The following is a 57671-nucleotide window of genomic DNA, read 5'->3' as shown; positions in this document are numbered from 1 at the left end:
GGTCTTCCTGCCGACATTGACTGTACGTCTATTGGACGCGGTCAAAGGCTTTATATTTGTTAACCTTAACTGGGTGTATGTCTGGGGGGTGACCTTATTTGTTATTTTTTTAGTATACCTGATGTTCAGCAAATTTGGTAACATCAAACTCGGTAGTAACGATAGCAAACCAGAATACTCATTCTTTTCCTGGATTTCGATGCTTTTTGCTGCAGGCATGGGAATAGGCCTGATGTATTTTAGCGTCGCCGAGCCTATGCAGCACTATTCGACGGAGGTCTTTGCCAGCAATCATTATATCAACCGCGTAAAAAATGCGCAGCTCTATACTTTCTTTCATTGGGGCATTCATGCCTGGGCGATCTACGGCGTGGTGGGACTCGCATTGTCTTATTTTGCGTACCGGTATCGGCTGCCGCTCTCGCTCCGCAGCTGCTTTTATCCACTGCTAAAAAATAAAATTAATGGGAAATGGGGGAATGCCATTGACGTATTTGCCCTGTGCAGTACCTTCTTCGGGATTACCACAACCCTCGGATTTGGTGTGGTACAGGTCAATGCAGGGCTGCAGACGCTGGGTTTGGTTTCGGAGAGCAGTTTTACCTATCAGATCATCATTGTCGGAATATTAACGCTGCTGTCCGTACTTTCGGCGACCTCAGGTGTGGACAAAGGGGTAAAGCTACTAAGTAATATCAACATCATTTCGGTGGTGATCCTGTTGCTGTTTGTGCTCTTCCTCGGGCCTACGGTTTACCTCATCGGTAGTTTTACCGAAGGTATTGGTAATTATGTCAACAATTTTTTTAGCCTAACCTTTGACACGCATGTGTACGACGAAGCGACCTTACCCTGGTTTTACAACTGGACCATCCTCTATTGGGCCTGGTGGATATCCTGGTCGCCTTATGTGGGACTTTTTATCGCTAAGATTTCCAAGGGGCGCACCATTCGTGAATTTGTCGCAGCGGTGCTCATTATTCCGACCCTGTTTAATTTTATCTGGATGTCGGTATTCGGCAATAGCGCTATCTGGTTTGATATCAATATCGCCAAGGGTGCACTGAGCATCCTGGCCGATAATCCGGATGCCCTAATGTTTAAGTTCTTGGACTATCTGCCGCTGTCGGAGCTGGTCAGTTATCTGGTGATTCTGATCATTGTGATATTTTTTGTGACTTCGGCTGATTCGGGCATATTTGTGATGAACAGCATAGCAACCAAGAATGCCGTCAAATCACCGAAATGGCAAATGGTCTTTTGGGGGGCATTGCTGGCGGTACTGGCCCTGATGCTGCTCAACACCGGAGGACTGCAGGCATTACAGACCATGACACTCATTACCGCACTGCCATTTTCCATCATCATGCTGCTATTTTGCATCAGTCTGGTCAAAGCGCTGACGATAGACCGAAGCTACTATGAACGCGACTTTTCGGTCAGCACAGTGCCTTGGTCGGGCGAATTCTGGAAAGACCGTCTCAGACAGATCGTGTCGTTTAAAAGCCGCGGATCGGTAGATCAGTTTATCGACACGACAGTCAAGCAAGCATTCGAGGAATTGAAGGCCGAGTTTGGACAGAATGGCATCGAGGCGAAAGTGCAGCTGCTTGATAGTCCAAGGAGAATGCAGATCGAAATCCGCCACGATGTTGTCAACAACTTTATTTATGGCGTCAAAAATCAGCTCAAAGTGGTGTCCGACTATGTAATGGAGGAAGAGAATCTGCCCGATTTGGAGGATAAGAAAACTTATTTCCCAAAATCCTATTTTGGCGATGCCAGGGAAGGCTATGATGTACAGTACTTTACTAAAAATGAACTGATCAGCGATGTGCTCAAGCATTATGAACGCTTCTTGGAGATCATCTCCGAAGAGAAAAACGAAATGTTTATCAGCAGCAATGCCAACAGAAATATGCGCTGAGAACTGGCCCCAATGCCCGGCCTGCATCCGTAGGTCCGATAGCGACCGGCCGTTTTTGGATAAGCAACAGCTCATTCCAAGAACGGCGGTTTTTGCACCCTTCTGGAGCCAATCTGCACTTTTTTGTTGTTTTATTTGCTTATTGATTAATTTTTGAGTACCTTTGTGAAGTAATAGATAACCAAATTGCAAAAATAATTGTTTTTTGCTGTTTAAAACCCCAACGATTTGAATGAGATTAGTGTGATAGGTGGTGGGAGTTGGGCCACGGCCCTGGTAAAAATATTGACAGAAAACAGTGTTCACGTAAACTGGTACCTGAGGCGCACCGAACAGGTTCGCTCGATTACCGAAGAAGCTGTAAACCCTGACTACCTATCTTTTTTAAAACTGGACAATACAAAAATTTATGCTTCAGATGATCTGGATGATATCATAGACCGGTCCAATGTGGTATTGTTTGTCGTGCCTAGCGCACATCTGCCTGAGGTATGCGCCCAGATAAATGAAAATAAACTTTCCGAGAAATTTTTCATTACCTCGATCAAAGGAACAGTCGGGGCAGGCAATCTGCTGCCCAGTGCTTATCTGGCCAGCTGCTTTGATTTGAAAGACTTTCAACAAGGCATGATTGCTGGGCCCTGCCACGCCGAGGAAATCGCACGCAACAAGAAGACCTATATGACGCTTTGCAGTCCAAATGAGGGGTTTATCAAGAAAATCGAGGCTTGGTTTGCCTCGCCTTATATCCAGGTCCATTATTGTCCGGATATGAGCGGCGTGGAATATGCTGCGATTTATAAGAATGTGGTCGGTATCGTCTGTGGAATGGCGCAAGGACTGCATTATGGCGACAATTTTATGGCCGTACTGGTCTCTAATGCCATCTATGAACTGGAGCAGCTACTAGCTGCCCTCGGCGGCGGACAGTCCAGGCTGGCCAGCTCCACCTACCTGGGGGACCTACTGGTCACCGGATACTCTGCACACAGCCGCAACCGGACCTTTGGCGAGTACCTTGGACGCGGACATTCGGTATTTGAAGCTCGGCAGATGCTGGGCATGGTGGCCGAGGGATACTTTGCCACCCACGGACTGATAAACACGACTGCGGGTCTTGGATTAAACTTGCCGCTGCTCAACACCGCCTACCGCGTCATGTACAAACGAATGCCTGTCATTGATGAATTTAAACTTTTAGAAAGGAATATACGATAATATGTTATTAGCAACAGATTTAGATGGAACTTTTTTGGGCGGAAAAATGGAAGACCGCCTTAGATTATATAGATTGATAAAAGCAAACCGGGATATTCAGCTCGTATTTGTCACCGGTCGGGGACTGGAATCGGTCCTACCACTGCTGAGCGACCCGTTGATCCCAGTGCCAGATTTTATTATCGCCGACGTGGGGGCCACTGTGGTCAACGGACATACCCTGGAAGCCATCGAACCGCTACAAAGTGAAATTGAGGAAAAATGGCCCAAGACTTACGCCATCCGATCGGAACTGGAAGAAATACCACAGCTCAGTTATCAGCATGTGCCCCAGCAGCGCCGGAGCTCCTTTTATTATGAGCCTGATGTAGACCGTGAGCGCGTGCAGCAGGTAGCCGATAAATACGACTGTGATATCATCACCTCGGCGGACCGGTATCTGGACCTGCTGCCCAAAGGTGTAAATAAAGGAACAACACTCAAGACCCTGATCGAGTTTTTGAACATTCCTGCCGATCAGGTCATGGTGGCAGGAGATACGCTGAATGACCTCGCCCTGTTTCAGATTGGCTTTAATGGCGTTGCTGTAGGCAAATCGGAAGGCAGTCTGCTGGATGCCATCAACGAGCTGCATACGGCCTATCGGGCAGAAGCAGCCGGCGCTGGCGGTATTCTGGAATATATGGCTAAACATAGCCCGTTTCAACAGTTGATCCGTAGTGAACGGAAAACATCGCCAAAAAGCAAGCCTAAAAAATCGGGACAGCTCGTGATGGTATACCATAGGCTACCCTTTGAAAAGGAATCTATAAACGGAAAAACGGTGCGTGTAGCCCCAAAGAGTCCCAACGGCATTATCCCTTCCTTGCTGGGCTTGTTCGAAAAGGGGCGATCTGGTCTCTGGATCGGGGAGGAGGCGCTGCAAGAAGATGGATATGCGGTACCCAATCAGCTGGTGGATGAAACCAGATATCCCAATCTGGTCGCTTCGACAATATCCTTGTCTAAGGAAGATATTGATCAGTTTTATCGTGTGTTTTCAAAGGAGGCTTTCTGGCCCACCATCTTTTCATTTGTGGACAAAGCGAAGTTTAACCACGAAGACTGGGATCATTATCTTCACATCAACAGACTCTTTGCGGATCGTGTCGCCCGGGAAGCGGATGAGGGGGCTCTCGTCTGGATACATGAGTATAACCTTTGGATGGTGCCATCGTTCCTCAAAACCATGCGTCCTGATCTGAAGATTGGATTCTTTCACCATACGGCATTTCCGGCAGCAGATATTTTTAATATCATTCCCTGGCGGAAAGAGATCATCGGCAGCCTGCTGCTCTGTGATTTTATCAGTTTCCATATTCCGAGGTATGTGGAGAATTTTGTGGATGTGATCCGTAGTCATACGCCTTTTAAGGTTGTCAAGAAAGTCGGTGTTGCCAACCAGTTTCTTACCTATAGCTGTGCGCTTGGCGTGGATCAGATGACGAAGGTCATTGAGGTGGATGGGAGGCAGATCAGGCTTGGGGCGCAGCCGGTGGGCGTCAACCGGGATCATATCCAGCACATCCTAGCCAACGGCCGTATCCAGGATGATATCGAACAGCTGAAAGCGATGAAGGTAGAGTCAGGCATAACACGGATCATATCGATCGAACGCTTAGATTATGTCAAAGGACCATTGGAAAAAATACAGGCCTTTGGTGAATTTCTGGAAGAATACCCCGAGTTTAGGGGGAAAATAGAGCTAGTCAATGTCTGCACGCCTCCATCCCAAGGAATGACGATCTATGATGAGATCAGGGATCAGGTCAATCAGGCCGTGGGGGAGATCAATGGTAAATTTGCGACCATGAATTGGAATCCCATCCAATATTTTTACCGTGCTCTGCCCTTTGAAGAAGTCGTCAAACAATACGCGCTAAGTGACATCGCCTGGATTACTCCACTACGGGACGGCTTAAATTTGGTGGCCAAAGAGTATATCGCCACGCATGGGCTATTGGATACGTCGGGTATACTTGTCTTGTCTGAATTTGCCGGAGCTTCGGTCGAACTGCCATATGCCATATTGACCAATCCTTATGACCGAAAAAGTATGAAAGAATCGTTGCTCAAAGCATTGGTGATGGAGCCCGGAGAAGCACAAGTAAGAGCAAAGCGGTTATATGAGCATATCGAGCATTATGATATCCATTACTGGGGGCGGGATTTTGTCAATGAGCTCGAAAAGTCCGTGAAGCAGAGGTAGGAAATCATTATCCCGCTAACATGCTCTTCACGACCTTTTCAAGGTCATCTAAGCTAAACGGCTTTTCAAGGAAAATATCAGCACCGGCATCCGCAGCTAGCTTTTCTAAATTATAGTTGGCTGACAGCAGGATCACGGGGATATGCCGGTGTAAGGGATGAGCCTTGAGCAACCGTGTCGCTTCTACGCCACCAATGCTGGGTATCCAGTTGTCCATGAGGATCAGGTCCGGCTGGACCATGGTGACCCGTTCGATAACATCGTGTGAGGTTTGGGAAACAGCAACTTGATAGCCGTCGTGCTCAAGTACAAGCGAACAGATCTCCAAAATATTGATGTCGTCATCAAAGATCAGTATAGTCTTAGCTTCCATCGATAGTTAGTATTTGTAGCAGATATTTTAATATACGAAATATTAAAGTGATCGGATTGCTGCTATAAAAAAGAATCGATAAATACAGGTCAGCTTATGTGCAAATCGATCCCTATAGCTCATATTTTTGACTCATAACATCATTTGCAACTTATTGGTTACAGATCGTTTTTTCTATTGATGTTACAAAAGAAGATCAATCGCCTTTCCTCGCTTTAACTGCATTCCAATAATAGCCAGGACTAGCAAAAAAGGTGTAACGGTTTCCCATTACACCTTACAGAAGGTAGACCTGTACCTTCCTATGTACTTACTTAATTATGCGATACGAACATTAACTGCGTTAATGCCTTTTTTTCCGTTTTCCAAATCAAATGTTACACTGTCATTTTCGCGTACATCATTCATTAATCCTGAAACGTGTACGAAAATGTCGTCACCACCAGTGGCTGGTGTGATAAAACCAAAACCTTTAGTTTGGTTAAAGAATTTTACTGTTCCTTCTTGCATTGTATTATATATTAAATTAAAGTGTCATTACTAAACGAATTTATGACATGGGTGCCAAACCAAAGTAATCGATTTGTTCGCAAGAATGATGGATGTATATTAATGGGCTTGGGTTATTCAAGTTCAAAAAGGTACTGCACCTATTATTGTGACAACAAAGTAGCTTCTGAAAATGCAAAAACTGAATGAGAAGTACGATTTACGATTTCAGATAAGCACAGGCGGAGCCGATTATTATTTCAAATATACAAATTTTATATTAATATTTATTGTGCTTTCTGTTTTTTTTAAAATATTTTTTCTCTTTTAAATATTGAATTCACCTTGGTTGAAATCTTAACCGTATCTGTTAAACCCGATAAGCAAATGCATTGATATTCATCCCTGCACCTACAGACGCAAATAGAATAATGTCACCTGTATTTAGGGAGTGGTTATCTATTTTTCCATGTGTTATAAGGTCGTAAAGGGTTGGTATGGTAGCTACGCTGCTGTTGCCCAGCTTATGGATACACATGGGCATAATATTTAAGGGCGGAGCATATCATACAGCGCATAGAATCTGGTAAGAATGGCTTCGTCCATTTTTTCATTAGCTTGGTGGATCAGGATTTTTTTTATCGCTTCAATAGGAATATTCTCTTTCTTTAGGCAAATTTGCATGGCCAGGGGCACCTTATTGATGGCGAATTCATAAATTTTTCGCCCTTTCATTTTGATATATTGGGTGTTGGTGTCCATCTCTCTCGCATATGAGCTTCCAAAATTTAAATAGCCCGCTTCCTCAAATGCGTAGGTAGCACTCTCAAAAGACAATATTCCCTGATCTGTGCTGGTGGCCTCGACAACTACGGCACCGGCACCGTCAGCATAGATCATGGAATCTCTATCATAGTGATCCACCACACGCGAAAGTGTCTCAGCGCCGATGACTAGGCAGCGTTGTGCTATACCCGACTTGATAAATGCATACGCTTGTATCATACCTTCATTCCAGCCGGGACGCCCAAACAAGAGATCATAAGCTACGCATCTTGGATTGCGGATCATTAGCATGTTCTTTACTCGTGAAGCTAGGCTGGGCACTGTATCGGACTGTAATGTGCCATATTGTACATCCCCATAGTTGTGAGCAACAATGATATAATCCATAGTCTCTGGATCGACGTTGGCGTCCAAAAGTGCCCGTTGACTGGCTAAGAAAGCCAAATCGGATGCTACCTGCCCATGATCTGCATAACGACGTTCTTCAATTCCGGTGATCGCTTTGAATTTATCAATAACAGCTCGAGTTGGGCCTATTGCAAATCCGTGCTCATCTAAAAAAAAATTATCTTCAAAATCTGCATTAGTGATTTTATTATCAGGGATATAGCTTCCTGATCCAGTAATTGTAATATTCATATGTGTCGTTCTTAATAGAGTGTTTGCCCTGAAAGTATTGAAGATGTCGATGATTATTCTCTATACTGTGCTTAAGTTCATCAATCAGATACATTCATATGTGGAGCGGTTTTTTTCATAATCAATTTACTAAAATTAATTGGCATGTAAGCATTATTATCAAATTATATGATTAGCTTGGTAGGAGGAAGCTGACTGCTTTGCGGATATTTGTTAAAATTAAAACGCTTCCACGAGTATTGTTGTTCACCCATTGAAAATCTCAGTAAGGGATCAATGATAATTAGTAATTTACTGCCGCCTGTACATATCTTCACAATCCTGTCGACGGTTTTAATCAAATTCAGAAAATGAAAAGAAAGGTGGTTGTCTGCGATAGTAATCTAAGCGTTTTGAATGCGCTTTGTGTGTTGTTGGAAGATTTAGAGACAGTAGTGGTACCCGTGTTAAACCTGGCTGATCTAGTTGGGGTTTTAGAGAATGCAGACTCGGATATTCTGTTTATTGATATTCAAATGCCCCAGCAGAATTGTAGTCGGATATTGAGAAGCATAAAAGAGTCAGCCAAACTACAAAAGCTCCCTATTATTGTACTTTGTCGCGATGTCCTCGATAGGGCATTTATACATGAGGCTGGAGCAGATGGATGCCTAGTAAAGCCTTTCGGTATGGTCGAAGTCGAGTCTTACCTGCGAAGGTTTGTGTACGAGCGATAACCTTATTGTGATAGTAAGGATGTGTATGTTTTATGACGGGTTAAACTTTGTCATTTAACTTTCATATAGATATCCTTTCCGACAAATCAATCTTTAACCCCTCTGTTCATAGTTAGCGCTGTGATGACCTAACAGTGTGTATCCTATTCAGCTGGCTGCGCAAAATGATGGTTGCAAACTGATCGAAAAGTGCTACCGTGATGTCAGGAGTGTATGAATAGTATCATTCCCGATGAATTAAGCACTGATATATTTCATTTAGCTACATCCATGGATATGGAACTGCTGGAATGCCCCAATTGTTTATCGAATATTGATGGTAAGTTAATACTAAAGAAACTTTGTACCGTTACATTTGGCACCGCAATGGAATACATTCGGCCTATCAAATCCTCTGATCAGAAAAGCTTTAATACCGTATACAACATGTATCACGGGCAGATTTATGGTTTTGTCCTAAAGCGGACGCAGTCGGACTATATTGCCCAGGAAGTTACCCAGCTGACTTTCATCAAACTGTGGAACCAACGTGAGAAACTCGACGAGCAGCTCAGTATACTGATTCAGCTCTTCGGCATGGCCCGACAGGTGATGATTGATCTGCTGCGCAAGGAGGCCACCCGCTTTAAACATGAGGGCCAGACGGCGGCAACACCTTTTACCGATAGCCTGATCCGATCCATAGAAAGCAAAGACCTGTTGCATATGATGGAAAGAGATATCCAAAATATGCCACGCATGCGACGCAAGGTCTTCGAACTAAGCCGCAAAGAAGGGCTCTCGCACAAAGAGATCGCAGCCCTGTTTTCCATCTCCACCAAAACGGTGGAACAGCATATCAGTAAAGCGCTCCTGCAGCTCAAACAGCACCTCTATTCGGTCATGCTATGAGTCCTTTATGTTAAGGATATGGTTTCTCTATTAAATAATTGTTAAGCAATAAGGGGTAAGCTGCCGGCCTGCGTAATAGGAGTATGAAGCAGGATAAAAAGCAGCAGATACGCAAAAAGATCTGGAAAATGCCCTTTCTGGTCGACGAACTTTTCAAGGACGATGACTGGAGTCTATTTGATAGTACAACTGTACAGCACATACCCTCCGAGGAAATGAAAAAGCGGATCCAGACCGCTATACAGGCGGCGGATGAACGACTGGAAAAAAAGGCTGTCCGTAAATATAGGCTCATGCGTCTATTACGCTATAGTGCCGCAGCGGCCATACTTGTCTTCTTTTCTTTCCATTTTATCACTTGGTGGATCAAAGATGAAGAACACGCAAATAAGGACAGGGCAGTTGCATTGCCTCAGGCAGTGATGGGTGATACGAGCTGGACCTTTATCGACAATCGAGCATCCGCACCCATGCGGATCAAGTTGGCGGATGGATCCCATGTTAAGCTGTTTGCAAAGAGTTGTATTCGCTACCGTAAGGTTTTCACGCCTCAAGCACGCGACATCGAGCTGATCGGGAAGGCCTATTTTGATGTTGCTTCCGACGCCGAACGCCCATTTTCGGTATATGCCGGTGGAACCAAAACGACGGCACTCGGCACCTCCTTCACGATCCAGACTGGCAGGAAAAAAAGGGCTGTAACGGTAGCGCTTCATACCGGCAAGGTGCTTGTATCATCGGTAGACCATAAGTTTAAAGAGGTCTTCCTGAAGAGCCCCGGCCAACGGCTGTCCGTTGACAACTTTGGGCTTACCAGGGAACATATACCGGTAAAAAAACGCATCGAACAAAAAGAGCTGCACGCTGAGTCACCTGTTGACCTGCTGGATCTAAAAAATACACCTATGCCGCTCGTGCTGCAAGCATTGGAAAGAACTTTTAAACTTAAGCTTCATATTGGCGACCGCGATATCGCGGACATCCATTACACAGGCCAGATTGATATGCATAAAGATCAGCTGAAAGACATCCTCACGACGATCTGCCTGATCAACGAATTGCGCTATGTGGCAAATGCCGACGGAAGTTACACCCTTTATAAACAAGATAGTAAAACCAACGAACATCTAAACAACTAACAGATATGCTCAAAAAAACAAATCCACAAAAAAAGAACCTGCTTCTTTTTGCACTGCTTTCGGCTGGGATCGCGCATGTACATGCCCAGCAAGACCAAGTGAAAGGAGCTGTACAGAACGAAAAGGGTGAGTTTATTGCCGGTGTCAGTGTGAAGGCGATACCGGTGGATGGCGGCAAAAGTGTAACCACCAGTACAAATAGCCAGGGGTTATTCCACTTCCAAAATCTGGTAGAACATGCCGGCTACCAATTTGTATTTTCGGCCGTCGGCTTTCAGTCCGACACCTTGTCTGGCTATGTGATCGAAGCCAGAAAGCCGTTGTCGCTCAGCGTCAGGTTACAGCAGAGTGCGGTCAAACTGGACGAGGTTGTGATCGGCTACGGTCGTGTATCCCGAAAAGATGTAACAAGCTCTATCAGTACAATACGCGGGGATGAGGCCAACGTAGGGGTGTTTACATCGCCTGCCCAGATGCTGCAGGGAAAGGTAGCCGGGCTAACCATATCCACAAATAATAGCAATCCCAATGCAACCCCATCGATCAGCCTCCGGGGTGCATCGACTTTACGAAGTGGGGAAGCCATGGAGCCCTATTATGTCATCGACGGTGTGCCGGGAGCATCGCTTACCTTAGTTGCTCCCGATGATATAGCGTCCATAGATGTGCTCCGTGATGCATCGGCAACTGCGATCTATGGTTCCAAAGCCGCCAACGGTGTCATCATTGTGACCACCAAGCGGGGAAAAGCAGGCCAAACCAGCATTAGCTACAACGGCTACCTGGCTATTGATAGGGTGGCGAAACATTACAAGATGATGAACGCTGCACAATATCGCTCTTACGTCAATGACAATGGTTTTTCGATGGAACCCGCCGACGACTTGGGAGCCAATACCGACTGGGAACGCGCAGTGGAGCGAACTGGGATATCCAACAATCACAATATTGCCATCCTCGGAGGTGCGGACAAGACGCAATACAGTATCAGTCTCAATACCATCAAAAATAATGGTGTCATCAAAGGCACAGACATGGGCCGGCAGATTGCCCGTGCGTTTGTGCAAACCAAGGCACTCAACGACCGGCTGACAGCCTCCTTCAACATCAACGCCAGCATCACTAAACAGAACGACGTGCTTGCGCTGGACCAGGGTCTTAGTGTGTATGATGCAATGTATTATTATCTGCCGGTATCACCAATAAAAAACACCGATGGATCCTGGTTTGAGAAATCGGACAGGTCCCAATATGCCAATCCGGTGTCCCTGATCGAGGAGAATACAAATTTCTCCAAGACTAAAGTCATTCAGGCCCATGCCAAACTAGGCTATGAAATCTTACCGGGACTGACCTATAACATCGACCTCTCTTTACAAAACAGGCAGTTCAACAATGCGCAATATTATTCGAGCCTGTCGATGGCGGCCCGAAACCAAAATGGAAAGTCGATCCGTGCTGCAGTGGAAGACGAGCGCAAGGTGATGGAAATGAACCTGAGTTATGAGAAGACATTTGCGCAAAAACATAAGGTTGCTGCACTGGCCGGTTACTCCTGGGAAGAAAATAACAACAACGATGGCTTCCAGCTGACCACCTCGGATTATTATAACGACGATCTCAGCTACTATAATCCCGGGATGGCGAATGTGGTTGATTTGCTGGGCTTTGGTAATTATTACTTGTCTACCTTGCGCATGATATCGGTCTATGGTCGGGTCAACTATGCTTATGATAGTCGGTATTTGTTGCAGGCCACGGTAAGACGTGATGGTTCATCGGCCTTTGGTATCAACAACCGTTGGGCAACCTTTCCTTCGGTATCGGCAGCCTGGCGCTTGTCGGAGGAACCTTTTATCCGTGAAGCCGGTGTTTTTGATGATCTCAAGCTGCGGGCGGGATATGGTGTCAGTGGCAATTCGCTGGGCTTCGACGCCTTTACGGCGCAGAGCGTGCAAGGTACCTCTTCTAAATTTTTTGATTACGTGGGTGCAGATGGCCTGATCAGCCCGCTACGTACGCTACAGGTGTTGCGCAACAGCAATCCAAATCTAAAATGGGAAACGACCAGCATGATCAATCTTGGACTGGATGTTGCTGTGCTGGGCAATCGCTTAACCGGATCGTTGGAAGTGTATAAAAAGAAGACAAGCGACCTGATCTATGATTACCAGGTGAGCCAGTCCAAGTACATTTATCCGATCTTGACAGCAAATGTTGGGGAGATTGAAAATCGCGGAATTGAGCTGACGTTGAATGCAAAAGCCGTGGATAAACAATATTTTAAGTGGAATACGGGACTTGTACTGTCACACAATACCAACAAGGTAGTCAGTATCGCCAATGAACAGTTTACCCAGGATTATATTGAACTTTCGGATCTGGGAGGGGCAGGCCAAAGCAATTTTTTTCAGCAACGTTTGACCCCTGGGGCACCGATTGGGCAGTTCTATACTTGGGAATGGGCCGGGTACAACGACCAGGGTGTTTCGGTATTCTACTCCCATGACGAAAAAACAGGTGAAAGGACCGGCGAAACTACCACGACACCGCAGAAGAAAGACCAAGCAGTCACAGGTAGTCCCCAGCCCAAGCTGACCCTGGGTTGGAGCAATAACTTGTCTTACAAGGGTTTTGCGCTGACTGGAATGTTTCAAGGTAGCTTTGGCCAAAAAATCCTAAACGCTACCCGGGCGCGCCACTCGAATGTGGTTGGCAATGCAGGACAGAAAAATCTGCTGGCCAGCGTGCTGGAGACTGAACGTATGACAGACATTAACGCCCATTATCTGTCTGATCGGTACCTGGAGAATGGAAGCTTTTTACGCTTGGCTTATGTTACCTTGGCCTACCATATTCCAGTCAAAAACGTTCCTGTGAAGAATTTACGGGTCTATGCGACGATGAACAATATGTTTGTCCTAACGAAATATAAAGGTATTGACCCCGAGGTGGGACTCGGCGGACTAACCCCCGGCATTGACAACCGTCAGACCTATCCCCGTACACGCACCTTTATGTTCGGACTCAACTTTAATTTATAAGAGCAGCCATGCATCGGATGAACCTACTCTTGAAAATAGGGAAATCCTATCGGACGGGCTAGTTATCCTAGATGCAGAATAGAAGCTGATGAAACCATGAGAAAGTAGATATGAATCCAAAGAGACAACTACAAATGAGACATTATTTACATATGAAATCAAAACTTATTATCCAGTTATTTGCGCTGTCGGCCCTGGCCTTTACGCAGATTTCCTGTACTGACCTAGACGTTGATATAAAATCACAACATACGGAGTTTCCAAATACTGAGCGTGCAGCAGAAGCCATTTTGGCGGATGTGTACGCAGCCTACCGCGGGGCTCTAGGCCGTGATCACTGGATGATACAGACCTTGTCGGCAGACGAGGCCGTCAGCGTAGCTATCGGTACCGACTACTATGATGGGGGACGCTACCGTGAATTCCATGTTCACAACTGGACCGCAGATAATGGAATGCTACCGAGCATCTGGAATGCCGCTTCCACGGGGATCACACTGGCCAATAACGCCATCACACTGTTTGGTGCTGATAAGGAACAGTTTACGGCGCCTGCGCGTGCCATCCGTGCTTACTACTATTTTATATTGATGGACAACTTTGGCGCAGCCCCTTTGATTACCGGCCCGATCGATGCCGTGCCTGCACGTACAAGCCGTGCTGATATCTGCCGTTTTATCGAGTCCGAATTATTGGCTGTAAAAGATTTGCTGCCAACAACAGTTTCGGTGGCCACATATGGGAAAGCAACCAAGTATATGGCGGAGGCATTGTTGGCTAAGCTGTATCTCAATTGGAATGTATATACGGCGGCTGATGTCGCTAACTACACACCATCAGCGCCCAACGAAAAATTAAATGCGGTGGTCGCTATGTGTGATGACATCATTGCTTCCGGTCAGTTTAATCTGACAAGCCACAGGTTTTTGGCTAAGTTCCGACCGGATAACGGCTATCAGGTAAAGGATTTTATTTTTGCCATGCCATACGACCGCGAAAAACAGCAGGGCATGACCTATGCCCGTTTTTGGATTCACCGCAGTGCACAGAATCAGTTTGCAGCGTTGCCTCAAAGCGTTGGGGGGACATTTCGCGTATTGCCCAGCTACTTGGACAAATTTAATTTGGAAGGCGACGAACGCAATGCCTCTTATATTGGCGGCAAGCAATACTATTGGTCTAATTATACAGAAGATAAAAGCCGGCCGTTTTTGATCAGGACCTCCAAACGGGGAATAGATCAGGACTATAAGGGAGCAGATGCGGATGTACAGTTCGACTGGCATATGGAGACCACGCGGGATATTGTCTTGCGTCCCGACGGGGCGGCCACGTTGAATGCAGGCAATGACCAGAAAGGCCGATCAATGGGATATCGTTCCATCAAATTCTATATGGACGTAGCTGTTACAGCAGCCAACCAGCGTAATCAAAGTAACGATGTGCCTATATTGCGTTACGCGGATATCTTATTGATGAAAGCGGAGGCTATATTACGGGGTGCTGCACCTACACGCGGCGAGACACCACAATCTTTGGTCAATCAGATCAGGGCCTATGTCAACGCGCCAGCCCTTACAAAAGCACCAGATCTTCAGGACGTACTGGACGAGCGTGCGCGTGAGTTTGCCGATGAATCCTGGCGGCGCAATGATTTGATCCGCTACGGTAAATTTGAAGATAACTGGGGATTCCGTTCGCTATATCCGGCGGGGATGAGTGAAAAGTTTCGCCGTATCTTTCCGGTACCAACAACGGTACTGAATGTCAATACCCATTGGAAACAGAATCCCGGTTATTAGTTATCCTTTATGAAACGTAGAACTTTTATGAAAAATTCCCTGGGTACGGTGATCACCGCCGGCCTTGGGGGCATTTCGCTCAACAGCCTGGCGCTAACGTCGCCTACTCATCTGGAAAGCGAAGACATACAGCAGATGCATAAGCCAAAAGATGAGTACGACATGCACTTTATGGCAGTTGGGGACTGGGGCCGTAATGGTGCTGATCATCAGGTCGCCGTGGCCCAGCAAATGGGACAGTGGGCCGAACAGCATGCCAACGATTTTATCATCTCCACGGGTGACAACTTTTACCCCTCAGGTGTAGTCAGTGAGCATGATCCATTATGGCATTATTCTTTTGAAAATATTTACACCGCCTTTTCGCTGCAATGGGACTGGTATCCAATCCTAGGCAATCATGACTACAAGTCTGACCCAGATGCTCAGGTACGTTATAGCAATATCAGTAGACGATGGAAGATGCCATCGCGCTATTACAGCAAAGTGTTTTCGCTTAGGGATGACAGGAAGGTACTCATGGCCTTTATCGATACCAACCCCCTGATCCCTGAATTCTATACCAATAGTGAATACGGTCCGCATGTGGCAGGCCAGCAGCCCGAAAGACAGCTAGCCTGGCTCGATCAACTGCTGCGCGATTCGGATGCCCACTGGAAGATCGTGGTCGGCCATCATCCGCTGTATACCGCAGGACCGCGAACGACAAACTACGATACTCTTGCGGTGCGAAAGGCATTGGAAAGTATCTTCGAAAAAAGAGGGGTAGATATGTATCTCTCGGGGCACGAGCATTCACTGCAACACCTAAAAGTTGCCGATAGAAAGTTTCACCAGTTTATATCAGGTGCAGGTTCGGAGGTCACGGCGGTCAAATCTGACCTGACCTATAGCCGCTTTGCACGTGATCAATACGGCTTTTTCTACTTTTCAATCAATGCATCCCAAATTGTATGTCAGGTGATCAGCCATGAAGGTAGTCAGCTGTATCGTACAGCGATATCTAAATCTTAGACAGCCAATTCTTTTGTATATCCAAGGATCCAGATGTCTAGCAACAACAATGGCAGCCCCGTCAGATGCTGCCATTGTTGTTGAAATTTCCCTGCGGATTATTTTGCGCTGGTCATGGACTTGATCAGGTCAGTCTCCGCTTGCAGATAAGGGGTGCCGTCGGATTTCAAGATCTCATGAAACCAGAGCGGCGGATCTGCTGTGTAATCTTTAGTCCATGAGTCCCAAGGAAATTTGGTCTGTGTCTTTCCATCAACAAAACCCCAATTGATCATGCCGACACGGTATTTTTTGGCAATGGGGAGGAAACCTGCAAAGGTGCTCCCATTCGGCCTGGCCATATACTCGGTGCAGATGATGGGTCTGTCGTAACGTGCCAGCCATTGAATGCGCTGCTCAAATTCCTGCGGACTGTCATAGTTGTGAAAAGTTATGATGTCTGATTCTTCCAGCTGAATTTTTTCAATGGGCTTCAGCTTGGCAGGGGCAGACCAGTCTCCATTCCATACTCCCGATGTGATCGGCTGTGACGGGTGCGCTTCTCGTGCCCACAAAAAGGCTTTTTTCAGGAGGGGAGTCACGAGGGCAACTTTATCTGGTGTTTCTATTTTTTCATAGGAGGGCCCAGTCATGTTGTCGGGTTCATTCCAGATATCCCAGCCCAGGATGCGGTTGTCATTGGCAAATCGACCGATCAGGCCTTTTACATAACGCTCCAACCGGGGGTATTGAGATGGATCTTTTAACGCTAGCTGGCCGGGACTCTGCACCCATCCGGAATTGTGCTTAAACGGCTTTGGAGTAGGTTGTGGTCCCAACTGATAGAATGGATCCCAGCAAGAGTCAAAGATCACCAGCAGTGGTTTGATATGATGTTTTGCTGCCAGCGAAAGGAAATGATCTATGCGCTGCATAAATCCTGCAGAATCTTGCGCAAAGAGTGCATCGTGTAAATAGACCCTAACGGTATTCATCCCCAGATCTGCCGCCCATCCCAGTTCGCGATCGATAGTGACGGAATCGTAGCTATCTTGTTGCCACATCTCAAGCTGATTGATGGCAGTGCTGGGGGTAAAATTAACGCCCACAAGCCAGGGGTGCTGCTGATACCAGTTGTTGGCCTGTTGCGGTGTCCATATAGGACGTGGTCTGGATGCGTTTGGCTGTGCCCAGCTAAAAGAGGTAAACAGCAACATGACGATCAGTAAAAAGTGAATGGTTTTGTTACGCATAATGTTTATTTATTTATTTATTTAATGACGAATGGTGGCTATCACGGATGACTTTGCCCTTGATCATCCAGACCTCGGTATGGTCTGCGTAGGCATTGGTACTGGTAACCGCAATAACGGTGTCATCGTGAAGAATCGTAAGGCTATTCCAAAGACAGGATTTGTTGGCGGGAATCACAAATGGAACCGATTTGTTCTTGAATTCGGTTGCTTGTTCGTTTCCGACGACCACTTTCATATCGGCAAAATCCATCTTATTGGTGCGGCCTTCAGTACCTTGATAGGAAAGGATGGTTTCACCTGTACTCAGTTGGCGGATGTAGGGCGCCCCGGCGTATATTTCAGGTCTGAGTGGCTCGAGCAGCGCGTAGCTACGCTGTGGACTGTCGCCAGTAATGGGTTGGGCCCAATTTTGCTGTAGCGTGTTCTTGAGAATATAGGGTTTAAAGGCGTTGTCAGCATTATCCTCGATGGCGACAACGATATCTTTGCCATTTTGAAGCAATAGGGGGACAGGCATGCCATCCCTTTTTCCTGGCCGGAAGCTGACGATGGAAGGGTTTGACGTCCAGGTACCTCCATTGTCAGTGGACCGCAGTAGGGATATATTCTGTTCATCAGACTGCGTGTAGGGGCCTTCATTGGCGAAGTAAAGTTGTATCTCGCCGTTGGGCAGTTGAATGGCTGCGGGCTCCCAGCAACCGTTTTCAAATTGGTATCCTGCTTCGTATAGCACTTTTTCGTCTGTCCATGTCGCTCCTCCGTCTGTACTTTGCTTCATACGGATGTTGAACTTCCTACCCGGGGAAATTTGGTAGGGCCTTCCGTTGTAGAACGCTATGATGGTCTTATTGCTGAGCTGTAATAGTTCGGGAACGCTCATATTGCTGCCGTCAGTCCGTGCTGCAATCAGGTTGGGGGCAGACCAGGTTGCCCCAAGGTCATTACTCTTGACACTGACGATACTTCCATCGGCTTCGTATACACCAAGTAGTGACTTGTCGGGTAGTTGTATGATGCGGGCGTAACCTGCATATCTGACCATGCCACCCCCGGAAATCCGGGTACGGGTCTCTTGGTCCCACTCAATGTAGGTTCCTCCTGATGCTGCCGGCTTGGATGCCGGCAGCGGTTCGGGAATTTTACTTCCCGAACAGGCGGCGATTGTCAGGATCGCCCATGTGTTGAGAATGATTTTATGAATTGACGTATAAGCATTCATTTGTACTAGTAATTTATGATTAATAATTGGGATTCTGTTGCAGGTTGTGATTGTTCTCGATCTCTATCTGCGGCAATGGTAAACGGATCGATTTGCCGAGTACAAAGTTCTTGAAATCTGGATCGCGTTGTGCAACTTTATCTATTCCAGCTTGCGTCTCTAGATCACCCCAGCGCTTGAGATCTGCCCACCGTACGCTTTCTCCGCAGAGCTCGAGTGCACGCTCGATTTTTAGCCGCTCGCGGAAGAGGGATTTGTCGTTGCCAATCGCAGGGTAGGCGGTGGCTAAGGGAGCAAGGTTGACACGCTGCCGCACCCGGTTGACATAACTATAGGCATTGGCCGTCTGGCCGAGTTCATTGAGCGCTTCGGCATACATCAGCAGCACATCGGCAAAGCGGATAACGCGGTTGTTGACCTCATTGAAATAGTCATCGTTATCCCTTTTGTAATCGCGTGCATATTTGCGGAACCAGGCTTCATCGGCGTCCCAAGACCAGGGCCGTCCATATATTTTGTCGCCAAAATCGGCTTCCAACCCGGGGTAAAATAGCGAATAGCGCAACCGTGGGTCAATGCTGCCGCTGACGGTTTTTTCTTTCTTAAATTCACTAACTAACCAGTTGCGTGCCTGGCCATCTGACCAGCCAATAGATCGTGGGGCAAAGAATTGCGCTCTGTTGGTTCCCATAGATGAGCTTGGAATATCGCCTTCTGCGGTCTTATGAGCATCGGAAAATTGGATCTCAAAGACCGATTCTTTATTGTTTTCATTTTCGGAGCGGAAATTGTCCTTATAATCCACCAGATCGTAGAATGCTTTACCATCACCGATCACCAGGTAATCAAAAGCGGTCTTGGCTTGTTGCCATTTTCGCTGCTGCATATAGGTTTTGCCCAACAAGGCAAAAGCAGCGCCTTTGGTGAGACGGCCGATGTCGTCGCCGGCCCATTGTGCTGGCAGCGACAGAGCCGCTTCGGTAAGGTCTTTTTCCACCAATGCCCAAACTTCAGGAAGCTTGCTTGCTGGCGGAAGGTCAGTAGGGGTCTGTAAGGTGGTGACAATGGGGAAATTTTCCCATATCAAGGCAGCATAATAGTAATAGAATGCACGCAGGAACTTAGCTTCGGCAAGCAGCTGCGCTTTTTTGTTCTCGTTGCCAAAGGGGATCTCGGGAACATAGGTTAACACCTGATTGCACCGGAAGATCGCCTTGTAAGTATCTTTATACGTAATGACATTACCTTCAAAAAAGTTATAGTTTACATATTGGAAGCGGGTCCAGTCACCCAGTTCGATCCAGGGACTTTTACTGAAGCCCTCATCGGAGGTGAGGTCGAGCCGGAAGTAAATCCATCGTGACCATCCTCCAGGCTGGTAAAACATATGATAGATGGCATTAACACCCTTTTGGGCATCCGATTCTGTTTTCCAGAACTGCTCCTGTGTCAGTGTGTTGGGGTTGTCCTGATCAAGTAGATCTTTATTACAGGATGCCAGAAGGGATCCTGTTAGGAATAGAGTGAAAAGTATCTTTTTCATGTTCGTTTTTCTTTTTAACATCAATATGTTTTGTGGGTACTATGCAGTGATCCGGTATACATTAGAATCCAAACTGCAGCCCGAGCATAAATGTGCGTAGATTGGGAAAGGCGCCGAAATCATGCCCCTTTTCGAAGACGCTATTGTTACTGAATTCAGGATCCAAGCCAGTATATTTGGTGATGGTCAGTAAATTCTGTCCCGAAAGGGTCAGCTGTGCAGTCCGGAAGCCGATTTTGCCGAGCAAATCTGCTGGAAAGTTATAGCTGACGCCAATGTATTTGAGGCGGGCAAAGCTACCGTCTTCCAGCCAGCGGTCGGTGTCGCCCCTGGAATTGATGGTACTGCCATAATAGGCACGAGGGACGTCAGTATTGGGATTTTCGGGCGTCCAGGGTCTAATGCCAGCGCGATAGTTGGTATTGTCCGAAAACATATCCATAACACTTCGTGGGCCGTTGAAAACCATAGAACCAAACGATCCAAACCAATCCATGCTGAATGAGAAGTTCTTATATGAAGCGTTGAAATTAAGCCCCACTTCATAGTCGGCCCAGGGACTACCGACAATCACTTTGTCAGCATTAGTGATGGTACCATCGCCATTGTTGTCTTTAAAACGGATATCTCCAGGCTGTGCGGCAGGTTGTATGATTTTACCTTCGGCGTTTTTATACTTGTTGACTTCATCCAGGCTCTGGAATAGACCATCGGTTTGCAGCACATACCACATGCCTAGGGGCTTACCGACTTCGGTAACGGTATTGCCGACATAGGTGCGGTTTTTTCCGTAACCCAGGTCGATGACCTTGTTTCGTAGTGTGGTTAAATTGCCGGTAATGCTGTACTGAAACGGCTTGCTCTTATCCTGGAATGTGGCTGTGATCTCAATGCCACGGTTGCCGAGCGTAGCACCATTGGTGAATGGGTTGCCACCGTCGTTTCCGGTTGAGATCAATAGCGGATATTGGATCAGGACGTCCTTGGTCTTGGAGATGAAATATTCAGTGCTGAGGGTCAGCTTATGGTCGAGAAAGGTTGCGTCGAAGCCATAATTCTGTTGGGTCAGCTGTTCCCAGCGCAGGTCCTCGTTGGCTAACTTGACCTGTGTGGCTCCAGGAAATATAGTCTGTCCGGGCCCCATGGCAATGGTGGAAAAAGTGTTGATGATCGGTATATAATCATATGGACCTATATTGCTGCTGCCTAATGTACCGTAGTTGGCGCGTATCTTTAAGTCCTGGACCCAGCTTACGTGAAAGAAATCTTCTTTACTGATCCGCCATGCTGCAGAGACCGACGGAAAGGTACCAAATTTTCGGTTTTTACTAAAGCGGGAAACACCGTCCGTACGAATCACGCCGTTTAGCAAGTATTTGTCGGCATAGTTGTATTCGAATCGGCTGAAATAGGAGATCAGGTCTGTCCGGTTTTTGTAGCCGCCTGTTTGGGGTTCACTCCCCTGATCGAGAACATCATAGTAACCTCCGGAGGGGTTTTCGAGCAGGTTTCTTTTGGTTCCCCAGATCTGGGCATAGCGATCCCTTTGGTAGGACTGGCCAGCCACGACATGGATTTGATGGTCTTTAAATGCCTTGTTGAATGTCAAGGTATTTTCGACCAATATAGTGGAAGACTCTGCTCGGTTTTCATTCAAGATCGAAGGGTCAAGTGGTTGATTTAGTGTCCAGCTTCCTTTTTTTCGCAAATAGCTGTAGTGGTCTCTGCTCGTCTCATAACCGACACTAGCACGGTACTTAAGGGAAGTCAGCAGCTGAAGCTCGGCATACAGATTACCCCGTAGCCGCAGATTTTCGTTCGTCCGATCCTCCAGGTCGGCAATGGCTACCGGATTGGAACCGAAGGTGCGCGCACGACGCTCATCGCCGTAACCATAACCTCCGGGGTTGGCTGAATTGTAAATTGGGATGGTAGGCAGAAGCCTGACTACATCAATGAGCGGGTTGCCAGACATTTCGTCTGTTTTTGCGTTGCTGATGGCCAGATTTTCGCCAATAGTAAAGATACCTTTGGTGGTTTTGGTGTTGACGCGGAAGTTAATGCGATCAAAAGAGGTGCTGATCACAGATCCCTTGTTGCCAAAATACCCGCCCGAAATGAAATAACTGCTTGCATTGCCGCCGCCGGCGACACTAAGCGTATAATCTTGTACTTTGCCGGTCCGGAAGGCAGCGTCCTGCCAGTCTGTATGGACCGATAGGTCAAGGTCCTGCCGCTGCACATTAGCATTATCATAGGCCATATTGTTTAGTCTGGCGAACTCTTCCGTCTCGGCAAGCTTATATCGGGGCATGGTCTGGAAGGTTGTTCTAGCGGATACATCGATTTTTGCTGGGCCTTGGACACCTTGCTTGGTAGTGATAATAATCACGCCATTTGCTGCTCTTGATCCGTAGATGGCTGCTGCTGAGGCATCTTTGAGAATTTGGATGGATTCGATGTCGGCGGGATTGAAGTCGCGGTTTGCTGTTGTTATCAAGCCATCCACAACATACAAAGGTGGGGTATTGGAGAGGTTTTTCATTCCCCTGATTTGGATTTGTGCTTCAGAGCCCGGTTGTCCGCCACCACGTACACGGATACCAGTCGCAAGCCCCTGTAGGGATTCGGCAACGGTGGTGGCCTGCCTTTTCTGGATGTCAGCGGCTTTGACCACCGAGATCGCTGAAGTCAGGTCTTGCTTACGCTGTGTACCATAACCGACCACAACAACCTCTCCGAGGTTGGTATTTGACGCAACGAGGGTTACGTCGAGCGCCCTATTGCTCGTGGCCGGCACTTCTTGTGACGCATAGCCAACATGTGAAAAGAGTAGTATTGGCTTTTGTCCTGTAGGAACTGTAATCGTAAAATGGCCATTGCCGTCACTTTTGGTCGCAACGTTGGTTCCCTTGACCAGGATAGCTACATTTGCCACCGGACCATTGGCATCTCTCACAATACCCCTAAGAGTACCTTGTGCACGTGAATATAGGCTCAACAGGAGCAGTAGGCACAGAAGTGTGAATTTAAGGGTTCGATCGTTAACGATGTAACGTAGTGGCAGTCCGGCTTGCGGATGCCACCATGGGGTTGGTCTGTTGTTCATCTGTTTTTAAAATTTATAATCGGATGAAACAAAAGAAGCAATTATTACTTTTCATTTTGATTCAAAATAATGGCAAATCGTCTCAATTTGCATCAATTGAGGTACTTTTGGCCGGGGTTTACTCGTGATAGCATTTTTTTGGGTTATCTTTAGTCCTGATACTTGACCGACCAATGAAAGTGAAATTAGGACTCATCTTTTTACTGCTGATAAAATGCCTCTGCCTATGGGCGCAGCCTTATCATTTCAAGCATTATCAAGTGGAAGCAGGCTTGTCTTATAATTCGGTGATGTGTAGTCTACAGGACCGAAATGGCTTTATGTGGTTTGGTACCAAAAATGGTTTAAATAGGTTTGATGGTTATCGTTTTAAGATTTTTCAACACGACCCTGATCAGTCAGGAAGTCTGGGGCACAACTTTATTTATTCGCTTTTGGAAGATCGTAACGGATTACTCTGGGTGGGGACACTCAAAGGGCTCTATCGTTATGATCCAACAACGGAAATCTTTAGGCTGGTCGAAGGTACCCGTGATCGGGTAATCTATAATCTGAGCATAGATAGCAAGGGAAAGGTCTGGTTTACCGCTGGAAACCAGCTGCAGCGCTTCGATCCGCACACAGGTCAATTAAAGAGTTTTGATATCGATTTTCATGGCGTCATTACCTCGATAAGCATTGCTGTCGATGACGAGGTCTGGGTAGCCACTTCGCTCGGATTCTTGCGTCGTTACCAGCCAACAACGGGCAGTTTTGAAAGTTACAGCGTTTTTGACCGCTCAGCAAGGCCCTTGACCAGATGGATAGAAAAGATCAAAGCTACACAGGACGGCTTCCTGCTTGTCGGGACGTCAAGCCAGGGGATAAAAGTATTTGATACGCACCAACATACCTATCGCGACCTGCAAATGGGGGGAGTTGACCAGACGGTTTTATTTGTACGGGACTTTTTGGAAACCGGGCCTGATGAGTATTGGATTGCCACTGAGTCAGGTGTATTTATCTATAACTTGAAGAATAACCAATCTATCCATCTTGAGAGCAGGGGCAATGATCCCTATTCGCTTTCAGATAACGCCGTGTATACGCTGACTAAAGATAGGGAAGGTGGGATCTGGTGCGGAACCTACTTCGGCGGATTGAGTTATTACCCCCAGCAGTATAGCTCCTTTCACAAATTCTATCCGAAAGTAGGAGAAAATAGCTTACAGGGTTATGCTGTCAGAGAAATCCAGCAGGACAATTACGGTAACTTATGGATAGGCACAGAAGATTCAGGCTTGAACAAATATGATCTTCAGACGAAAACGTTCCTTAATCTGAAGCCTGAAAATAGCGGTCTTTCACACTCTAATATCCATGGTCTGGCGGTGATTGACGATAGGCTCTGGGTAGGCACATTTGAGCACGGACTGGATGTTGTGGACATCCCAAGCTCCAGAGTGGTTAAGCAGTATAAAGCTGGTCCAGCGCCCAACCAGCTGAAAAGTAATTTTATAGAATGTATCAGTAATACTAGCCACAATGGCCTGCTTATCGGAACAGCTCAGGGGCTTTATAGATATAATCCTCGCCAGGATGACTTTATCATGGTTGCTGAAGTACCCGGTAACAAACACTATACAACGTTGCTTGAGGATAGAGAAGGGACCATCTGGGCTGGAACGTTGCGCGATGGACTTTTTTACTACAGCCGTAGGACGAACGAGTCGGGTAGCTACGTAGCCAATACTGAAGATACCCGCAGTTTGAGCAGCAATGAAATTAATGGAATGTTTATCGACAGCAGTCATAATTTGTGGGTAGCAACTGAAAACGGACTCTGTGTCCTCAAAAAAGGAAGCAAACAATTTAGACGCTATACTACCAAGGATGGCTTTCCTGTCAGCGCCTTTTACAAAATTCTAGAGGACAAGGATAAAAATCTCTGGGTCAGCACATCAAAAGGATTGGTCGTCTTTCACCCGGCCAAAGGGGTGGTTTCGGTTTACGGCAAAACAAATGGTTTGTTGAGTGACCAATTTAATTATGCTTCGGGGTTTCAGGATGTGGATGGCCGGATGTATTTCGGAAGTGTGAGAGGGATGGTGAGTTTCTGGCCGTCACATTTTAAGGAAAGTGAATTTGTACCGCCAGTCTTTATTACTGGTTTTCAGATCCACAACCAAGAGGTAAAGGTTGGTATGCAGGACTCACCTCTGGCCAAGGCGATCGATTTTACAAAAACGGTTACGCTCAACCATCAGCAGTCGAGCTTTAGTATTGACTTTGCCGCCCTAGGGTTTACAGCACCTGAGATGATGCATTATGCATTTATGATGAAAGGCATGGATGATCATTGGACCTACTTGCAGAGCAATAGGAAGGTTTACTTTACAGATCTTTCCCCAGGGCACTATACCTTTATGGTACGGGCATCGAATAATCATAAAAACTGGGAAGGTCCTGTGACCAGTCTGCAGATCATCATCTTACCACCTTTTTGGGTTAGTTCGTGGGCATATGTGCTCTATACCTTGCTTCTATTAGCGCTGTCGTATCTGCTCGTCCGTAATTATCATCGACGGGTCATGGCTAGGCAACAGCAAAAAATGGAGCGCTGGGAAGTGGAACGGGAAAAAGAGCTGTATCAGGCGAAAATCAATTTTTTTACACAGGTCACCCATGAGATACGGACGCCACTTACCTTAATCAGCGGACCTCTTGAACAGCTTATCCAGCACAACGACGGTGCCCAGGCGCTAAGCAGTAGCCTTGCGATTATGAAAAAAAATACCGATCGGCTGCTGGCACTTTCTAATCAGCTCATAGATTTCAGAAAAACGGAGCAATTGGGCTTTAACCTCAGTTTTGTTCAAATCGACGTACATGTCTTGGTGAAAGATATTGTACAACAATTTGAAGCAGTGATCCGGGAAAGAGGTATTGACATGAAGCTGCGCTTAGATCAGGATTGCCTGATAGCTTTTGCTGATGCTGAGGCACTGCGGAAGATGGTCAGTAACTTGTTGGACAACGCGGTCAAGTATGCGTTCTCCAGTGTCCGAATCCGTATCACTGCGGATGATCATTCGTTTCAAATCGTCGTAGCAAACGACGGTGAAGGGATCCCTGACAAATATCGGGAGAAAGTATTTGAACCCTTTTTTCGGCTCGAAAGCGCCAAGACTAAGCCTGGATCGGGAATAGGACTATCTTTGGCGAGGTCCCTTGCCGATTTGCATCAAGGTCGTCTTGAACTAGTATCAAACAATAAACAGACCCGTTTTGTGCTCTGGTTGCCGAATCATCAGGAGCAAGAGTACATATTGGGAAATGGCGAACCGTCACCGGAACCACAAGGCGACTTGATCTGGAATAAAGATAAAATAACCCAAGGATTGCCTGCAGTAATGGTGGTGGAGGATCATCTCGAAGTGCGGCGGTATATCAGCGATGTCCTTTCAGGGCAGTATAGCGTCATTCCGGTGGAAGATGGGCCAACAGCCCTGGAACTGCTACAGGATGTAAGCGTACAGTTGATTATCAGCGACATTATGATGCCAGGGATGGACGGCTTGCAGTTGTGCCAACAGCTGAAAACAGATCTTGAATACGCACATATCCCATTGATTCTGTTGACGGCAAAGAATAGTTTACAAGCAAGAATAGACGGATTGCAATCCGGGGCGGATGCCTATATCGAAAAGCCTTTCTCACCCAATCATCTGCTGACCCAGGTAGCCAATCTCATCATTACGAGGGATAAGATCAAAAACTATTATGCGCATTCGCCACTAGCACATATCAAGAGTATGGCCCACAACAAAGCAGATGAGCTGTTTCTGGAAAAGCTAAATGAAAGGATAGTCCACAACATCGGCAATACCGGGCTGGATGTAGACTTTCTTGCTAACGCTATGCATATGAGCCGGCCCACATTGTATCGCAAGACCAAAGCTATAGCTAATCTTTCGCCACATGAGCTCATTACGGTGACACGCTTAAAACATGCCGCCACCTTACTGGCTGAAGGGCAATATAAGATCCAGAAGATAGCGTCGATCAGCGGCTTTAGCTCTCCAGGGCAGTTTGCGCGTAGCTTTGTCAAGCAATTTGGGATGACGCCCACTGAATACATGGCTACTTTGAAGAAAGACAATACTTAGTATATTTACGCAAATTTATTATCATGCTTAATGATTATAAGAAATACGATTTATTTGGCCGCACGCTCATGCAAAAAATTGACCTGAAAGCGCCCTTTCATTATGATTTCCCAGTATCGGAGCAGGCCTGTTTTTTATATGTGCTTAATGGTGTATTTGACTATCGGTTGGATGATGAACGTATGAGCGTACCGAAGGGCTATGCTTTGCTCCTGAATTGTATACAATCAGGTCAGCAGATTCAGTATGCCAAACCGGATGGGGAATGCCAGATCGTGGTCGTTACGTTCTACCCCGACATATTAAAAAAAATCTACGATCGGGATTTGCCAACTTTACTTCGGAAACCATCGCATGTCCTCTCTAATAAATCCACTGAAATGCTCAATAATGATATCCTGATAGCGAAATACGTGGAAGGTTTGCTTTTTTATTTTGAAAATCCCTTGTTGGTAAATGATGATATCCTGATCCTCAAACTCAAGGAAATCCTTTTGTTGCTCGCACAATCCGGCGATGCGGCAACCGTTCAGTTGATCTTGTCCCAGCTGTTTTCACCCCAAACTTATTCCTTCAAACAGATTATCGAAGCAAATCTTTTTGCGCAGCTGACGATTGAACAGCTGGCTGCGCATTGCAACCTAAGTGTATCTTCGTTCAAACGGGAATTTGCGAGGTTATATCAAGACACGCCAGCCAACTATATTAAACACAAAAAGTTGCAGAAGGCGGCCGACCTACTCGTTTTTTCGGAAAAGCGCATTACGGACATCGCGTTTGAATGCGGTTTTAATGACCTGGCTACTTTTACCAAGAATTTCACCGACGCTTACCATATTCATCCAACAGGATACCGGCAGGCGAAGCGCTAATTGCGGCTAATACTCGGTGTGCTTCTCACAGCAAGATGTGCTGTGCTGTCAGCAATAGCAGGGCAGGGAACTGTAGTGGAAACTCTGTGAACTAAATACACAAATTATTGGACCATATCCTAAAACCGTTTATCGATTTCTCACGCAAATTTGTATACGATTAAAATAATAGCATATGGGCTTATCAACTTTAGGTATTCTTCACACCATTATTGGTGTTTTGGCTATTGCGGGAGCGGTAGCCGGTTTTTTTAAGTATGGCAAGATCAATCTGGACAAGAGGTCTGGAAAGGTTTATTTTTACGCCAGTATAGTGACTTCGTTGTCCGCCTTGGGTATTTCAAAACAGGGCGGCTTCAACGCTGGGCATGTTTTTTCACTCTTCATCCTTCTGCTGCTCGTGGTAGCCTACGTCCTTTTTACACGCCATAAGGTTAACCGTGGGCGTTATCTGGAAAATTTCCTGTTATCATTTAGCTTTTTTCTATCACTGGTACCCACCGTCAATGAGACATTGACACGTATCCCCTTGGGACATCCGCTTGCAAAGGATACAAAAGACCCACTCATCGCACACACTTTGCTAATCTTTTTCGTCCTTTTCCTTGTGGGATCCATTTATCAGTTTGTTAAGGAAAAAAGGCGTATTAATACGATGGTATGAGGCGTGAGTCGGGTATTTTAACTGCTTTTTCTACCCATCCTTTTTTTTATTGTATTTAATAATCATCTTTAGGACATTATAAGCGTAAATTTTGAGTCCATTACACCACCTTCCTGAAGAAACTCTGATTCTTTTGTTGAAAAAAAAGAACCAACAAGCTTTTAGTTATCTTTACGATAATTACTCGGAAGCGCTTTATGGAGTTGTATGTCGTATCGTGGTGTCAAGTGAGCATGCGGAAGAAGTGATACAGGACGTATTCGTCAAGATCTGGAAACACGTCGACCTGTTTGATGCAGACAAAGGCCGTTTATATACCTGGATGATCAATATCGCGCGTAACACAGCGCTCGACTATCGAAAATCTAAAGCGGTGGTCAACGAGCAGAAAAACCAATCGCTTTCTGATATCGTAAATAGCGTTAGAGAACAGGACCAGAGCCAAATGGAGCGGATCAATAAAGCAGATTTTATTGGATTCAGAAATATTTTGGATAAATTGAAACCCGAATGGCGTATTCTGATCGAGATGGCCTACTATGAGGGTTATACGCAACAGGAAATTGCTGAACAGCTGGATGTCCCTTTGGGTACAGTCAAAACACGTACAAGAGCTGCATTTTTACAGTTACAAGAGTTATTAAAGGAGTATCGTTAGTTTTGGATATTAAAGCATACATATCGTCAGGGATTATTGAATCGTACGTTTTGGGGCTCGCTTCGGAAGAGGAAGTCAGCATCCTCAACTGTATTCGAAAAAATAATGTCGAAGTGGAACAGGCAATCCTTGAGGCTGAAAAAGCGCTCGAAGGACTGGCCGATACTCAGGCGATGCCGGTACCTTTACCCTTAAAGCAGATGATCTGGAACAGACTGGAAGCGGAAAGTCAGCGTACTTCAGAGGAGGAAGTGGATTCAATAGATGAGCATACCATAACTAATGCACCGCTATCAGTTCCCGAAAAAGAGATAGGTCGGATATCGAACAGACGATACAGCTGGGCCGTCGCAGCCAGCATTCTCCTCGCCCTTAGCGCAGCTGCCAATGTTTTTCTTTATCTCCGCAATGACCAAACAGAACATAAATTAGAGGCTGCCAGCGCGTCCCTCCAAACTCAAGAAGTTAACTTGACGGTATTGCAGGATAAATGGAATCTAGTGCGGAACCCAATGATAAAAACTATTTCGCTAAAAGGTGTTGGAGGCAAGCAGGATTTGCATGCGCTGGTATTCTGGGATCAGGCTTCCAAAGCCGTTTATCTGAGTTTGGAGCGTATGCCCGCAGTGCCAAAAGGCAAGCAGTATCAATTATGGGCCATGGTAGACGGTAAGCCGCTAAGTGCGGGTGTATTCCCGCTGGGTATCAGAACTGACAGTGCTAGTCAGATGCTTACTGTTCCGAAAGCACAGGCCTTTGCGATCACCTTGGAAGACGAGGGCGGAAAGGAAGTACCGAACTTAAATGAACTCCGCGTTATGGGGAGTATTTAAACAGAAATGCCCGATCTGTTGAACAAAACGGGCACCCCGACCAAGGTAACTATGTCTGTTATTAAGCTTTGATAAACAAGCCTGCTATATTAAGTACAGCTGTTGCGGAGAGAGGTTCATCAAAGGATTGGGTCGCTGCACTTGTCGAAATCTTCCCAGTCGTACCGGGCAAGGTAGTGATATTGACTCCAGCCTGTGTGACATTGTTTTCGCCGACATATACGGGATCTACAACAGCACCGATGCCTGTATCGTTGTTGCCTGTGATCCAGGGTTTTTGGTTGGCGGCACCAGCGCCGCGGGCACGTCGCATCTGCCGGATATGGGAAGCGTGCCTGGCTTCGACGGAGTGGATCTGTAATGCTGCGGTAAGAACTGTACGGTCGCCCAGTAGAATGCCTGCCTGACCTTTGTAGGCGCGCACCCCCGTATCTTCAAAAGCTTGGGCAACAGCCAAGAATGTATCGTAATCAGTAAACACATTGCTAAAGGTGCCTCCTGCAGTGAAGTCAAAAGTAGGCTTGGCCACGGCTTTGCTGCCCAGCACCTGTTTGAGAAAGTTAACATGTGCAATCTCGTGGTTCCGGATGGTCGCGATGGCGCCGAGTGGTTTACCGGCAGGAATCAGACCGGCTTTGGCAATTCCCATGGTATAATATTCTGCCTCCAGATATTCGAGTGTCAATGCGTAGTTAAGTACGCCATTTACATCGGTAGGGACCGTAGCGCCGTAAGCCTTTTTAAAAAGTTGGCCGATGAAAAATGGAAGAGCGGCAAGCGTTACCTTTTTGCCCATGACAGTCATATTTTTGATGGCTTCACGACGCGGGCTGATGCGATCGCTGAATTCAGGATCTACAGTATTAATTTTTTCGAAAATGTCTAACAGATTCATGATCTTCAGTTTTAAATGGTTTAATAGGTCGGTAAATCCCGAACATCGATTTTTGATTTGATAAATGGTGCTGCTGCGCTCAGAACGACGCTAGGGCTCTCGGCTGGGTCAAGTCCATTGGAATCGACGATCTCGCTGTCGGCAAAGCTTCCGTTGTCGATCAGGTCGCGCACCCAAGCAGCATGACGGGCTTCGACTGACACGATTTTGCCGGCCAGAAGCAGATAGTTGACATCTTTAATGAGCCAGCCGGCGCCGTTGTAGGCCGCTACGCCAAGGTCTTCAAAGGTTTTTGCTGTCGTAAGCACACTGGCGCGGCTGCCAAAATTGATACCCGAAAGATTGAAATCAAGACTGGTGATCGCCTTGGCGCCCAAGGCAACTTTGAAGAATTCGCGATGAGCGATCTCATGGTCTCGGACATCCGTAAAAAATGCTTTTTCGAGATCCGTCATTCCAGCATAAGGGTTGTTGACCAGCTGGATGTAAAATGCCGCTTCGAGTTGTTCAAGCGCATAAGCATAGTTCAATATGGCTATGTCTCCACTGCCAAAATACATACCGTTGCCGCCATTGTCCATACCATGATTGTCGTCTTTGCGGCAGCCTGATAGTCCTAAAATAGCTAGGGTAGCAGTACTGGCGCCAGCAATTTTTAAGAAGTCGCGTCTCCGAAGATCTTTCGGGCCAAACTCACTAGGGATAGCCGATAGTGGTTCGTGACTGGGGGTTATTTTTTCCATAACAACAGTGTTTTGAGTTTATAATTTCTGTACTTAACAGCATTTACGATAATGCGGAGTATTTGGATTGGAAAAATGTCTTTTTTTAATCAGATCGGTATCCTTGGAACGATCCGGAAGGAGCTCATTATTAATGGTTGGACCAGACAGTAGAGCTATTCCTTGCCTGTGCTGATGAGCTATTTATTTTTAGGCTGAACTAAAGTGCCATGGGGAGATTATGTATACTGATATGGTTGTGCAAAAACAAACTGGCCCTGAAACTGCCCGTTTCAAGAAGAGACGACATCGAAAAAAGACGATTGAAGAAGGGAAGAAACGATATAAATCCGTTGTTAGGGGAGCCTACTGTTATTGATCCTCGATCACTTTTTTCCTGTGCTCTCGACCCCAGTTGATCATTTCTTGTATTATCTTACCAAATGTCCTGCAGTATTCGGTTGGCTCGTATTCGATAAGTACTGGAATATCAGGGTACACCTTTCTAACGAGTAGCTTGTTGAGTTCCATGTCTTTCAGTTCCTTGGACAGCATTCGTGTTGTAATGCCCGGAATACTTCGTTCAATTTCGCGGAATCTTCTACTGCCATTGCATAGTGAGTTGATGACGGGAATGCGCCATTTTCCACCGATAAAATATAGGGTATCCTGAAGTGCGCGTAATTCTTCTGCCTGATCTCTTTTCATGCTATTGCTTTTGGTATACTCTGTGATACTGGTAACAAATATATACCATACCCAGCATATATTTGCAAGAAAAAGTATGAAAAATTTAAAAAATAAAATTGCGCTGATTACCGGGGGTAATAGCGGGATCGGATTTGAAACAGCGAAAGCATTTGTAGCGCAGGGTGCCACGACGATCATAACCGGACGACGGAAAGAGGCTATCATTGAGGCTGCTGATGCCATTGGCGCTATTCCACTGGTTGCGGATCAGTCATTATTGTCCGATATCGAGAGGCTGGCGGCAGAAGTCAAAGACCGTTATGGAAAACTGGATATCTTGTTTATCAATGCTGGTATTACCGGTGAGGCTGCAATGATCGCTGATGCCAGGGAAGAAACTTTTGACAGTGTAATGGATATTAATTTGAAAGGTGCATATTTTACGTTAAGCAGATTTATTCCGCTACTTCAGGAGGGGGCGTCGGTGATCTTCCTTTCTTCCAATGTGGCTTCAATGAATATGCCGCAAAGTTCTATTTATCAAGCGAGTAAAGCTGCATTGAATACGATAGCTAAGACAGCGGCCCTCGAGTTGGCCGAACGGAAGATCAGGGTAAACACCGTCAGTCCCGGGCCGACCCGGACACAAGTATTGAACAAAAGCTATGACCCTGCCTTGGTGGATGGCATATGGGAAAGCCTTGCGGGGACGGTGCCACTTAAAAAGATCGGTAAACCGGAAGATGTTGCTGCGATGGTGGTGTATCTAGCTTCGGAGTCAGCAACTTTTATCACCGGGAGTGATTTTGTTCTGGATGGCGGAATGAAAATCAGTTAGACGCCATATGCTCGTGTGCAATGGGCTGCGTTGCATGAAAGTTTTTACAAAACGACAAGTGCTACATTGATGTATGCATCCAATATAAAAGGCCGGAGAGGTACTCTCCGGCCTTTTATATTGTGAAGATAAACAGGTTGTACAGCTATCTTCCTACTTTTTAGCTAATAGCGACAAATATTTTTCATATCCTTCTTCTTTCATTTTTTCTTTGGGGATAAAGCGAAGCGAAGCGCTATTGATACAGTACCGTAGACCACCTTTGTCTGCGGGCCCGTCATTGAAGACGTGACCGAGATGGGCATCACCCGTCTTGCTGCGTACCTCAGTACGGCGCATTCCATAGGAATTATCCGAAAGTTCCTGGATTAGGCTATCACTAATGGGCTTCGAAAAACTGGGCCATCCACAGCCTGATTCGAATTTATCGGTAGATACAAACAGGGGCTCGCCAGTGGTAATGTCTACGTAAATACCGTCCCTAAACTCATCGTTGTATTCATTGTCAAAAGCCCGTTCAGTCGCATTATTTTGAGTGACATTATATTGAAGCGGGGTAAGCTTCTTTTTTAATGTTTCCTGATCTGCTTTTTTATATTCGGTGGTGGGTGCGGGATTGGCCTTGCGGGCTAATTCGAACAGGTCTGGCCCAATATGGCAGTATCCTCCAGGGTTTTTATCCAGATATTTTTGATGATAAGCTTCAGCGTCGTAATAGTTTTGCAAAGGCTCCACTTCAACCACAATTTTGGCACTATACTGATGCGCCAACGCCGCTAAACGCTCTTTTATTATAGGTACATCATTCGCATTAGTGTAAAAAATGCCCGTGCGGTACTGCGTGCCGATATCATTACCTTGCTTGTTTAAGGAAGTCGGGTCGATGGTCTTTAGAAAGAGATCCACCAGTAGTTTCAAATCGATGACTGTTGGGTCGTAGCTCACTTTGACAGTTTCAGCAAATCCAGTTTTACCTGTTGAGACCTGCTGGTAGGTAGGATCTTGCAGATTGCCGTTGGCATAACCGACCTCGGTGGCGGTAACACCTCTGACTTGTTTAAAAAAGTGCTCAGTGCCCCAGAAGCAACCTCCGGCAAAATAAATGACCTGATCTTTGTTGTGTGAATTATCCATAGTACGTTGTTTTGTCGTTTTTGAACTCGCCCCTTTTTGTGAAAAGCCGATCTTGCTGACCAAAAATAAACCAATGGCCACGGCAAGAAGTACGAATGCCTGTTTCATGTTGTTTTCGTTTTGATATCTGCACACTGCGCTTCAGTTTCCGGAATATGATTCGGCCCGAAATCCTGACAGTATATTTGCTATTTATCAGAGCGCAAACACTGTACCTTTCTGTGTGGTCATGCAGGCAACACCGCACTGGCATGATCATATTCTCTTCTTTTGACAATACACAGACGGACAAGACAACGGCGGAGGCAGGAACTGACAAAAAGGCTGCTGCATCGATTGGCCAGCAACGGTAATTTAATGGTGCCGATTGCCTTTGGGATGATAGGCCACTTCTTTGTTTACGTCTGCTAAAGGGCGGTGTCTATCCGGAGCAGCTACTGGACTTGTATTTTGTAGAGCGACAATATCGGGCTCCTCCAGCGAAAGATCTTTTAACGGCCTATAGCCTGGCGGACGATTTGGCTGATTCTGTTTTTGTGGGCTGCCAGCATTTTCTTCAGTAATTTCGGGGCTATGCTTCTCATGTCGTCGTTTAAGTAGGATCAGCGCTGCTCCGGCAACAATAGCCATTGCTAATTTGAGTTTATTGTTCATAGATGGTCTTTTTAAGAGGGAACAAATTTACTTCTTAGATCGTTTTGGTCAATGTGATACAGTTTTTAATCCCAACAGTTAGACAAGGACTGCTCATTTCATTTATAAATGTTTAACTTTAGGGATCTAAATGTCCATCATTATCTTAAGCATATGCGCCGCCTTATTTCTTCCTACTTTACAATGATTTTCTTGATTTCTTCCGTTTACGCCCAAGATCTGGATCATCAACTGCGTAAAAAATATGAGGCGGCCAAGCATACCTTCTTGACATTCGAAAAGGAACATCGTGGGTCTATTCAGACCGCGAATCATCGCATTTCCTATTTACAGTGGGGCAGGCACAGAGACAAAGTGTTTATCTGGCTACCGGGCAGTTTTTTGTCAGCATACGATTTTTATCCCTTTGCCGATGCGCTGGTCAAGGCTGGCTATAGCGTGTTGTCCGTGGATCATTATGGTCATGGCTTGACAGATATCCCAAAGGAAGACCTGGATTTTTGGGATTTTGCGGATGATCTGGCTTCGCTCATGGACAACCTAAAGATAAAAACAGCAGTAGTCGGCGGATTTTCAAGAGGCGCATACATGGCAACCGCCTTTTATGACAGACATCCTGAAAAGGTGACGGGGCTGGTCCTCGAGGATGGTGGTACCGTCGCTTTCAAATCTTTGTTTGACCAGATGACCCCTGAGGCGAAACAGCTATTTTTCGGGTCAGTGGAGCCACCATTGGAAGTGAAGAAATTGCTCTTCGGATCCTGCCCGACGGAGTTTGACATCTTCAGCAATATTAATCAAATCGATGGTTCGCCGGAGCAATGGCAGATCTTTGGATTCGTGAAGCACAGAGCTGGTCAATGGTATTTATATCATGGTCTGAACGAATATATGCATATGCAGGACAGTATTCATTATATCCAGTTACTGGACCGGCCATCGGAAGTGAGCCGCTATGCCGCTTCCATGTTGCGGGTAGATCCCATGAAGACGTACCGCACACTAAAGGTGCCAATGCTGATTCTGGATGCTGTCGGCAAGGACGATTCTTTCGACGGCCGCAAAGGTAACCGACAGTTAAAGGATATGCATCCCAAGCTGATCGAACATCAGTTGTTTGATTGTGCTGACCATAATATTCATTTTAGCTGTCCGCAGGATTTTCTAACTGTATTAACGAAATTTTTAAAACCGCTGTGATCTGAATGGTAATGAGGCTCTGAGACGCAGCCTGACCAATTGATAACTGCTGCTTTTGCTCTTATTCATGTGGTCATGGATGCTCGAATGATGCACTGCAGCACTTCGCACAACTACTCGTCAGCATCCGGTTTCCGGTAACGCTACCGCTATTTTATTCGGCAAATTTGTTGGATTTATACCCTCTATGGTCTTTCTTTGGGTATAACGCAATGGAAATAAACTAAATTCCAACAATTTAAATCGATAAATTATGATAGCTTCCATCGACAGTAAACGATTGTTTTTCCTGGGGCTGCTCACGTGTTGTCTCATTGTCTGGGGAGAGGTGGTGTGCGGACAGTCGAAAGTACGAACTGGGAAAGTGATTAGTGTTACAGACCAGAACCCATTGGCACAGGTAACGGTGCTTAATCTCAGTACGCAGCTTGCCGGACGCACTGATCAGGAGGGCAACTTTAGCATCAATGCTGCTGAAGGCGACAAACTCCGGTTTTCTCTTGTGGGGTATAAAACTGCTGAGCTACTCGTGTCGGCACAGCAGCAGCTGACCGTCAGCCTTACGCAGGAGAACTTGACCATTGATGAAGTGGTCGTCACCGCCTTGGGAATAAAACGGGAAACCCGCGGGCTGACATACGCTACGCAGCAGCTTAGTGGCGCTGCTGTCAACGATGCAAGGGACAACAGCGGCAATATCATGAGCAGTCTGACAGGCAAAGTTGCTGGCGCTGTGGTCACCACCGCCGCTTCCGGCCCAGGCGCTTCGGCTCGAGTAGTGCTTCGTGGCAACAAATCCATTTCGGGAAACAATAATGCGCTTATTGTTGTCGATGGAGTTCCCTACGACAATTCCAGTGCACAGCAGGCGACCGGTACAACGTATAACTACGGCACCAGTGACGGTGCAGCCAATATTAACCCCGATGATGTAGAGTCCATTAATATACTGAAAGGTCCCTCTGCAGCAGCGCTTTATGGTAGCAGAGCTGCGAACGGTGCAATTCTAATCACTACTAAACAGGGAAAATCGGGACGGTACACCATCAATTATAATGGTAGCGCCTTTTTTGACCAGGTGAATCTTCTGACCCGTTTTCAGAATACTTACGGCCGTGGCAACGGTGGAGTGGCTGGCACCAATATCGGGGAGAGCTGGGGGCCGAAGGCGCAGACTTACAAAAACAACGTAAAGGATTTCTTTGAAAATTCAGCGACATTCAACAATAGCATAAGCACCTATGGGGGAACTGAGAAGGTACAGGGCTATGTGTCCTATGCCAACAACAAAATTGGGGGCATTATCCCGGGAAATGAACTCAAACGGAATAGCCTGAACTTGCGCGTCAATACCGAATTTATTCCAAAACTGAAGACTGATGTTAAACTGAATTATGTCAATCAACAGATTGACAACCGTCCGCGGCTAGGTGACATGGGGATTCCTGTCGAGGCCTATATAATGCCGCGGGATATGGACAAGGCTGAACTGATGGACTATGAAACCACCGATCCGATCACAGGAGAGCCGTTACGTAAATACTGGTCTGGGGCGGCTATCTACGACAACCCATATTGGAGTACCAATCGTACATCGGTCAACGAAGTCCGTGACCGAATCACGGCACTGGGATCGGCAACTTATCAGCTGACTGATTGGCTGAGCATCATGGGTAGGTATAGCTTCGACAAGTATATCGACAATACAGATGGCTCTTTTTTTGCCAGTACGGTGTCTATCGGCGACGTCCGCAAAGGAGGCAAGTACTTTGAAACGAACGCTCGTTATCAGGAGAGCAATTTTGATTTGTTGCTCAATGGTAAAAATCCGTTGACATCGGATATCGCCGTTACCTACAATATAGGGGCGAGCTCCCTGCGCAGAAAATACAGCAGCTTTCAGAATATGGCCAATGGCTTGTCCATCCCCAATGAGTTTAGTCTAAAAATGGCGACTACACCTGAATTCCTGGCAATAGCAGGTTATGAGCGTCGGCTCAACTCCGTTTATGCGAGCGCACAGGTCGCTTTTTACAATAACGTGTTTTTAGACATGACCGCACGTAATGACTGGACATCGACCTTAAAGGCCCCGCATAGTTACTTTTATCCTTCGGTGGGCGTTTCGGCCATCTTCAACGAATGGTTACATATGCCTGCATGGGTCAATTATGGTAAGATCAGAACCTCCTACACGCGAGTGGGAAACGATGCCGATCCTTATCTGCTGCGACAGCTTTACGCCTTTGGGCTGGGAGCGGGTAACGGGTTTATCTCGCGTTCACCCACTAAAGCTATTCCTGACTTGAAACCTGAGCTCACAAAGTCCCTGGAGGCTGGGCTGGATATGAAATTTTTTGAAAATAGACTGGGCTTTGACCTAACATTGTACAAAAGTAATACCGTAAATCAGCTGCTCTTTCTCGGCTTACCGATGGCCAGCGGCTATAGCAGGCAGTACATCAATGCGGGCAATATAGAAAACAAAGGAATCGAAGTTCAGCTGACGGGTACGCCGATAAAGCATCAACATTTTACTTGGGAAACAACACTTAATTTTTCCAGTAACACCAACAAGATTGTCGAACTCCACGAAAAGACAAAACGGGCCAATATTACCGACAATAACCGATATGCTACTGTAGTTGTAAACGAGGGGGAGAAGTATGGTGATCTTTACGGCTATGCCTGGAAGCGAGACCCGCAGAGCGGCAAATTTGTGGTGAACGCCAATGGTCTGCCAGTGGTAGAGGCAAATCAAAAATTAGGTAACTTTAATCCAAAGGCATTACTGGGCTGGTCAAATTCCTTGTCTTATAAGAATTTCACGCTGAATACGCTGATCGATGCACGGATCGGCGGCGAAATTGTCTCGGGAACCTCGGCCTACCTCGCGGCATTTGGGGTGGCTGATTATACGGCGTTGTACCGTGAAGGAGGGCTGGTGCTGGATGCAATTGGCCCGGACGGCGGCGCCAATACGAAGGCTATCACAGCACAGCAGCTTTGGACGACAGTATCACAAAATGGACGGGATGCATGGGGTGAGTTTTTTACCTATGACATGACCAATGTGCGCATGCGCGAACTTTCAATCGCCTACAAGTTTGATTTGAAAAACACGAAGGTGCTGAAGAATGCGCAGCTGTCCCTGACCGGGCGGAATCTGTTTTTTTTCTTCCGCGGTAAATCGAAGCTGGATATACCGGGTATCGGCAAGATAAAGAATCCTATAGATCCGGAAGCCGCACTTGGAGCCGGCAATTACCAGGGAGTGGAAGTCGGTCTGCCACCTTCGGTGCGCACACTGGGTGTAAATGTAAAGTTAACCTTTTAATTGTTGTAACCATGAAAAGAAACATATTATATAGTGCACTATTGGCAATAGGCCTGACATCCTGCACGAAAGACTTTGAGGAGATTAATACTGACCCAAACAATATCACAGTAATTACGCAGCGCGAACTGCCCTTTATGTTTGCAAAAGCGCAGTCCTCTGCGGCGATGAACCGTTCCTTTTACCAAACGGTACAGAACCTTGGAGCAGACTTATATGCGCAGTATTTTGCATTGACCACCAACTCATTCAGTACCGACCGCTACCTGCTGACCCCCGACTGGCAACGCCGCTTCTGGACTGTTGTGTATGTCGATACGGCGCCCCAGCTGAAAAGTATTATGGACAACACCGCAGCGGATTCGGGTGAAGCTGCTCTCGCCAATATTATGTGGGTATATGCGTTTCACCGGCTGACCGACCATTTTGGGCCGATACCGTATTTTGGTGCTGCAGAAGCCTTGGATGTTATCCCTTATGACCCTATGGATAAGATTTACGCTGATTTTTTTTCGCGGCTCACTGCCGCCGTTGATCGGCTGAAGGCGCTTCCTGCAGGCACAGTAATATTTCAGGGGTACGATCTGATGTATAACGGGAATGTGGAAAATTGGATCCGCTTTGCCAACTCGCTGCGGCTGCGGCTCGCGTTGCGCATATCCAAGATAGACCCCGACAAGGCGAAAGCCGAAGCCGAGGCCGCCGTTGCGTCGGGCGTGATGATCAACAATGAGCAGAACGCTGCTGTGCTTAAGTCACTGTCGGGCAACGATACCAACGGCCTGGCACAAGTGGCGGTGTGGAACGAGTTTTCCATGAGTTCGACCATTGCTTCCTATCTGAAGGGATATGAAGATCCCCGACTGCCGATTTACTTCCAGCCTAGCTTGGATGGAAAAGTTTTTAACAGTGTGCGCAATGGGGCGACTTCCACGGATCTTGGGAATGTGAGAAACCAATCGCGGGCAAATTCGAATGTGGGTACCTATTGGGTAAAGTACAACGGTGAGGTGCTGGAGGGTAACTTTACACAAAGCCTGCATGTCATGTGTGCGGCAGAATCTTTTTTTCTGCGTGCTGAAGGTGCCTTAAACGGCTGGAATATGGGGGCTGGCGCGCAGGATCTTTATCAGCAGGGTATCACCTTGAGCATGCAGCAATGGAAGATAAGCGATCAAGCAGCCGTGACGAGGTATCTTTCATCAGAAGAAAAGCCCGTGGCTCCGGGCGATTTTCATGATTCGCCGGCAGTGGCGAGTATTTCGGTCAAATGGGCCAACAGTACCGCTGCCCAACGCGAACAGATAGGTGTACAGAAATGGCTGGCGGTCTATCCTGACGGCATGGAAGCATGGGCTGAATATCGTCGTACGGGCTATCCTAAAATGTATACTGTCGTACAGTCAGATAATCCGGATCTGCCCAACGGTACATTTATTAAAAGGCTGCCGTATCCGCTGACAGAAGTTACGGACAATCTTACTGAACTGACTAAAGGACGCACATTGCTCGGAGGCCCCGACAATGCAGCAACCCGGCTCTGGTGGGATGTGGATTGATGGTTGGACGACGATGAATAATTGTAAGATATATTTTTTTCTATTGATGATCGTTATGGGACAGCAGATCAAAGCGCAGACAGCCTTACCGCAGGTGCTGCAGATACCGGAGGAAATAGATCCGGTAAAAGTTTCTCTTGAAAGCCGTGCAGACGAACTTCTCAATCGGCTGTCTTTGCACGGGGACGTGGATGCGGCTGCAGTGATGGATGCGATCCGGTCCAACCTAAATCTGACCCATGCCGGTGAGACAGACCTGGATATGCAGATTGTCAAGAGCTTGGACAGAGGTACTTATACGATCCATAACTTGATCTTTCAGAGCTTGCCGGGCGTGTATGTCCCGGCAAATCTCTACGTCCCCAAAGGCAAAGGACCTTTTCCAGCCATACTGAATAGTCATGGGCACTGGCCGCCGGGAAGACGGAGTGAAATCGTACAGCGTACAGCACAGATATTGGCCAATAATGGCTATGTCTGCCTGAGCATGGATGCCATGGGGTCGGGTGAACGCGGACGCATGCATCAGCACGAGTATCATGGCGCTAATCTGGGTTCGCTCCTCCTGGATCTGGGTACCCCATTAATGGGCGTGCAGCTGCTGGAAAATCAGCGTGCCATCGATCTGTTGTGCTCGCTGGACTACGTCGATAAGGATCAGATCGGGGCTACTGGCGCCAGTGGTGGGGGTAACCAGACGATGTGGCTTGCGGCCGTCGAACCGCGGGTCAGAGCAGCAGTCCCTGTGGTGAGTGTAGGCACCTTCCGTTCCTATATCATGAACAGCAACTGTGTCTGCGAACTACATCCCAAGGGGCTGCTGCATTTTGAAGAAGGCCAGCTGTTACAGACCATGGCGCCCAAAGCCGTCAAAATAATCACTGCGCTGAGAGATGGAAATGCGGCTTTCAACGTGCATCAGATGCTGAAATCCTACCGTCTAGCCAAACTAAGCTATGAAGAACAAGGCCTGGGGGAAAAGTTGGACTACGCATTATTTGACGAACCGCATAGTTATACCGATGCGATGAACGAAACTATGGTACAGTGGTTTAATAAAAGCTTTAATTATAGAACGTCATCTACTGTTGATGTTAGTTTAGTACAGTTGCTGGATACCAGTAGTTTATCCGTGCTGCAGCATGGCGTGGAAAGGAATAAGATCATTACGATACCACAATTTATTCAACGCGAATTCGGAGCTGCCGAAAAACATCTTGTTTCGGAAGCGAGGCTGGACGCGGATTCTTGCAGAACAGCGCTTCGTCAGTTGCTCTCTTCGACGGAGCCGGATACATTCAGAGCCGTGAAATCGCTTGAACCAAGCAAGGGCTGGCAGCGTTTGCTGCTGGAGACCGCACAGGGACAGCTAATTCCTGTATTGCTCAAAAAGCCCTCAGGTGAGGGGAAAAATATTTATGTTGTATTTCCATCACAAGGGAAGGAGGCCCTCTCGGCCGCGGATATGGACCGGCTGCTGTGCACAGACGACGGGGTTGCTGTTGTAGACCTTTATGGTCTTGGCGAACGAGCTTCGGCAACCGGAGACCGCATAGATGGTGCGCTGCCCCGTTTCCACACGCTCTCGCGTTCGCTGCTGTGGTTAGGCCAGACGATGATGGGGTTATGGGCCGATGAAATTAGGCTGGTTAGTGATTATATGCAACAGCATTATCCAGCACATCAGCTGATCGTGCAGGCTGACCGCGAAACTGCAGTCGCCGCATTGGTCAGCAGCAGCTTGGCGCCCAGACAGAATAAACTGCAGCTGCGACACCTGTTGATCAGCTATCTCCCCGGACCTTCCGGCGGCCTTGACAATTACAACATGGCGGTCCACATTCCCGGAATTCTGCGCTGGGGCGATATACCACTGCTGCTGGCACTGTCGCCGGCCGATATCTATATAGACGAACTCCTGCCTTGGACCGGCAAAGCTTGTTCAGATAGAGACAATAAGGAATTAGTAGAAAAAGTAAATGCTTATAAGAGGAAACTCCACATGGGAGGTACATTACAAATCAACGAGTAACTATGGGAACGAACAGAAGATCATTTTTAAAATTATCAGGCTTGGCAAGTCTTGGGCTAGTCAGCGGACACAGGCTGCACGCCCAAGAGACAGCGACAACAGCACTGGAGGAAATTCGTTTACAGTCGAGCAAAAAATATGCGCCGATATTTAATATGTCAGGTTATGCCGCACCTCGGATAGATACGGTGCGGGTAGGCTTTATCGGGGTTGGGAACCGCGGATCGGCTGCTGTAGAACGTATTAGCCAGATTGCTGGTGTAAGCATCAATGGCATATGCGATGTGAGACCACAAAAAGCCAATGAAGCCAGAGGTCGAATCAAGACGCCGGGACATACAGCCAAAATTTATGCGGATGGAGCGGATGACTGGAAGAAAATGTGTGAATCCGATCAATTTGATCTGATCTACATTGCCACGCATTGGAAGTTGCATGCCCCGATGGCGATCTATGCCATGGAGCACGGAAAGCATGTGGCGCTCGAAATCCCCGCAGCGACTACCGTGGAGGATTGCTGGAATCTGGTCAGAACCTCGGAAAAAACGAAAAAGCATTGTGTGATGCTGGAAAATTGCTGTTACGACTATTTTGAAATGTTGACGCTCAATCTCGCCAGACAGGCATTTTTTGGGGATATTATCCATTGTGAAGGGGCCTATATCCACGATATCATGGACAGCCTGTTCGAAGAAAATAAACGCTATGACTTCTGGCGGCTAAAGGAAAATGCGGCCCGTAACGGAAACCTCTATCCCACACATGGGCTGGGGCCCATTTGCCAGATCCTGCGCATCAACAGGGGCAATAAAATGGATTATATGAGTTCCATGTCTTCCAAAGATTTTATGCTTCATACTAAAGCAAAGGAAATGGCAAAGATCAACAGGCAGCTGGAAGCTTATGTCGGCAAACCTTTTCGCGGAAATATCAACATTTCTAATATTATGACATCCAGTGGCAGTACGATGATGCTGCAGCATGACGTCAGTTCACCACGCCCATATTCACGTATTCATTTGGTCAGTGGTACCAAAGCATTTGCGCAAAAGTATCCATTACCGGGAAAAATTGCCATTGGACATAACGATTTTCTTGGAGCAGAGGAGATGGCAGCGCTGGAGCGGAAATATGCTCCGGGTATCGTCAACAAGATCGGTGAGCTTGCCAAAGCGATCGGTGGGCATGGCGGTATGGACTTTATGATGGACTGGAGATTGATCGACTGTCTTCGAAATGGGCTTCCGATGGATATGGACGTCTATGATGCGGCGAGCTGGAGTGTGATCGGCCCTTTGAGTGAATGGTCTGTTGCCAATGGTTCGCAGCCAATCGAAATTCCCGACTTTACCAATGGCAACTGGAAAACGAATTCGGTGCACGACATTAATCTGAGTTCCGGGGGCACAACACAAGTATTAAAATCTACTAAATAAAATGCAAGTGAAGGTACAAACATTAAAAACACGTAAAGAGTTAGGCCTGTACGCTGGAAATGCCGGCATAGAGGCTATCAAAAAAGCAATTGACAACAACGGCGAAGCAAATATTATTCTAGCCACTGGACAGAGCCAGTTTGAAACGCTGGCAGTTCTGGTCGGAGCAACAGATGTGGACTGGAGCAAGGTCAGGATGTTTCATCTTGACGAGTACATCGGCATTCCGGTGACGCACAAAGCGAGTTTCAGAAAATACCTGACCGAACGCTTTGTGGATCTCGTCGGCCCACTAAAGGAAGTGGTACTCATCGATGGTGAAGCTAATCCAGAGGCAGAATGTGCGCGTCTGGACAAAAAGATTAAGGCGCATCCCATTGACGTGGCTTTTGTGGGCATTGGCGAAAACGGGCATCTGGCTTTCAACGATCCGCCGGCGGATTTTGATGTCAGTGATGCCTATCTTGTTGTTAACCTTGATACGCAATGTCGTCAGCAGCAGCTTGGTGAGGGCTGGTTCACATCGCTTGAAGAGGTCCCGGCTCAAGCCATAAGTATGTCGATCCGGCAGATTATGCGGTCACAAAAAATTATCTGTGCGGTGCCTGACCGGCGTAAGGCCGAGGCTGTGCACAATTGTTTGGCCGAACCGGTATCCAACCTCCATCCGGCAAGTATACTGCAACAACATGAGGACTGCACATGTTACCTTGATGAGGAATCAGCTTCTTTACTTTAACCATAGCTCATGACATCACCTGTATTAGATAAAAAGACGACGCTCGTATCCATTGGTGTTATTGGGCTGATGTTCTTCATTTTTGGATTTGTCTCCTGGGTAAATGCAATATTGATCCCTTACTTTAAAATCGCTTGCGAGCTGAGTAATTTTGAGTCTTACCTGGTCGCCTTTGCCTTTTATATCTCGTATCTGGTGATGTCCATGCCGTCGTCCTTTCTGCTAAAGAAGCTGGGCTATAAAAATGGTATTATGGCCGGCTTCTGGATCATGGCCCTTGGCGCGTTTCTATTTGTCCCTGCTGCCTACGGTCGTACCTATGGTATCTTTTTGCTGGGTCTGTTTACCTTGGGTACCGGTCTTACTGTATTGCAAACTGTCGCTAACCTCTATATCACCATGATCGGTGAGAAAGAACGGGCGGCGCAACGGATCAGTATCATGGGGATATGTAACAAAGGAGCTGGAATATTGGCTCCATTGGTCTTCTCTTACGTGGTATTCAGGCCTGAGGACAATACACTGTTCAGTCAATTGCCCGGAATGGATGCGGTAACGCGGGCCAATGCATTGGATGAACTCATCCAGCGGGTTGTGCTGCCGTATACCATTGTCGGGACGACGCTGTTTCTGATTGGGCTACTGATCAAGGTTTCGATATTGCCAGAATTGGAGCAACCTCACGAATCGCATTTACAGCAAGCGCAGTCCAAAAAGGGATTGTTTCAGTTTCCGCATCTTGTGCTTGGTGCTGTGGCAATCTTTTTACATGTCGGTACACAGGTCATCGCAATTGACACGATCATCAATTATGCTGGATCGATGGGGCTATCTCTGCTGGACGCCAAAACCTTGCCATCCTATACCTTGACGGCAACCATTGTAGGTTATATATGCGGTATTGTACTGATTCCGAAGGTCTGCAGTCAGCGGCTGATGCTAAAGATCTGCACAGTCGTTGGTTTAGCGCTGGCTATATTGGTCTGTACCACCACAGGCAACATCACACTCTTGGGGCGTAACCTCGACATTTCGATCTGGTTTCTCGTACTGATCGGCCTACCCAATGCGTTGATATGGGCAGGAATATGGCCGTTGGCGCTGGAGGGTCTCGGTGGCTATGCTAAGCAAGGTGCAGCATTACTGATCATGGGTTTGTGCGGAAATGCGGTGCTGCCGCTGCTATACGGATGGTGGGCAGATACTGCAGATGTCAAGTCAGCCTATTGGATATTAAGCCCTTGTTTTTTATACTTGGTATTTTATGCATTTAAAGGTTGCAAGCTTCGAAAATGGACAAGTAACAACAACTAAACTATGTTAACAATTACAAATGCAAAGATCATAATGCCTGACCATATCCTTGAGCCAGGAGCGGTATCGATTGCCGATGGCAGGATCGTCAATATTTCGGATCGTCCTTCTATGAGCCGGGTGTCCGGCGAGCAACTGGATGCAGAGGGCCTCTATCTGGCGCCTGGCTTTATAGATATTCATGTGCACGGCGGCGGCGGCGCTGATTTTATGGACAGCACCGTCGAGGCCTTCCTGCGGATTGCAGAGACACATATACAGTATGGTACTACAGCCATGCTGCCAACAACGTTGACAAGCAGTACGTCTGACTTAATTGCACTGTTTTCGACTTATGAAGAGGCTATGCGCATCAACGATAGGGGAGCACGTTTTTTGGGACTTCACCTTGAAGGACCGTATTTTGCCATGAACCAAAGAGGTGCACAGGATCCGCGTTATATCCGCGCTCCTGACCCGCAAGAATATGAGCCTATCCTGGCACAGTACCATCAATTGATTGCACGCTGGAGCGCCGCTCCCGAACTGCCTGGAGCACTTGAATTTGGACAGAAAGTGCGCATGTATGGAATACTACTGGCACTGGCCCATACCGATGCCATTTACGAGGAAATTCTACCCGCTGTCGATAGTGGATACCGCCTCGCAACACATCTCTATTCGGGTATGTCTGGAATGACCCGGCGCAATGCTTACCGTTATGCGGGGACTATAGAAAGTTGTCTGCTATTGGATGCCATTGACGTTGAAATTATTGCTGATGGTGTACATCTGCCGGAGCCATTTCTAAAACTGATTCATAAGGTGAAAGGCACATCGAAGACAATTTTGATAACGGATGCCATGCGGGCGGCAGGAATGCCGGCCGGCGATAGTATCCTTGGAAGCTTGAAGAATGGTATTGAAGTGATTGTTGAAGATGGCGTGGCTAAGTTGCCTGATCGTTCTTCGTTTGCGGGTAGTGTGGCTACCGCTGATCGCTTGATCAGAACCATGATAAATCAGGGCGGAGCGAGTTTGGTGGAAGCTGTCCAGATGATGACCGTCAATCCCGCGAGGGTGCTTGGCCGGGACCATGAAATTGGCTCTATTGCTGTCGGTAAAACAGCTGACTTGGTTTTGTTCGACGAGAATATTCAGATACAATCTGCGTTTGTGTCGGGCGAAATACGCTATCAACGATGATTAAACACGTTTGTGGGCCACCGAATCGCGGATGATCAGCCTGCTGGGAACAACCAGGTCCTGAATCTCGAAATTTTTATTTTTGATATGCCGGATCAGTAAGGCACAGGCGCGTTTTCCAATTTCAAAGGCTGGTTCTTCCATCGTTGTCAGGGTAGGCTCGACGACTGTGGCGATGGGATCATTGGTAAAACCGATGACACCAATATCCCGGCCTACTTGTAAGCCATGTTCTTTGATACTGAGTATCGCGCCAACAGCTTTGCGGTCGTTGGCGGCAAATATGGCGTCAGGCCGCTGTGGTAGTGCCAGCAACTTAGCCGTATCCTCGCTGCCCTGCACCTGCGAAAAACCGGAATGCACAATCAGGCTTTGGTCAATGGCGATTTTATATTGTGTCAGGGCCTCCATATATCCGCTGAGCCTCAACTGTGTGAATTTTAGATCTTTTGGTCCTGCGATATGGGCAATACGGGTTGCTCCCCGCTCAATGAGGAACTCTGTGGCCTTAAATGCACCTTCAAAGTCATCCTGCACGACTTTAGAAGCTTCTATATCGTTGGGTACACGGTCGAAAAAGACGATGGGTAATCCTCTGGCCATCAGCTTGTCGAAATGTTCGTTGCTCGAAGAATCGGAAGATATGGATATCAACAGGCCGTCCAGATTGCTGGTAGAAAGATTCTCCAGCAAACTCTTCTCGCGTGCCATACTGTCATTGGTAACATACAGAATAATATTGTAATCCTGTTCATAAGCTTCTTCCTGAATGCCGGAAATGACCATTGAGAAATAATAATTGGTAATAAACGGAATGACTATACCTATGTTTCTGGTGGATCCGGAAGCCAATGCCGACGCATTTTTATTGGGCTTGAAATTCAGTTCTTTTGCTAGTGACAACACGCGCTGACGTGTTGCGGGATTGACATCATGTGTGTCCCGGAACGCGCGAGAGACGGTGGAAACCGAGATCCCAAGCATTTCAGCAATATCTTTGATGCCGATTGGATTTTTCATAGATAAGGGCAGATCATAAATAATACAACCCACAATTTACTAAAAATGATTCAAATATTATTGAATAAAATTTAAGATCACCGCGTCATTCAGTTTATGAAAAAAGTAGTTGCTTTTGGCAACTATTATAGCTACATTTGAATAAAAATGTATGGAATCATATGCAGCGAAAGTACGGCGTTTCAATAGATTTTATGTCGCGCACATTGGTTTGATCAATCAAAACTATTTTGAAAGCGATCTTTCTTTTACAGAAGTAAGGCTTTTGTATGAGATTGGAGAGCGAGATAATGCCACTGCACAATTTTTAAGCGATAAACTTCATCTTGATAAAGGATATCTGAGCCGGACAATTAAAAGCTTGATTAAAAAGGATCTATTGCGGAAAGAACAGTCCGAAAATGATGCCCGTACCTATTTTCTGTGTTTGACAGCGGGGGCACAGCGTCTATTAAATGAATCGCATCGTAAAGTCGAAAACCAGATCGCGAATATGACGGCTCATCTTCATGCTGATGATAAGGTACTGCTGGTCCAGTGCATGGAAACCATACAGTACCTGCTTAACAAGTAACCTTTTGTAATATTGTAATATATGGATACGAGGGAATTTAATGTCCAGCATACCAGCGAGACCGAGTGGGAGGAGATCATTGGTCTTTTCGACCTGGCCATGCAATTAGATGGCAAGAATGGATATAAGGTATGGAACTATATCGATGAGGACGGGCTCAGGAATGATATCCGCAGTAAGAAGCAATATAAAATCGTCCAGCATGACGACATAGTGTGTCTTTTTTCTGTACAGTATGCAGACCCGCATATCTGGAAGGAACGGGAGCAGGGAGATGCGCTTTATTTGCATCGGATTGTTGTCAATCCAAAATTCAAAGGGCAAAAGCACTTTGAAAAAGTGCTGCGCTGGGCCCGGGAGCATGCACAGGAAAGCGGGTTTAAGTTTATAAGAATGGATACCTGGGCCGACAATGACAGGATCATCAACTATTATAAATCTTTTGGTTTCGACTTTATCGGCAACCATACAACTGGGAGTGAGGCTGAACTGCCCATTCAAAACCGAAATTTGAAGGTGGCATTGCTTCAGCTTCCGCTCACGGCTACTTAAAGTCCATCGGCTGTTGTGCAGCTCAGCAATTCAAAAATTTGCATAAGTTTTCGAGATGGTATGCCTATTCAGCACTTGGTATCGTCCTCAAGAGCTGATGTGCACCAAAGGCCAGATGTAAACAGACTTTATATTAAGTACAAGCCTGTTTATCCATTCGCGCTCCAGCTTCGAGTGTCGGATAGGCTGGCAATCCCACTGTGAAGATCGAACCTTCATTGGGCGAGCTTTTGATGTCTACTACGCCATTATTGCGTTCGATCAGATCTTTGCAGAGAACCAGTCCAAGGCCAGTTCCAGGCTCATCTTTGGTCCCTGCGGATTTCCGCTGCGCAACATGAAAAAGGAGCGCTGATTTGGATGGAGCGATCCCAACTCCTTCGTCTTGAATGTGGATATGGGTATAAACCTCATCCTTCGTACAATAAATGCTTATTTTGCCTGCCGCATAACTGAATTTGACTGCATTACTGATCAGGTTACGAAGAATAATGATGGTATGGTCTCTATTTGCGAGCACGCGTGTTCCGGGCATAATGTCGATATTGAAGTGCAACTGCTTGGCCCGTGTCTGGTCAGCGAACAGCTGTACGATATCTTGCACTAATGGCAAAAGCAGGACCGGAACTGCTGCTGCCGTAATCCCCTTCATGCTGCTGCTACCCCACTGGAGGAAGTCGTCCAGTGCCTGGCTCTGATGGACGACCTGCTGGTGAAGCTGCTGAATATATTTTATCGAGGTCTTATTGTTGAGTATTTGATCGCGTAGCATCAGGACCATGGCTTCCAGGCTCGCAAACGGCGTTTTGATATCATGAGCTACTATCGAAAATATCTTTTCCTTGTCCCGGTTGATAGATTCCAGCTTGCGCCGCTGTTCTTCTATTTTTTTCATGTTGCTGTAAATGATCTGCAGAAAGAAGTTAACAGCGATGACTATAAATGCCAGTGCATTGCTGACATTGAAGATCAAGCGTAGCTTGGATACCTGCTGGTTTAGCGGGAGAATGTCTGGCAAAAGATAGACTGTGGCAATAGAGCTTGCCGTAGCCAAAAGGAAAGCGATATGGATGCGCCGGTCGTCGTAGAGCAGCATCGAGGCCACCATTGTACACAGCAGGAAATACTCGCCGCCGTTTTTAAACAAAAGTGCCCCGAGGAGAAAGAAGATAAAATTGCTGATCAAAAGCATCGCCTTGGCGAAATGGTGTTTTCGGTCATATTGCAGAACAAGTACCGCTATTGAACAGATTGAATTGGAGATATTGATCGCAGCCAGGAGTGTGCGATGTTCAACGATATTCAGCACAAAAAAGCAAATTGTAGGCAATATGCAGAGTATGGCGATCAGATTGACCATTTGTACTCTTTTGAGTTCGATATAAGACATTCCCGAATGCGTACCGATAAGGGTGAGCATTTTCCAATATGTTCGCAAATAGTGCATATGGCTATTGGCTGAGCTGTTAATAAATATGAAATGGCTAAATTAACTATAAATAGGGAGTATAATGTAGCGTTTGGCGAAAATATTGTTCGTAATTTATTTAACAACTATAGCTCAAGGTGCGCTAAGCTACTACGGCCGATGCCCGCTGAGGAGCCGAAGAAAACCTCCAGTATTGCTGTTGCAGTAGTCCGGAGCGGAGCTGGAGGTTTTCTTTGGAGATTAGTCTTCGCCTGTATGTAACCAGGCCACCTGCTGGTCGGGCGTGTGGGACTGGCCGATAATATGCCGATAGAGTTCTGGGCGCCTTGCCTTTATATAGCGATATCCTCCGGCTTGCTCTACCTTTTCGGGGAACAGTACCGCGGTGACAAAGCTGTCTTCGAAGGTCCTGCATTCGGCAAGAATATCACCAAAAGGATCTAAAATCATTGAACAGCCGTTCTTGAGCTGATCGTCGTCCATGCCAATGGGATTTGAAAAAACTACATATACTGCATTGTCAAAAGCACGGGCAGGGAGCCATTTCATCAGCCAGCTACGACCTTTCATGCTTTCAAATTCAAGTCGTAATGAGGTGGGATCAAGCTCACGGTTTTCCCAGAGATCAGGATTTACAAAACCCGCTCCCGGTCTGGTAGATGGTGTGCACATGGTCACATGAGGCATGAAGATAATATCAGCTCCCAACAATTTTGTGGCTCTGACATTTTCGATGACATTGTTGTCATAGCAGATCAATATACCACATTTCCAGCCTTTGATGTCAAAGATGGTATAACTGTCGCCTGCTTTTAGGTGTGGGTTGATGAAGGGGTGTAGTTTGCGGTGTTTGGCGATAAGTCCGTTTTTATCGACACAGACATACGGTTTATACAAGTTGTTGTGTTCGTCTTTTTCAAATAGCCCCGCAAGGATAATAATGTCATATTTAGTGGCTATTTCGATAAGCTTCTGTGTGCTTTCGCCGTTTGGAACGACTTCGGCGATGGAAAGCATCTCTCGCCGGTCTAGATGTCTGGCGAACGTATACCCTGTCACTGAGCACTCATGGAAGGCAATGACATCCGCACCTTCAGCGGCGGCCTGCGCTGCTAAACGTTCAATAACGGCTAAATTGTAAGCTTTGTCTGCACTCCGGTGCGCAAATTGGGCGGTCGCAATTTTTAGTTTTTCCATATTTTTTTTTTAATTCTATATGGCAAAGCTAAGAGTCCTGAATCAGGGTAAATTGTACAAATCCGACATCGTGGCAGAGGGGCTGGCGAACTCCATAAAATTGATGGCTAGTTTGTTGCTTTTTAGATATTCAGAAGGCGTCAGACCAATGTTTTTCCGAAATGAACGGATGAGGTGAGACTGATCGAAATAGCCGGCTTCATAGGCGAGTCCGGTCATATTATGCCGGTCTGCACTGTTTCTGAGCAGCTTTAGAAAGCGGTGTAGCTGAATGATACCGGCGAATTTCTTGGGACTGAGGCCAATGTGCTCATGAAAGACCCGCTCAATATGCCTCTCGCTGTAACCGGTATGTCTGACCAATTTTTCGACTGTAACGGGTTGCTGATGTTTGCTGATCAATTCTGTTGCCGAACTGATGATGTGCTGATCAGAAGCTTGACTGTTGCTAGACCGTGTATAGAAAAAACTGTTGAGGATATTTAGCTGTTCTTTGACACTATTGGTATTGATCAGTTGTACGGTAAGCTTTCGGCCTGCTTGCCCAAAGAGGTCCTGTGCATCGATTATCTGGTCTTTAAGGCTGTAGGCGGGTATTCCTAGCAGTTTAAAGAGGCCGCCCGGCTGAAACACAACAACGATAAAGGAAGTACGATGTGCTAAACACAGGTCTTTGAACTGGCTGATCTGTCCATATACAAAGGATGGCGATAAAAGCGGCGTTCTGTCCATCGAAATGCTGCTCTGATCAAGGCAAAATACCATTCCCATGCTGGCATCTGAAAAGAGGCGTAATTGTCTCTCGCAGCTATAATCACAGTTCAGTATAAGATAATGCCTGATATAGGCGGACAGTATGTCAGGTGCGGTTATTTGCATCGCTCTTTCAGGTATGATCTATACCAAAGATAACTATTCTTCGCGATTGAAAAATCACAGCTTAGTTAAGAGTTTGTTGGCTGATAGTCATTTTTATCCCAACCTGATCGATCTTTGCTTAGTGGGATCGCAGAAAAAAATCATACGTTCACCGGAAATTGTTTGTTTATTTATAGACTTATTGGAAGATAAACAGATCAGTTAGGGAAGAAGAGCCGGACTTCTGTGCCCTGTTGTTCTTTGCTGAAGATAGTGAACTGTGCTCCAATTCTATTCACGAGTTCTTTGACGATAAAGAGTCCCAAGCCTTTGCCTTTATATTTTTCGGAATTGGAACCGCGTTGGCGTTCTAGGTGGATATTCTCGAGTTCGTGCTGAGGTATCCCGATGCCATTGTCTTTTATGAAATAGACGGTGCCGTTGTTTGTTCGCTCGCTACGGATATATAGTTGAGCTTTTTTATTACAGCTGGAATATTTGATGGCGTTGTTCACCAGATTCGTGAAAATCTGATAAATAGCATGCGGATCACTGAATATAGGGAAAAGGTCTCCGAAGACGATTTGGGTGTGGGGTGAATGATGAAGCATTTTTGCTTCACGGCACCATGCAGCGAGCGCATGATCGAGCCGCACGAGTTGCTTTTGGAGCTTATAGCTGGGGGCGAGGCTTAACTCCACGGTCTTGTCAATGATATCATTGATGTTTTCCAGTGACTGATTGATGACTTCATATAATTCGAGTCTCCGGCCCGGCGACATCTCCAAGTGTTCTTTTAGTACACTGACTCCAATTTTGGCCAGGGCCAGCGGATTTTTGGCGTCATGCGATAAGGTGTGTGTAATCATCTGTAGGTTGCTATCGGAATGTCTTTCATCTTCTTGCTGGCCGGAAGCTTGTAGCGACTGTATCTTGTCGGTAACATCACTTGCGGTATGCAAAATAGAGTAGGTCCTGCCCCGTTGATCTATTAGCGGTTTGTACTCAAAATTGAAATAACGTTTAAATTTTAAGTCGCCATTATAGATATAAACTGGTGCGTCAGAAGCTCTATAGGTGATGCCCGTGTCCCAAACATTGGTCAGTATCGTTGCAAAACCATCCTGCGTAAATCCGGGAAACACTTCTGTAAAAGGATTGTCCAGAATCTCCTCGCCGATGCGCCAGATGTCCAGCATCTTGGAGTTGGCAAAACCGATATTGAGATTGGCATTATCATAAATAGCTGTCGCCAAAGGAATTTCCTTTAACGCTTCAAGGTAAAGAGGGGCATCCGGATGAGATCTTTGCATATTAGGATATTTAGGAGCAGGATGAATCGTAAACTGCCGCCGCAATTCAAAGCAATAATCAAGCCACGAAGACCGATTTCTCGAGATAAAAACAGCTAGTTTAGCAGAGGCGTAGATATCAATGGATTAGGGGAGAGTGTCAGCAAAAGAGTTCCTGTTTATTAGGTGTTCTCCGGCGGAGTGAGTACATTTATATATGCATTCTACATTCGTCTATTTGGACTATAATTCAACCACGCCCACAGATGAGCGGGTTTTGGAAGCTATGTTACCTTTTTTTACTGCGGATTTTGCGAATCCAAGCGGTTCGCATCTTTTTAGCCTTAGTATACAGGATGTTGTGGAACAGTATACCGAAGAACTGGCAATCGCTTTAGGCGCAAAAGCACAGCATATAATATATACTTCGGGCGCTACAGAAGCAATCAATATGGCAGTCAAAGGACTAAGGTCTTCTCCGCGCCGCCATATCGTGGTCGTCGCTACCGAACATAGGGCTGTACTGGAAACCTGTCGGGCAATGGCCTTCGACGGTTATGAGGTGACGGTGTTGCCTGTCGATCAGGAAGGCCATATTGATCTCCTGCAACTGGCAGAGACTGTGAGCGAAAATACCTTATTGGTCTGTACCATGCTGGCAAATAATGAAACTGGTCTTATCCATCCCATTCGTCAGATCAGTGAGATCGCGCATCAGAAAGGGGCTTTGTTGCTCAGTGATGCCACGCAGGGTGTAGGTAAAGTGAAGGTCGATATGCGAGAATTGGGGGTGGACCTTTTAGTGTTTTCGGGCCATAAGTTTTACGGTCCCAAAGGTGTAGGTGGGCTGTGCTGTGGCGGTTCAGCTAACAAGCTGCTGAGTCCCTTGATTCATGGTGGCGGACAGCAGCAGGGGTATCGAAGCGGGACTTTAAATGTCCCCGGCATCGTCGGTATGAGCAAGGCGCTGAGCCTCGCTCTGGAGTCGCAGGAGCAAGACCGGCTGCATATTGAGACCTTGCGGGATATACTTGAAACTGGCTTGCTGAATATCCCCGATACGTTCTCTAACGCTACCGCGAGCAATAGGTTGTTTAATACAACGAATATCTGCTTTCAGGGTATACAGGCGGAAGAGTTATTGAGGGCACTGGGCAATATCGCCGCATCAAGTGGTTCAGCCTGCACTGCGGTCACGCATAGGCCCTCCCATGTCCTCAAAGCCATGGGTTTATCGGACCAAGACGGCTTATCCTCACTACGTTTTAGCTTGGGGAGGTACAATACCATCTCGGAGATCGAAGAAGCTATCGAACGCATTGGTCGTTGTGTCGCAAAACTACGGGCGTAACGGTTCGACCGAACCTTAACCGCTTGTGCAGACTGGCGGAACACGATGTAAGCAGCGTCTGGCAGGACAGATTAATCGTGCCGGATATTTTCACGGACCTGGAAGACATGGAACAGCTGAGGAAACAGCGCTGCTACGCTTTCCCGGACGCCATTAGGGGACCCCGGCAGGGTGAGCACAAGCATACGGCCTGCAAACCCCGAGATCCCTCTGGAGAGCATGGCAGTTTTTACCCGTTGTTGCCCATATTGTCTGGCAGTCTCCATGATGCCCGGGATGGGCCTGCTGATATAGGGGGCCACGATGTCCGGCGTGATATCGCGATCTGAAAGCCCGGTACCGCCAGTAAATAGCAAAAGATCGATTCCTGCTGCCTGATGCCCTTCCAGGCAGTTACGTATGGCTTCCGCTTCATCAGGCACAACCGAATAGTTGATATCCGTTAAACCCTGTTGTTCAAGAAGCTGCACCAGCAACCGGCCGGATACGTCTTGTTTGTTCGCCCGAGAGACAGAGTCGCTACAGACAACGACGGCCGAACGGAGACTTTCGATTCCCGGGATCCCATCGTTGCTCTTGCCACCCTGCTTCTCAACAAGCCGTATGCTGCCAATTTCAACTTGTTTGTCAATAGGTTTTAGCATATCATAGATGACCAGGGCGGCGATGGACGCACCATGCATGGCCTCGACTTCGACTCCCGTCTTATAAATCGTGTGGACCTCGACTTCGATATGAATTTGCAATCCTTCGATGGCATACCGTACTGCTGCGTATTCAACAGGAAGCGGATGGCAGTCGGGGATCATATCTCCTGTCTTTTTAATGGCGAGCAAGGAGGCAGCACGCGCAAATTCGAAAATGTCGCCTTTGGGTACCTGGCGTTGTTCGATCATATTGATGGTCCGTTGCTGTGAGACTTTAATAGTGCCCAGGGCTATTGCTTTTCGTAAAGTGGGGCTCTTAAATGTAATGTCAACCATGTTTAATTGTTAATTTTCCATTGATGTGATTCATCTTCAAATATTTCGCGCCCCCAAATAGGCAGTTCGCTTTTGATGCGCTCGACCAGTTCCCTGGACGCATTCATCGCCGC

Annotated in this window: 46 protein-coding genes and 1 pseudogene (2 of these 47 cut by a window edge); 26 read left to right on the top strand and 21 right to left on the bottom strand. The window is 46.7% G+C overall.

The window, feature by feature from the left end:
* From K7A41_RS19585 to ggpS, 3 genes are all read left to right on the top strand, one after another.
* A protein-coding gene (locus tag K7A41_RS19585; protein ID WP_265715048.1) for a BCCT family transporter crosses the window boundary here: on the top strand, window positions 1-1927 show its 3' portion. It extends 74 nt beyond the left edge of the window; 1927 of the gene's 2001 nt are visible here — the last part of the coding sequence; its start codon lies off the left edge, out of view; its stop codon occupies window positions 1925-1927.
* Between the two features lie 228 nt (window positions 1928-2155).
* Window positions 2156-3145 (top strand): NAD(P)H-dependent glycerol-3-phosphate dehydrogenase, encoded by a 990-nt coding sequence (locus tag K7A41_RS19580; RefSeq protein WP_265715047.1) that lies wholly within the window; start codon window positions 2156-2158, stop codon window positions 3143-3145.
* Between the two features lies 1 nt (window position 3146).
* Entirely contained in the window at window positions 3147-5393 is a 2247-nt protein-coding gene (gene ggpS, locus K7A41_RS19575) for a glucosylglycerol-phosphate synthase (protein WP_265715046.1), read from the top strand.
* A 7-nt stretch (window positions 5394-5400) separates the two neighbouring features.
* Here ggpS and K7A41_RS19570 read toward each other — a convergent pair whose 3' ends face one another.
* From K7A41_RS19570 to K7A41_RS19555, 4 genes are all read right to left on the bottom strand, one after another.
* Window positions 5401-5766 carry a response regulator gene (locus K7A41_RS19570; RefSeq protein WP_265715045.1) on the bottom strand — a complete coding sequence of 122 codons (366 nt, stop codon included), beginning with the start codon at window positions 5764-5766 and terminating at the stop codon, window positions 5401-5403.
* A 318-nt stretch (window positions 5767-6084) separates the two neighbouring features.
* Entirely contained in the window at window positions 6085-6276 is a 192-nt protein-coding gene (locus K7A41_RS19565; RefSeq protein ID WP_265715044.1) for a cold-shock protein, read from the bottom strand.
* Window positions 6277-6625: 349 nt separating this feature from the next.
* Entirely contained in the window at window positions 6626-6793 is a 168-nt protein-coding gene (locus K7A41_RS19560; RefSeq protein ID WP_265715042.1) for a hypothetical protein, read from the bottom strand.
* A gap of 11 nt (window positions 6794-6804) precedes the next feature.
* Window positions 6805-7680 carry a 3-oxoacyl-ACP synthase III family protein gene (locus K7A41_RS19555; protein ID WP_265715040.1) on the bottom strand — a complete coding sequence of 292 codons (876 nt, stop codon included), beginning with the start codon at window positions 7678-7680 and terminating at the stop codon, window positions 6805-6807.
* A gap of 350 nt (window positions 7681-8030) precedes the next feature.
* On the opposite strand from K7A41_RS19555, the gene K7A41_RS23785 reads away from it, so the two are divergent.
* The 6 genes from K7A41_RS23785 to K7A41_RS19530 all read left to right on the top strand — a co-directional run bounded on the left by K7A41_RS23785 (window position 8031) and on the right by K7A41_RS19530 (window position 16286).
* Window positions 8031-8396: a response regulator gene (locus K7A41_RS23785; RefSeq protein ID WP_416221953.1), complete on the top strand. Its 366-nt coding sequence runs from the start codon at window positions 8031-8033 to the stop codon at window positions 8394-8396.
* A 213-nt stretch (window positions 8397-8609) separates the two neighbouring features.
* Complete coding sequence (locus K7A41_RS19550) at window positions 8610-9287, top strand: RNA polymerase sigma factor (protein ID WP_265715039.1); 678 nt, start codon at window positions 8610-8612, stop codon at window positions 9285-9287.
* Window positions 9288-9370: 83 nt separating this feature from the next.
* Window positions 9371-10426: a FecR family protein gene (locus K7A41_RS19545; RefSeq protein WP_265715038.1), complete on the top strand. Its 1056-nt coding sequence runs from the start codon at window positions 9371-9373 to the stop codon at window positions 10424-10426.
* Between the two features lie 5 nt (window positions 10427-10431).
* On the top strand, window positions 10432-13470 hold the full coding sequence (locus K7A41_RS19540) for a SusC/RagA family TonB-linked outer membrane protein (RefSeq protein ID WP_265715037.1): 3039 nt from the start codon (window positions 10432-10434) through the stop codon (window positions 13468-13470).
* A 152-nt stretch (window positions 13471-13622) separates the two neighbouring features.
* Window positions 13623-15272 carry a RagB/SusD family nutrient uptake outer membrane protein gene (locus K7A41_RS19535; RefSeq protein WP_265715036.1) on the top strand — a complete coding sequence of 550 codons (1650 nt, stop codon included), beginning with the start codon at window positions 13623-13625 and terminating at the stop codon, window positions 15270-15272.
* A gap of 9 nt (window positions 15273-15281) precedes the next feature.
* Window positions 15282-16286, top strand: coding sequence for a metallophosphoesterase (locus K7A41_RS19530; protein ID WP_265715034.1), 1005 nt, complete (start codon window positions 15282-15284; stop codon window positions 16284-16286).
* Window positions 16287-16384: 98 nt separating this feature from the next.
* Here the strand turns inward: K7A41_RS19530 and K7A41_RS19525 are convergent, their stop codons facing one another.
* The 4 genes from K7A41_RS19525 to K7A41_RS19510 form a co-directional block, all read right to left on the bottom strand.
* A complete protein-coding gene (locus K7A41_RS19525) occupies window positions 16385-17518 on the bottom strand; it encodes a cellulase family glycosylhydrolase (protein ID WP_265715033.1) in 1134 nt (377 codons plus the stop codon).
* Window positions 17519-17531: 13 nt separating this feature from the next.
* The gene (locus tag K7A41_RS19520) at window positions 17532-18740 is read right to left on the bottom strand and encodes a sialidase family protein (RefSeq protein WP_265715031.1); all 1209 of its coding nucleotides are present in this window, start codon (window positions 18738-18740) and stop codon (window positions 17532-17534) included.
* Between the two features lie 19 nt (window positions 18741-18759).
* Window positions 18760-20283 carry a RagB/SusD family nutrient uptake outer membrane protein gene (locus K7A41_RS19515; protein WP_265715030.1) on the bottom strand — a complete coding sequence of 508 codons (1524 nt, stop codon included), beginning with the start codon at window positions 20281-20283 and terminating at the stop codon, window positions 18760-18762.
* 61 nt (window positions 20284-20344) lie between these two features.
* Window positions 20345-23392, bottom strand: a complete 3048-nt coding sequence (locus K7A41_RS19510; protein ID WP_265715029.1) for a SusC/RagA family TonB-linked outer membrane protein — start codon at window positions 23390-23392, stop codon at window positions 20345-20347.
* 173 nt (window positions 23393-23565) lie between these two features.
* Between K7A41_RS19510 and K7A41_RS19505 the strand changes: the two genes are divergently transcribed.
* From K7A41_RS19505 to K7A41_RS19485, 5 genes are all read left to right on the top strand, one after another.
* Window positions 23566-27540, top strand: coding sequence for a hybrid sensor histidine kinase/response regulator transcription factor (locus K7A41_RS19505; protein ID WP_265715028.1), 3975 nt, complete (start codon window positions 23566-23568; stop codon window positions 27538-27540).
* Window positions 27541-27563: 23 nt separating this feature from the next.
* On the top strand, window positions 27564-28412 hold the full coding sequence (locus tag K7A41_RS19500; protein ID WP_265715027.1) for a helix-turn-helix domain-containing protein: 849 nt from the start codon (window positions 27564-27566) through the stop codon (window positions 28410-28412).
* Between the two features lie 175 nt (window positions 28413-28587).
* Window positions 28588-29076, top strand: coding sequence for a hypothetical protein (locus K7A41_RS19495; RefSeq protein WP_265715026.1), 489 nt, complete (start codon window positions 28588-28590; stop codon window positions 29074-29076).
* A gap of 91 nt (window positions 29077-29167) precedes the next feature.
* Window positions 29168-29734: an RNA polymerase sigma factor gene (locus K7A41_RS19490; RefSeq protein WP_265715025.1), complete on the top strand. Its 567-nt coding sequence runs from the start codon at window positions 29168-29170 to the stop codon at window positions 29732-29734.
* A 2-nt stretch (window positions 29735-29736) separates the two neighbouring features.
* On the top strand, window positions 29737-30567 hold the full coding sequence (locus K7A41_RS19485; protein WP_265715024.1) for an anti-sigma factor: 831 nt from the start codon (window positions 29737-29739) through the stop codon (window positions 30565-30567).
* A 61-nt stretch (window positions 30568-30628) separates the two neighbouring features.
* Here K7A41_RS19485 and K7A41_RS19480 read toward each other — a convergent pair whose 3' ends face one another.
* The 3 genes from K7A41_RS19480 to K7A41_RS19470 form a co-directional block, all read right to left on the bottom strand.
* Window positions 30629-31462, bottom strand: coding sequence for a ferritin-like domain-containing protein (locus K7A41_RS19480; protein WP_265715023.1), 834 nt, complete (start codon window positions 31460-31462; stop codon window positions 30629-30631).
* 20 nt (window positions 31463-31482) lie between these two features.
* Window positions 31483-32205, bottom strand: coding sequence for a ferritin-like domain-containing protein (locus tag K7A41_RS19475; protein ID WP_265715022.1), 723 nt, complete (start codon window positions 32203-32205; stop codon window positions 31483-31485).
* A 351-nt stretch (window positions 32206-32556) separates the two neighbouring features.
* Window positions 32557-32892 carry a winged helix-turn-helix transcriptional regulator gene (locus K7A41_RS19470; RefSeq protein ID WP_028070851.1) on the bottom strand — a complete coding sequence of 112 codons (336 nt, stop codon included), beginning with the start codon at window positions 32890-32892 and terminating at the stop codon, window positions 32557-32559.
* 76 nt (window positions 32893-32968) lie between these two features.
* Between K7A41_RS19470 and K7A41_RS19465 the strand changes: the two genes are divergently transcribed.
* Entirely contained in the window at window positions 32969-33712 is a 744-nt protein-coding gene (locus tag K7A41_RS19465; RefSeq protein ID WP_265715021.1) for an SDR family oxidoreductase, read from the top strand.
* Window positions 33713-33865: 153 nt separating this feature from the next.
* Here the strand turns inward: K7A41_RS19465 and msrB are convergent, their stop codons facing one another.
* The 3 genes and pseudogenes from msrB to K7A41_RS19450 form a co-directional block, all read right to left on the bottom strand.
* Window positions 33866-34354, bottom strand: a complete 489-nt coding sequence (gene msrB / locus K7A41_RS23780) for a peptide-methionine (R)-S-oxide reductase MsrB (RefSeq protein WP_197734536.1) — start codon at window positions 34352-34354, stop codon at window positions 33866-33868.
* Window positions 34355-34378: 24 nt separating this feature from the next.
* Window positions 34379-34846 (bottom strand): annotated as a pseudogene (gene msrA, locus K7A41_RS23775) (peptide-methionine (S)-S-oxide reductase MsrA); the annotation flags it as partial.
* Between the two features lie 354 nt (window positions 34847-35200).
* Window positions 35201-35500 (bottom strand): hypothetical protein, encoded by a 300-nt coding sequence (locus K7A41_RS19450; RefSeq protein ID WP_265715019.1) that lies wholly within the window; start codon window positions 35498-35500, stop codon window positions 35201-35203.
* A 183-nt stretch (window positions 35501-35683) separates the two neighbouring features.
* On the opposite strand from K7A41_RS19450, the gene K7A41_RS19445 reads away from it, so the two are divergent.
* From K7A41_RS19445 to nagA, 8 genes are all read left to right on the top strand, one after another.
* A complete protein-coding gene (locus tag K7A41_RS19445; protein WP_265715018.1) occupies window positions 35684-36700 on the top strand; it encodes an alpha/beta fold hydrolase in 1017 nt (338 codons plus the stop codon).
* Window positions 36701-36953: 253 nt separating this feature from the next.
* On the top strand, window positions 36954-40037 hold the full coding sequence (locus tag K7A41_RS19440) for a SusC/RagA family TonB-linked outer membrane protein (protein ID WP_265715017.1): 3084 nt from the start codon (window positions 36954-36956) through the stop codon (window positions 40035-40037).
* A gap of 11 nt (window positions 40038-40048) precedes the next feature.
* Window positions 40049-41596 (top strand): SusD/RagB family nutrient-binding outer membrane lipoprotein, encoded by a 1548-nt coding sequence (locus K7A41_RS19435; RefSeq protein WP_265715016.1) that lies wholly within the window; start codon window positions 40049-40051, stop codon window positions 41594-41596.
* A gap of 13 nt (window positions 41597-41609) precedes the next feature.
* Window positions 41610-43628, top strand: a complete 2019-nt coding sequence (locus K7A41_RS19430; RefSeq protein WP_265715015.1) for an alpha/beta hydrolase family protein — start codon at window positions 41610-41612, stop codon at window positions 43626-43628.
* Window positions 43629-43630: 2 nt separating this feature from the next.
* Window positions 43631-45064: a Gfo/Idh/MocA family protein gene (locus K7A41_RS19425; RefSeq protein ID WP_265715014.1), complete on the top strand. Its 1434-nt coding sequence runs from the start codon at window positions 43631-43633 to the stop codon at window positions 45062-45064.
* A 1-nt stretch (window position 45065) separates the two neighbouring features.
* A complete protein-coding gene (locus K7A41_RS19420) occupies window positions 45066-45803 on the top strand; it encodes a glucosamine-6-phosphate deaminase (RefSeq protein ID WP_265715013.1) in 738 nt (245 codons plus the stop codon).
* Window positions 45804-45812: 9 nt separating this feature from the next.
* Window positions 45813-47117 carry a sugar MFS transporter gene (locus K7A41_RS19415; protein WP_265715012.1) on the top strand — a complete coding sequence of 435 codons (1305 nt, stop codon included), beginning with the start codon at window positions 45813-45815 and terminating at the stop codon, window positions 47115-47117.
* A 3-nt stretch (window positions 47118-47120) separates the two neighbouring features.
* Window positions 47121-48302: an N-acetylglucosamine-6-phosphate deacetylase gene (gene nagA, locus K7A41_RS19410; RefSeq protein ID WP_265715011.1), complete on the top strand. Its 1182-nt coding sequence runs from the start codon at window positions 47121-47123 to the stop codon at window positions 48300-48302.
* Here the strand turns inward: nagA and K7A41_RS19405 are convergent, their stop codons facing one another.
* The gene (locus K7A41_RS19405; RefSeq protein ID WP_265715010.1) at window positions 48303-49322 is read right to left on the bottom strand and encodes a LacI family DNA-binding transcriptional regulator; all 1020 of its coding nucleotides are present in this window, start codon (window positions 49320-49322) and stop codon (window positions 48303-48305) included. It abuts the gene before it with no gap.
* Window positions 49323-49473: 151 nt separating this feature from the next.
* On the opposite strand from K7A41_RS19405, the gene K7A41_RS19400 reads away from it, so the two are divergent.
* Together K7A41_RS19400 and K7A41_RS19395 are read left to right on the top strand one after the other, a co-directional pair.
* Window positions 49474-49896, top strand: coding sequence for a MarR family winged helix-turn-helix transcriptional regulator (locus K7A41_RS19400; RefSeq protein ID WP_265715009.1), 423 nt, complete (start codon window positions 49474-49476; stop codon window positions 49894-49896).
* Window positions 49897-49917: 21 nt separating this feature from the next.
* Window positions 49918-50448, top strand: coding sequence for a GNAT family N-acetyltransferase (locus K7A41_RS19395; protein ID WP_265715008.1), 531 nt, complete (start codon window positions 49918-49920; stop codon window positions 50446-50448).
* Window positions 50449-50581: 133 nt separating this feature from the next.
* On the opposite strand, the gene K7A41_RS19390 is transcribed toward K7A41_RS19395, so the two are convergent.
* From K7A41_RS19390 to K7A41_RS19375, 4 genes are all read right to left on the bottom strand, one after another.
* Window positions 50582-51868 (bottom strand): sensor histidine kinase, encoded by a 1287-nt coding sequence (locus K7A41_RS19390; RefSeq protein ID WP_028070837.1) that lies wholly within the window; start codon window positions 51866-51868, stop codon window positions 50582-50584.
* 249 nt (window positions 51869-52117) lie between these two features.
* Window positions 52118-53074 (bottom strand): nitrilase family protein, encoded by a 957-nt coding sequence (locus K7A41_RS19385; RefSeq protein ID WP_265715007.1) that lies wholly within the window; start codon window positions 53072-53074, stop codon window positions 52118-52120.
* A gap of 42 nt (window positions 53075-53116) precedes the next feature.
* Entirely contained in the window at window positions 53117-53953 is an 837-nt protein-coding gene (locus tag K7A41_RS19380; protein ID WP_265715006.1) for an AraC family transcriptional regulator, read from the bottom strand.
* A gap of 197 nt (window positions 53954-54150) precedes the next feature.
* Window positions 54151-55245: a PAS domain-containing sensor histidine kinase gene (locus K7A41_RS19375; RefSeq protein WP_265715005.1), complete on the bottom strand. Its 1095-nt coding sequence runs from the start codon at window positions 55243-55245 to the stop codon at window positions 54151-54153.
* A gap of 196 nt (window positions 55246-55441) precedes the next feature.
* Here K7A41_RS19375 and K7A41_RS19370 point away from each other — a divergent pair, with 196 nt between their 5' ends.
* Entirely contained in the window at window positions 55442-56575 is a 1134-nt protein-coding gene (locus K7A41_RS19370) for a cysteine desulfurase family protein (protein ID WP_265715004.1), read from the top strand.
* A 71-nt stretch (window positions 56576-56646) separates the two neighbouring features.
* Here K7A41_RS19370 and moaCB read toward each other — a convergent pair whose 3' ends face one another.
* Window positions 56647-57558, bottom strand: a complete 912-nt coding sequence (gene moaCB / locus K7A41_RS19365; protein WP_265715003.1) for a bifunctional molybdenum cofactor biosynthesis protein MoaC/MoaB — start codon at window positions 57556-57558, stop codon at window positions 56647-56649.
* A 2-nt stretch (window positions 57559-57560) separates the two neighbouring features.
* Window positions 57561-57671, bottom strand: the 3' portion of a protein-coding gene (locus K7A41_RS19360; protein ID WP_265715002.1) for a molybdenum cofactor biosynthesis protein MoaE. 330 nt of this gene lie beyond the right edge of the window; the window shows 111 of its 441 coding nt (coding positions 331-441); its start codon lies beyond the right edge, outside the window; its stop codon occupies window positions 57561-57563.

Source organism: Sphingobacterium sp. InxBP1 (assembly GCF_026191775.1).
In the GTDB taxonomy this organism is placed as follows: domain Bacteria; phylum Bacteroidota; class Bacteroidia; order Sphingobacteriales; family Sphingobacteriaceae; genus Sphingobacterium; species Sphingobacterium thalpophilum.
Note: the sequence above shows the minus strand (reverse complement) of the source record. Positions and strands in the feature narration are given on the sequence as shown.

What these genes read in the sequence shown, in the direction of transcription:
- ggpS (WP_265715046.1), top strand. Translation starts at nt 3,147, where the DNA reads ATGTTATTAGCAACAGATTTAGATGGAACTTTTTTGGGCGGAAAAATG.
- K7A41_RS19570 (WP_265715045.1), bottom strand. Translation starts at nt 5,766, where the DNA reads ATGGAAGCTAAGACTATACTGATCTTTGATGACGACATCAATATTTTG.
- K7A41_RS19565 (WP_265715044.1), bottom strand. Translation starts at nt 6,276, where the DNA reads ATGCAAGAAGGAACAGTAAAATTCTTTAACCAAACTAAAGGTTTTGGT.
- K7A41_RS19560 (WP_265715042.1), bottom strand. Translation starts at nt 6,793, where the DNA reads ATGTGTATCCATAAGCTGGGCAACAGCAGCGTAGCTACCATACCAACC.
- K7A41_RS19555 (WP_265715040.1), bottom strand. Translation starts at nt 7,680, where the DNA reads ATGAATATTACAATTACTGGATCAGGAAGCTATATCCCTGATAATAAA.
- K7A41_RS23785 (WP_416221953.1), top strand. Translation starts at nt 8,031, where the DNA reads ATGAAAAGAAAGGTGGTTGTCTGCGATAGTAATCTAAGCGTTTTGAAT.
- K7A41_RS19550 (WP_265715039.1), top strand. Translation starts at nt 8,610, where the DNA reads ATGAATAGTATCATTCCCGATGAATTAAGCACTGATATATTTCATTTA.
- K7A41_RS19545 (WP_265715038.1), top strand. Translation starts at nt 9,371, where the DNA reads ATGAAGCAGGATAAAAAGCAGCAGATACGCAAAAAGATCTGGAAAATG.
- K7A41_RS19540 (WP_265715037.1), top strand. Translation starts at nt 10,432, where the DNA reads ATGCTCAAAAAAACAAATCCACAAAAAAAGAACCTGCTTCTTTTTGCA.
- K7A41_RS19535 (WP_265715036.1), top strand. Translation starts at nt 13,623, where the DNA reads ATGAAATCAAAACTTATTATCCAGTTATTTGCGCTGTCGGCCCTGGCC.
- K7A41_RS19530 (WP_265715034.1), top strand. Translation starts at nt 15,282, where the DNA reads ATGAAACGTAGAACTTTTATGAAAAATTCCCTGGGTACGGTGATCACC.
- K7A41_RS19525 (WP_265715033.1), bottom strand. Translation starts at nt 17,518, where the DNA reads ATGCGTAACAAAACCATTCACTTTTTACTGATCGTCATGTTGCTGTTT.
- K7A41_RS19520 (WP_265715031.1), bottom strand. Translation starts at nt 18,740, where the DNA reads ATGAATGCTTATACGTCAATTCATAAAATCATTCTCAACACATGGGCG.
- K7A41_RS19515 (WP_265715030.1), bottom strand. Translation starts at nt 20,283, where the DNA reads ATGAAAAAGATACTTTTCACTCTATTCCTAACAGGATCCCTTCTGGCA.
- K7A41_RS19510 (WP_265715029.1), bottom strand. Translation starts at nt 23,392, where the DNA reads ATGAACAACAGACCAACCCCATGGTGGCATCCGCAAGCCGGACTGCCA.
- K7A41_RS19505 (WP_265715028.1), top strand. Translation starts at nt 23,566, where the DNA reads ATGAAAGTGAAATTAGGACTCATCTTTTTACTGCTGATAAAATGCCTC.
- K7A41_RS19500 (WP_265715027.1), top strand. Translation starts at nt 27,564, where the DNA reads ATGCTTAATGATTATAAGAAATACGATTTATTTGGCCGCACGCTCATG.
- K7A41_RS19495 (WP_265715026.1), top strand. Translation starts at nt 28,588, where the DNA reads ATGGGCTTATCAACTTTAGGTATTCTTCACACCATTATTGGTGTTTTG.
- K7A41_RS19480 (WP_265715023.1), bottom strand. Translation starts at nt 31,462, where the DNA reads ATGAATCTGTTAGACATTTTCGAAAAAATTAATACTGTAGATCCTGAA.
- K7A41_RS19475 (WP_265715022.1), bottom strand. Translation starts at nt 32,205, where the DNA reads ATGGAAAAAATAACCCCCAGTCACGAACCACTATCGGCTATCCCTAGT.
- K7A41_RS19470 (WP_028070851.1), bottom strand. Translation starts at nt 32,892, where the DNA reads ATGAAAAGAGATCAGGCAGAAGAATTACGCGCACTTCAGGATACCCTA.
- K7A41_RS19465 (WP_265715021.1), top strand. Translation starts at nt 32,969, where the DNA reads ATGAAAAATTTAAAAAATAAAATTGCGCTGATTACCGGGGGTAATAGC.
- K7A41_RS19450 (WP_265715019.1), bottom strand. Translation starts at nt 35,500, where the DNA reads ATGAACAATAAACTCAAATTAGCAATGGCTATTGTTGCCGGAGCAGCG.
- K7A41_RS19445 (WP_265715018.1), top strand. Translation starts at nt 35,684, where the DNA reads ATGATTTTCTTGATTTCTTCCGTTTACGCCCAAGATCTGGATCATCAA.
- K7A41_RS19440 (WP_265715017.1), top strand. Translation starts at nt 36,954, where the DNA reads ATGATAGCTTCCATCGACAGTAAACGATTGTTTTTCCTGGGGCTGCTC.
- K7A41_RS19435 (WP_265715016.1), top strand. Translation starts at nt 40,049, where the DNA reads ATGAAAAGAAACATATTATATAGTGCACTATTGGCAATAGGCCTGACA.
- K7A41_RS19430 (WP_265715015.1), top strand. Translation starts at nt 41,610, where the DNA reads ATGAATAATTGTAAGATATATTTTTTTCTATTGATGATCGTTATGGGA.
- K7A41_RS19425 (WP_265715014.1), top strand. Translation starts at nt 43,631, where the DNA reads ATGGGAACGAACAGAAGATCATTTTTAAAATTATCAGGCTTGGCAAGT.
- K7A41_RS19420 (WP_265715013.1), top strand. Translation starts at nt 45,066, where the DNA reads ATGCAAGTGAAGGTACAAACATTAAAAACACGTAAAGAGTTAGGCCTG.
- K7A41_RS19415 (WP_265715012.1), top strand. Translation starts at nt 45,813, where the DNA reads ATGACATCACCTGTATTAGATAAAAAGACGACGCTCGTATCCATTGGT.
- nagA (WP_265715011.1), top strand. Translation starts at nt 47,121, where the DNA reads ATGTTAACAATTACAAATGCAAAGATCATAATGCCTGACCATATCCTT.
- K7A41_RS19405 (WP_265715010.1), bottom strand. Translation starts at nt 49,322, where the DNA reads ATGAAAAATCCAATCGGCATCAAAGATATTGCTGAAATGCTTGGGATC.
- K7A41_RS19400 (WP_265715009.1), top strand. Translation starts at nt 49,474, where the DNA reads ATGGAATCATATGCAGCGAAAGTACGGCGTTTCAATAGATTTTATGTC.
- K7A41_RS19395 (WP_265715008.1), top strand. Translation starts at nt 49,918, where the DNA reads ATGGATACGAGGGAATTTAATGTCCAGCATACCAGCGAGACCGAGTGG.
- K7A41_RS19390 (WP_028070837.1), bottom strand. Translation starts at nt 51,868, where the DNA reads ATGCTCACCCTTATCGGTACGCATTCGGGAATGTCTTATATCGAACTC.
- K7A41_RS19385 (WP_265715007.1), bottom strand. Translation starts at nt 53,074, where the DNA reads ATGGAAAAACTAAAAATTGCGACCGCCCAATTTGCGCACCGGAGTGCA.
- K7A41_RS19380 (WP_265715006.1), bottom strand. Translation starts at nt 53,953, where the DNA reads ATGCAAATAACCGCACCTGACATACTGTCCGCCTATATCAGGCATTAT.
- K7A41_RS19375 (WP_265715005.1), bottom strand. Translation starts at nt 55,245, where the DNA reads ATGCAAAGATCTCATCCGGATGCCCCTCTTTACCTTGAAGCGTTAAAG.
- K7A41_RS19370 (WP_265715004.1), top strand. Translation starts at nt 55,442, where the DNA reads ATGCATTCTACATTCGTCTATTTGGACTATAATTCAACCACGCCCACA.
- moaCB (WP_265715003.1), bottom strand. Translation starts at nt 57,558, where the DNA reads ATGGTTGACATTACATTTAAGAGCCCCACTTTACGAAAAGCAATAGCC.